This is a genomic window from Dokdonia sp. Asnod1-B02 (assembly GCF_045063955.1).
Taxonomy (GTDB): Bacteria; Bacteroidota; Bacteroidia; order Flavobacteriales; family Flavobacteriaceae; genus Dokdonia.
In genome coordinates, this window is the sequence record NZ_JBEFNW010000002.1 from 1,782,203 (window position 1) to 1,839,873 (window position 57,671).

Below are 57,671 nucleotides of genomic sequence, written 5' to 3' on the forward strand. Positions count from 1 at the left end.
TCCCGTTACAGATATATCTGCTGGAATATTATCTACATTTTGAATTTCTCCCACAATAGCATAGGTCGTGTCTAGTTGTACCAGTCTTGCAGAGAGTACTTCTACTACAGGTTGCTTGAGTACATCTTCATGAAAGGTTTGCTCAGATGTCACAGCACGTTTTCCGTGATTATAATACCTCGTTCCGCTCTGTATGAGAAGCTGCTCTGGCGGTATATCTGGATCAATAGTTTTAGGAACGATATACCATTTGCTTCTCTTTTTGAGCAGTTGTAACTCGTCGTGAGTTTCAATTTCTTTAAGTGGTGTAATCCAGGTAGCATCTACAATTCCTAAAGCAGTGGTATCTGTTTTTGGTATAATGTCTATGTATAGACTATCCAACTTCGCATAAGAACTCAATAAACCATCTGAGACAGAAATCTCGAGCATAAATTGAGATAGTTTCTTGTCACTATCAGGGTCTAGATAAGAATGGGCGCGCTCAAATTCTTTAAAATCTACCGCATCATAATAAGCAGTAACCACATTATTAGCCGATAGTTGGGTGGTGTTTTTTACATAAAATAAATACCCGCCAAAGGCAATTACAATCAGTAAGATAATAGTCCACACCACAGATGTTCGATATAATAGGGAAGGAGCGCGCTTGTAGATAGGAGCAAAGGCAAAGTATAATGGCAGCTCTTTCTTTCTTTTAAAGGAACGCGTCCAGAGCGAACCTAAATGAAGTAGAAATGCAATGATAACTGTGGTAAATGGTATAATTCCCCACATGAGCTTTAAAACTAGCGGAGCATCTTCTCGAGGCAATACACTTGGCAAAGGAGCGATGCCTGCTTTTTCCCATACCATAATACCATTTTCTAGTAAGCTCAATCTGTGCCAACCAGCAAAATAAAGTAGAGGATCATAAAACTTGTCGTTTGAAAAAACATACTTCAAATGGTATTTTTCTGGTACCGTAAGAAACTGCTGGAGTGACCCTATACCTTCTATACCTCTATATTTTGAATTTTCCAAACGCTCTACCGCTCTTGTAGTAAGTTCTGGTAATCTTCTTGCAGAGTGGTAATCACCATCTACCGTAGTAGCCTTAGTTTGTGCAGAGAGCCATGCCATTTGGTCTCCAAAACCTAATGGTAAGTATCTCCATTTGTAATGCTCATCTTCATTTAAGAAGTTTACAATAGGCGTCATTTTTATAGCATCTGGCTGACTCGGTCTAAACTTTCCTAAGGTTATCGTGAATATGGCGATAAAGATGAAGAGGAATGATAAGAATGCCCCAGACGCTCTATGTACTAGTGTCCCCCATTTTTCTTGTAAGTAGTCTTTGTAATCACCTTCTACAAAGCGATAACAGAACTCTCCAAAAACGGGCAGCGCCATAATAGACGCCCACAAGGTAAAACGATCTAAGGTTAAGATATTAAAGGCGTTTTCTCCCAGCATTGCTAGAGGAACGGGAGTTGTTCCGCCGGTTCCTAAAATCAATAACAAGGTAAATGATATCCCAAAAAAGAGTAGTCTCTTACTGTAATACCTATAGAAAAAGTAAGGAAGTAAGAACATTAAAAGCCCCCAAGGAATCACAAAGAATACTAAACCAGAGGAGAGCACTTCAAGAAAATTATCCCTAGATCCATGCGGAATAGGTACCTGTGTGATGGGATTATTTTTTGTGTTTACCCAGTATGGAAAAATGCAACCTACGATAAGCACGAGCGAGCAAGCTCCAAATATAACGATTCGCCTTAAGTGGGTCCATACCGCTTTCGCGAAAGCGATAACAGTAACCTCTTTTGTACTATTCACCTTTTCTCTCGCAGCATCCATTACCACCATACCTAACAGTGGGAATATAAAAAAGATCATCCCAAATATAGGAGTGACATGATGTGAAGTAACAGTAACCGAAAGTAATGCAAGGGCTTTAAATAGGTGTCGTTTGCGTGCTGTCTTTACCCAGAGATATATTTCGGGGAGGCAGTGCATTAATACGGAGATACCTATAATACTAGGTAGTTGCCCAAAAATGTGTAGCGTCTCTACGAAAGAGGAGCTAAAAACAGCCATCAATGCGGCATATCCTGCAACCTTCTTATTAGGTATTAAGACTTTGGTAAAGCGATAGACACCAGTAATAAATAGCACAACGCCTGTAAGTGCAACTGTAAACATCCCAAATTTGAGTCCGCCTATATAGGACAGGGCACCAATGGTTTGATGTACAAGTGGCGGATAGCCCATAACGGTAAAGCCGGTATACCAACTATAACTCCACGGCTCAAACCAGCTCGTTGCATAATGATTTGCAAAAAACAAATGTATAAGCGCGTCATATGTGAGCTCTACAGTAAAGAACATAGCCGTCCCGTGGAAAATCATTCCAAGGAGCACGGCGCTTACTAGGTATTTGTTTGTTTTTGACTGCATTGTTTGGGAGTGAAAAGATACCCTTTTTAATATTCTGAATCAAAGATAGTTCTTTCGATAAATGGTTCATCCTTCGACGAGTGGTAACCGTCTATAGTAAGCCGCCAGCCATCGAAAACACTGGCTGTCAACGAGAAAAGCGAGGTATGTTTGTACTGTAAAACAATAACAACACACAAAAACACACATTATGAAAACTGGAATAATCATCCCTTGCTACAACGAAGAAAAGAGACTTAACACAAACGCATTTGTGTCATTCATTAAAGAAAACAGCGATTATCATTTATGTTTTGTAAATGACGGAAGTAAAGATAAAACGCTAGAGGTTCTTTATAGTATGAAAGAACAAGCGCCTAATGCAATAAGCATTGTAGATGTAAAAAAGAACTCTGGTAAAGCAACAGCTGTAAGAGCAGGAGCTAGATTCTTATATAGCAAGTCTACTATCTCTACGATAGGATTTATGGATGCAGACCTCTCAACAGACTTCAGAGATTTTAAGGACCTCGTTAAAACTCTGAAGACTGAGGGAAAGCTCGTAGTATTCGGTTCTAGAAACGCTTTAGGAAGCGGTACGATAGAACGCAACTTTATGAGAAACATGTTTTCAAAATTTGTGAAGCAGTTTATCTTACTAATCTTAGGATTACCTATAAGAGACACGCAGTGTGGAGCAAAAGTATTTACAAGAAGCATCGTGCCTGTAGTATATGACAATGCTTTTACTAGCAGATGGTTATTTGATGTTGAGATCTTCTTACGTCTTAAGAGCTACCTAGGAAAAGAAAACACAATGAAGAACATCTTTGAGCAGCCACTTATGAGATGGGTACACGTAGATGATTCTAAGTTAGGAATGAAAGACGCTTTACAAATCCCAATGAATCTTACACAAATCTGGATGAACTATGCTTTTCAAAGCAATACAGCAGCCAGCGCAATCCCTACAGAATTTGCATTAGACACTATGTCTCAAGAATTTTCTATAGCAGCATAATAATTACTGTTTCCTAGTCCCCATAAAACATCATTTATCCACATCAAACCTACTATTATGAACATCTATCCAATAAAATTTGAGCCTATCCTTCAAGAAAAAATCTGGGGAGGATCTAAACTACAATCGGTACTTAACAAGAAATGTACTAGCGATACGACTGGTGAGAGTTGGGAAATATCTGGAGTAGAAGGAAATATATCACAGGTAGCAAACGGATTATACGAGGGAGAATCACTGGTTTCTCTTTTAGAAAACCACACAAGCGAATTTGTAGGAGCTGCAAATTATGAACGATTTGGAAATGAGTTTCCGTTGCTTATAAAGTTTTTAGATGCAAAGACAAATCTTTCTGTACAAGTACACCCAGATGATGAGATGGCACAAAGAGATCATAACTCATACGGTAAAACCGAAATGTGGTATATCATGGACCATGAAGAAGAAGCAGAGATCATATTAGGTCTTAAAGATAAAAACGCAAATACAGAAATCTTACGTGATGTGACAGGAGATAATGTATACGACGTATTTAATAAAGAAAAAGTAACAAGAGGTGATGCATATTTTATTCCTGCAGGAAAGATACACGCCATAGGAGCAGGTGTACTGGCAGCAGAGATACAGCAAACCTCAGATATCACCTATAGAGTATATGACTGGGATCGCACAGATAAAGAAGGTCAAAAAAGAGATTTACACCTTGACCAGTCTGTTGCTGCGACAAGAGAATTTTATGAAGAGTGTAAGAAAGAGTGTAAAACGGAAGGAAATACTTCATCAAATGTGGTAGCCTGTGATTACTTTACTACAAATGTGTTACGAGTAAATAAAACTTTTGAGAAATCTTATGCAAACCTTGACTCTTTTGTAATCCTTATGTGTGTTGAGGGTTGTGCCTCAGTAACCGTAAATAATAAGACAGAGATTGTATTTAAAGGTGAGACCATCTTACTTCCAGCAAATTCTAAAGAAGCTTTTTTCTTTGCAAAGGATGCTCAATTTCTAGAAGTATATATTGATTAATAAATTAAATCTGTACGCAAATTCCTTAGTAAATCTAGGATGTACGTTGTTGTTATTGTTACTTCTATTAGATCAAGCAATACTAAGGTTACGTAGAGATTATATAATAAATCCTCATTGTCATCGGACTGTGAGGATTTTTTGCGTCATCATAATTTATTAGAAAGGTCCTAAGTGATTATATGAATTAATAATACTTGTAATAGTTACGCTTTCGCGAAAGCGTACTATACATAAAAAATAATCTGATGTATAGAAAAACAAAAGCCCCATACAACGTATAGGGCTTTAACCAAATAAACAAACCAATCAATCAATTATTCCATAATCATTTTTTAAGGGTTAATAGTATTCTTTCTGCGCACTAATGCAATAAACACTAGTCCAGCAATGAGTATGAAAACAAACGCCATAATAGGCGGAAATAGGCTAGCGCGATGTGCTGTTACTTCAGTAAAATTTTTACCATCTACTCGCAGTGATAAGGTGTGATTATTATCATCATTAAGTACAAAGTGTTTCTTATTAAACCCATCTTTAAGTAGGATTAATGCACTCTGGCTTTTGTGAATATCTATAAACGCTGTGTTTTCGATAACTGCACTTTGTATAGTGGTAGGCACTCCAATCACTTTAAAAACTACCTTAGTTTCATGCCCTAATTGTACAATGCCGTTTAATAGCAATACTTCTTTATTCTCGTCAAAACGTATGTGCAGGTTGTTCTTAATATGAGTAAGAACCATTTCTTTAAACTCCTCTGGAGTGGTGTAAGGCGTGTCTGAAAAATGCGTGTTTATTTCTTGCTGAAAAGCAGTGAGAGATGCACTCACTTGTAGCACCCATGTTTGATCTTCTTGCTGCACTAACATTGTAGTGGAAGCGTCTGATTGATGTGCAAGTGCTTTAAAAGAAAAACATAATATGCAGAGAACAATCAATAATGATTTTAGTTTCTTTCTAGTTTGCATAAGCTCCGTTTAAACAGTTAATAAAGTTATTTGCTCCAGCTGCATCTACATGGTAATGATATCCTCTCACATCATCCTCATGACCTCTACAAGCATCTAGGTCGCTAGGCTCGTTACCATCACTATCGAGTTGTGCATATAATCCATGTCCATCAAGTGCATAACCTATCATTGCAGCGTGTCCATCTTCTTGGGCTAGCTGGGTAGTAACTCCTGTAGCTGCATGATAGTGATAACCTGCGTTGAGATTGATATGCCCACCAGCATCATCAAATGGAGCTAGGGTATATGCTCCTAGTATGGCATCTGTAGGTGCAGGTGCGTCAAAAACTACTCCGTTAAAAGCTACACCTCGCTGTGATGGGCCGTTTCCTCCCATAGGACCTCCGCCACCAAAATTAATAGAGGTAGCAACTCGTTGAGGTGTTACAGGGATGAGGTATGTTCTAGTGAGGTCTGCCACATAAGAGGGTAAACATTCTACACAAAAATTCTCATATTCTTCTCCCACGTTTGGGTTTGCGGCATTTGCACAGTCTTCTAGTGAGTCTGTTGTATAAATATCACCGTTGTCGTCATACATAAGCCATGTAGTGTCATTGTAAAAGGAAGCCATATTCTCAATAAATGCTCCATCTACATCATATACTTGACCGTTTTCTAGCCAGATGCCTCCAGCCTCAGCATCATCTGCAATATTATCTGGACACCATGGGCCCATATTGTGATCTGCTGGTGTACTTGTCACAACAAGTTCATAGCAATCTGTAGTTACTCCGTTAGATAAAGTACACGGTACGGTGGTAATAGTAACAGAATTGTCACTAGTATAAAATAGTGATGCATCTACATCTATTACGACACCATTTGTATCTGTAGTTTCTCCTGTTTGAGTTGCATTATCGTCGCTTGAGCAAGAGTTGCATCCTATTAATATCATTGAGGATATAAATAATCCTATGAGTGGTAATTTTGAGAAGTATGACATATTTTTTTGATTTTATTGGTTGAGGTTTTTTTGAAGTTAGATGGGAGTGATGTTTGTTTTTTAAAAGCTCTGTGATTACTCGCAGAGCTTTTGGCTAATTAAAAACAATTCACTTTTTACATATTACTTTTTTTCCCTGCGTTGTGGTTTTGGTGCTTTTTTAAATTCTTTTTCAGAGATGAAACCATCTTCGTTTGTATCTACTTTATCAAAGTCATTTTTTAGTGGACCTTTGATTTCAGATTTTGCAAGTTTGCCATCTTCATTCTTATCCATTTGCTCCAATAGTTCAGCATACGTAGGTGGTTTTTTTCTATCGTTTCCTCGTTGTGCCTGTGCCATTGAAACACTTGCAAATGCTACACAAAATATAGCCGTTATTACCGCCGTTTTAAATTTCATAGTTTTCATATTTCTAGTTTTATGTTACATTTATTTGACATCAAATGTACTAGGTAGTTTAATGGTTACGAGTCACTTTAAGTGAATGGGTGCTAGTTTTCTGTGAATGGTATTGTTTAGCCTTTTTTTTATAATTTGATACTGTGTAAATGCCCTTATTCTAGCCTGTAATAGCTATTCATGAAGGTTTCTTTGGTTTGTTTGATGCGTTGTTTTCTTAGGTAAATAGGATAAAATAATTTTAAAAAAAAGCTGGGTAATGATTTCTCATTACCCAGCTTTCTATAAAAGTTTTGTTGCTCTTCACAAAGAGCATGTTTTAATAAGTTACTCGAGTTTTAACGTCTTTATATCAGTAATAAGTTGAGCAATGGATGATCTATTTAAACCGTTATATATTCCTCTTATGTGCTTATTACTATCAATAAGAAGAAAATTTTCTGTGTGTAGGAAATCGTCTATCGTTTTTTTTTCTCCTAAGTCATTTTCTACAAAATAGAAGTCTCTTCCTAGTGAGTATATATCCTTCTTATCTCCAGTAACGAGATGCCATTTATTATCTATAACACCATTGTCTTCGGCATACTTTTTTAAGACTTCGACAGTGTCTGAGGTAGGCATCACGGAGTGAGATAGCAATACAACGTTTGGGTCATCTTTAAATGCTTCTTGCACCTTATACATATTATCTGCCATTTGCGGGCAAATACCTGGACACACAGTAAAAAAGAAGTCCGTCACATAAATCTTATTATCGAATGTTTTTTGAGTGATAGTTTCCCCTAGCTGGTTAGTCAGCGCAAAGTCAGGAATTGTGTGAAAGTCTTTTTCCTCTTGTGATCGTGGCACAATCCAGTTAGGTGTAAATGACTTCTCATTATAATAGGGTAGATACTCTGTTCTACTAGTTTCTACTACTTTGACGTTTTCCTTCTTTACTTCTTGATTACAACTAGTAAAAGAGGTAAGTGCTAGAAGTACCAAGAGGCTCATTAGTTTATTTTGTGATAATAATTTCATCTTCTAATTTATAACAGGAGTTAGCTTTTCTCATTCCAAAAATTCGCCCATTACGAGCTTCATAATTCACGTATAATGTTCCGTTCTCAAGCCAGGCTTTTTGTAAACCGCTTTCTTGTCCATTGTCTAAGTTCCTTTGCTTTGCAAGCACGCCAGTAGCATACCATTCTCTTTCAACACCTTCCTTCACTCCTTTAGTGTAATTGGATTGTGAAGCCAAAACTCCATTTTCCCACCAGCTTTTATAAATACTATCTAGCCGATTGTTTTTATAGTAAGATTCAATACGTAGTGTACCATTTTCAGACCATTTTTGAGCTATTCCTTCTCGTTTACCTTGGATATATCCTATTTTCTCGGCAAGTGTATCGTTAGGATAAAACCTTAGTGAGTATCCAGAAAATAATTCGTTATTATAATACCAAGCACCTTCTAGCGGATTCAAAACCAGCTCTTTTTTTAATACCTCTATGTCGCTGATAGTTTTAGGTTTAACAGAATGTATAGCAATATCCATTTCCTGTAACGAATTGTCATTACAAGAAATTAATAGGATGCTTAGTATGATAATAAATGATCTAATAAACATGATTTAGTATCCTTGGTAAGGTCCAGCAAAAGCGATATATGAGCCAGTGTTAGAATATAATTCGTTAATAATGTGGTAGTGATATTCCTCATCTCCTTGTGTAAATTGTGTGGTAGTCGTGTGTCCTCCAGATGCATCTAGATCTATAGGATACGTTCCTGTAGCATCACATTTTCTACCATAAAGGAAAACACCGTCTAGCAATACACCTACAAGGTTATCATCATCATTTGTAAATGCTTTTGGTTCTAGGTGATAGTGATATACACCAGGCCCTATGTGAGCTCCTGTCCAGTCTAAACTTGCTGCAGCTTGATCTAGCGCACCGTTTCCTTCTTGATCATTAAATATTGATGCACCACTCACTGCAATACCAATAGTATTTAATTGCGTCATAACAGTGCTACCAGTTAGGTTAGGCGTACCATCTACAGTAATAGTTGTTGCATTATTATTACTAGTCATAATAGAAGGCGTCACGGCAACGTCTGGCTCTTCTCTATACAAGGAATTGCCTTCTCCCCAGTATACGGTCTCGTGGTTAGGTAAACCAGTAGTCTCAATCACTACGTTAGATCCATCAATATAAATGGTAGTTGCTTCTGTGTCAAATGCAGTGTATGCCTGGTGAAGCTCTGTAAGTGCAACTTCATCATCATTATTTGATGCTGTTGTCACATCTCCCTCATCACTACTACATGCGAGAATAGTAATTGCAGTAGTTGCTACAATTACGGATAGCGGGACGATTTTGTTCATTAGATTCTTTGTCATCACAAATGGAGTTTTAGCTGTTATCATTAAATCTGAATCTTAGAAAAATCATTACGTAAAATTCTTAAATTCAGTCTTTTGTTGAGTTAAATGTACGTCTTAAAGTGATTTTGATTTGCTATCATTCAGCGAACCACCTTAAGTTTTAAGTGAATGACCGTAATTGATAGTTGAGTGCCGATTCTAAGCACTCAAAAATGGCTTATATTGAGAACTGTTACTTAAGAATAGCTTTAATTTGCGGTATGAAAAGAGCGTCTTACATTCTAATACAGATTATATTTTGGGCCGTGGTTTGGTACCTTATGAGTCTTAATCAAAGAAATACTAGTCAGTTTATTCTTGATACAGTACCTACATTTCTATTTCAAATAGGTGCGATAATGTTTGCTACTTATTATCTAATACCACGTTTTCTTTTTACTAAGAAATACCTCTATTTTTTGGCAATCTCCGTTCCTTTATTATTAATTTTCGCCTATTTATCTTCTCTTTTTATTAATCCTATAAACCCTGAAGATATAAGGCCTATGGGTCCAAGAAGGCCTTCGCCAGTACTGTTACATTTTCTAGCAATCGCCCTGGCATTTATATTTAATATTCTTATTGAGACTTTTATTTACGTACAAGAAAAGGAAAAGATGATCGCTTTCGCGAAAGCGGAATTATTAGAAAATGAGCTTAAAATGCTTAAGATGCAGATCAATCCACATTTTCTATTTAATGCGCTTAATAATATTTATGCACTCTCTGTAACAAACTCAGATAAAACCCAAGAAAGTATAAGTACGCTTTCTGAAATGCTACGATATGTCATTTATGATTGTGAGCGGCCGAAGGTTACTTTACAGAAAGAGGTGGAGTATATTGAAAATTACATTGCTCTTTTTAAGTTGAAAAGCAGCAAACCTTTTAATATTTCGTTTGAAAATAATGTGACTAATGCTGGAATGCCTGTAGCTCCTATGTTATTTATACCTTACATCGAGAATGCTTTTAAACACAGTGGTATAGAAAAAGGAGAGGAGCGATTTATTAAAATAGCTCTTACTACAAGTGATAACCAGATTGAATTTATAGTAGAAAATAGTATTCCAGAAACGCCACAGCATATAGATGGAGTAGGAGGAATAGGATTGCAAAATGTAGAAAAACGATTAAACATCTATTACCCTGGGAAGCACTCCCTGCATATTGAGACAACTCCTAATTATAGTGTACACCTTAAAGTAACCGTGCAATGAAGAAAATGAGATGTATCATCGTAGACGATGAGGAACTAGCAAGAACACTACTCACGACTTACGTCGCTAAGGTTGCCCATATGGAGCTGCTGGATTCTTTTGAAAATCCATTACATGCATTATCATATCTCAAGGAAAATGAGGTAGACCTAGTGTTTATGGATATACAGATGCCAGAACTTAAAGGAACCGATTTTGCCGAACTTATCATAAACGACAATATAAAAGTAATATTTACTACTGCATACTCAGCATACGCTCTCAAAGGATTTGAGCTTAATGCCCTAGATTATCTAGCTAAACCCATCACTTTTAAACGTTTTCTAGCAGCGATAAACAAGTTTCCTGTGGTAAGCAAGGAAGCAGAGACTTCGCTAGTAATAAAGTCGGGTTATGACCTGTATAGAGTCCTTTTTCAAGATATTATATACATAGAAAGTGATAGTGAGTATGTAAACTATCACTTTGAAGATGGTAAGAAGATTATGGCAAACCAATCTTTGCGTAAATTATTAAATGAATTGCCTTCTCAATTTATAAGAGTGCATAGGTCATATATTGTAAATAAGAACAAAGTCACTAGTCTTAAAGGTAGGTCTCTAATGCTTTCTACTGCAGAGATTCCTGTAAGTGATAGTTATTTTGAAACAGTAAAGAATACTGTTTTTAATAAGTAATATCAAGGGCTATAAAACAAAAAGGGTCAACATAACAGCTGTTAAGTTGACCCTTTTTTGTAGTAGTTACGTTGGCTTCTTAAATAGCTAACTGCAATAACTCAAGTGGTAAATCTACCCCTTGATCTTTAATCGTGTTGATTCTATGTAGATAAGCTGCACCTTCTAATAAATGAGTAGCAACATCTGCAACTTTTCTGTTTTTAGCTTCGCTTAAATAAGAATTTTTTGTCCACTCATTAAATGCTCCCATTGCTGGGCCACACCATATTTGATAATCCATTACTCTGTCTGGAGTACCTGCATTTGCCCAGTTGGAAGACAGTCCTAAATACCATCTAAAAATTAAGGCCATTTTGCGCTTTGGATTTCCTTGCGCTTTTTCTATTTGCTCAGGATCTCTTTCTTGAAAGAAGCTCACACAACCATCCCAAACTTGTTCTAGTGACATTTTAAAAGTTTTAGTCTCCAGTTTAAGTCTTTCTTCTGCTGGTATATCATCAATCCCGTCATAGCGCGTGTAGACCTCATAAAGTTTCTTTGCTCTCGCACCAAACAAGGTTCCACGTTTCAATACTTGTAATTCTACACCTAGCTCAAACATATCTGACGCTGGAGCCATCGTGACATCTGTTGAGGCAACCTTAGAAAGTAATTCTTTTACAACATCAGAAGTTCCAGACTCTACACAAGCCTGATTAATCGATCCAGTTACTACATAAGCAGCTCCCATAGAAAAAGCGGCTAGGGCAGAAGCTGGTGTTCCTATTCCTCCTGCGGCGCCTACTCTAATTTGCTTTTTGTAGTTATATGTTGCCTGAATTTCATCTCGCAATTGTAAAATGATAGGAAACAACACCACCAAAGGTCTATTGTCTGTGTGCCCACCAGAATCTGCTTCTACCGTAATATCATCTGCCATCGGTACTTTTTGAGCGAGTTCGTATTGTTGCTGGGTGATTTTTCCAGCAGCCAATAACTTGTCTAAAAATCGAAGCGGAGCAGGAGACATAAAACGTTGCGCAACTTCCTTTCTTGACACTTTACCAATTACTTTATTGCCAATCACTATTTCGCCTTGAGCGTCAAGACTCAACCCTACCGCTCTATACTTTACAATTTGCTCAGATAAATTCATATAAGCCGAAGCTTCTACCACCTTTACACCATGCTCTATATATAAATTGACAGCGCCTTCTTCTAGCGCCTTTTCTATAGGACTGTGGATAAGGTTACATGCATAAGCTTGCGTAGGTAAAGCAGTCTGAATAGTAGCAATTGCCTCTTTAACACGAGCAGGAATCATCCCTGCAGCACCAAAAGAACCTATCATCTCGTTCTTTCCTAAAGCGATTACCATATCTGTAGAGGCAATCCCATTTGCCATAGCGCCTCCTTTATAAGCGTATTTTAACTGGTAATCTTCTTTAAACGAAGTGTCTCCAAAATCTTGAGCTGTGAATGCCGGGACGATTGCTTTTAAAAACAACCCCTTTCCTTCAGATTGGACTGTGCCAGTATTTGTAACGCCAGTGCGACCTGATAAATCCTCAACAATGTAACAAGGAGTGGCAGTGTTTTTCAATTTTTCAGACATTCCTTGGATGTCAAATGAAATCTCTCTCGGAGATCCTATCCATTTTAAGTCAATCATTTCTTATTTGTTATTTCAGCACTTTCGTGAAAATCTTAGATTTTTTGAAACGCTGTGTTTTTTTTATAAATTAATCATCGAATAAGCTTTCCCCAACCCTAAAGGGTGACTTATTCTTCACTTTTGATTTTTGCTCCCTTTAGGGCGGGGAAAGCAAAAATCATTGAATAAGCTTTCCCCAATCCTAAGGGGTGACTTATTCTTCACTTTTGATTTTTGCTCCTTTCAGGGCGGGGAAACAAAAATTCACCCAATAAGCTTTCCCCAACCCTAAAGGGTGACTTATTCATCATCTTTGATTTTTGCTCCCTTTAGGGAAGGTGAAACAAAAATTCATCGAATTAGCTTTCCTCAACCCAAAAGGGTGACTTACTCTTCATCTTTGATTTTTGCTCCCTTTAGGGCGGGGAAACAAAAAATCAGTGAATAAGCTTTCCCCAACCCTCAAGGGTGACTTATTCTTCACTTTTGATTTTTGCTCCCTTTAGGGCCGGGGATACAAAAATCGATTCCACGTTTTTTAGCTCCTCCTCTTTGAAGAGGAGGTTGGGAGGAGATGTTTTATGACCTACCCCTCTTGAATCCCTAGTGCCAAATCTGTCAATTGGTAAATTCTTGTTCCTTCATTCCAGAGGTATGCATTTGCAATTAATACCAGTGTATCTCCTCGTTTTTCGATGGTTTTAAAATGCACTTCTAGATGCATATTTTCTACATTCACTTTTATTTGTCCACGGTATTTCCATTCCGTTTTATTGTTCTCTACTTGCACAAAACGCGGATTTTTAAAATCCTTACCTAAATCTTGTTGTAACGCAAATAATTGCATCGCTTGTGAGATTGCTTCTACACCTAAAGACCCTGGCATTACTGGGTCAGAATAAAAATGACAGGTAAAGAACCAGTCGTAGGTATGAATTGCTTTAGAACAATGGATATATCCTTTACCAAATTCTCCTCCGTTTTTAACCACCAAACCGCTGTCTAATAGATCTAGTTGTTTTTCGGCTAAGCGGAAGGTATTTGTTTTATCATTTTCTTTATACAATTTCATTTTTGCATATAGAGAATCAAGCTTGATTTGGAAGTAATCTTTGGTTGTCAAGTTGTTTTGCACATACCAAGCTGCAACATCCTCTCCTTTATCGAGACCGACTTGCTGCGCTAAGGCTTCCTTAGGGAAGAATCCAAAAGAAGAAAACCCTTTATAAAACACGTGCCCGTCTACAGATACTTCAAAAAGGTATTTCTGAATCACAAAACCTCCTAATGAGGTAGAAGACGTTAAAGTCGATTTATTTGCGATTACTTTTCCTCTAAAATCTGTGCCGGTAGGCAAGTCAAACATTTCTCCATCACCATCTAGATTTCTAAAGTATAAATCCTTGTCTGGAAACTGTAGCGTACTTCCTAGATATGCACCTAATAATCCACAAGGTTGTAGTGCGATTTCCATCAATACTGCATATGGCATTGTCATCGAGGCATTTTGCTTGTAATACCAAGCATCTTGAGGTACATCGTATTCTGTCCAAATATTTGTTGGCTTTGAAAAATCAAAACGCTCTCCGTCAATTTTAATCACACGACTTACCACTTGTAAGTCGGTATTAGGTTGGCGCGATAATGATCTGTTATCATACACCGCATATTCTGGACCAAAACAATCTGCAAGTCTACCTAAAGCAAATGTTTCAATATCGTTCTCATTTAAAAGTACATTCTCGGTTATTTTCTTAGGTTGCTCTAAGTATTTTGGATTGTCTTTTTCTCTTAGTTGTAGTCCTAGATTTTCAAAATGAACGGTAATCACACCATCTACAATAATCTCCAAATCTCCTATTACATAAGGGTTAGGTAACAACCCGATGTCCTTTATGACTAAACGGTAGACTAGTTTTTTATCAGTAGGCGTTACCTCTTTTCTACACCTTACTTTCTGCGGAAGGTCATAAATAGGCTGAAAACGCGCATCTTTTTTAAGACGTTGTAACCCAAGCATTATCATAAAGAAACGCAATAAGTTACCGCCGCCTTCTGCTTGTAAAGAACCCGCTAGCACTTGGTCGTCTCTAAAATGACAAGGAAAATACCAATCGTCTGGACTCAGGTCTTTTTCTGCTATAATTTCTCCTAAACCATAAGCTCCTCCGTGTACATCTGCTTTGGTAATGCGATCTAGCATCAACATTTTTTCAGGCGCTAGTCTTATAGATTCATTTCTGCCATTTGGGAAATATGAAATATCATCAAAACATTTATGAGCATCTCCATTGATGAGATGTCTTAGATCTTCTATGTCAAAAGCAGTTTTCTTAGTGGTCAAAAAAGGAATGAATTTTTTCTTTTCTACCCCTGCCAGTGCTTTCTTTTCACTGTCTGTGTATACTACTCCGTTTCCTTTACTCAATTCTTCATCAGTAAAGAAACCAGCCACACCATTTGTCATTTTTAAGACCATACGATCTTCTACAAAACACTCGTAGCTAAAGAAAAACAGCAAGTTTCCACCATTTCTTACAAATGAATTGATAGATATATCGTAGCGTAATGTTTGTCCTTCAAAAGGTAAATCGTCTAGAAAAGTAAGCGTACAATCAAGAAGGCGGTACACATACTCTCCTTTATTTTCAAGATCAATTCCTAGATAAGAAATCAACATTAAATCACATTGCCCAGACTCTACAGAGACTGCCCAAGGAATTTGGGTGTCGGTTGCATAGCCAGAATTGTATGGGATATCATATTCGGTTTGCATTGTAGAAGGCTTGTATTCTCCTAACTTTGCATCAAGACCTGTTACTCTACTCACCAATAAATATGGATCCATAGGTAACATTACTCGCCTTTTATACTGATCAATCACATTGTATTCTGCTCCAAAAACATTACCTATTTTTCCTTCAGAAAATTCAATAAGATCTTCTTTGGTGAAAATGATGTTCTTATCTTTTAGATGATTTGGGTCATTGTAATCTTGTAATTTCAAACCATTTTCTCCGATTTTAGTCGCAGTTTTTGGCTGTTCTGTATCTATCATACTAGCTATTTTTTCTACTCTATGTGTTGTGGTGGTTGGTTTTACGCTTCCCGAAGTGAATTCGGGACTAGTTTCGCGAAAGCGTATACTTGCATCTCCAGTTGTTTCTAGAGAGGCTACTTTTTCTTTTCGTTTGATCGTGGTAAACTGTTGCCTCATCTCCTCAGAAAAGAGCACGTCATATACTGGCGTACCACCTGTTTTTACTTTTTTAGTGAAGCGTTTTTTAGTGGGTTCTTGGTTGTTATTAGGATATAGCAAGCTCAAATCAATGTCGATCCCGTTTGAGATTAATTGCGCTAGACACTCGTATAAAGACTGTATAGAACTCGTGCCTTTTTTATCAATCGCACAAGCGGCGTGATTGTTTTGATCTAGTGTATCTTTTATCCAGCCAGTACACGTGCTATTAGGACCAAGTTCTACAAACGTGCTAAATCCGTTGCTAGACATTTTTTTCGCGAAAGCGGGAAAATCAACAGTCTTATAGCACACCTTTGTCGAATTCTCTGCAATTTTGAGTGAATCCATAGGGATTTTCTCCCCTGTTAAGCTAGAGTAAAAATCAATTTCTGGCTTTTTTTCTAATGGGAAATTATGCATTTCGATCAATCCATCGTACTCTTTTTTACAGAACTCATTATGGATAATATTTTGAAAAGGCACTAATACCGATGGACAATTAAGCGCAGCAATCAATGCTTCGCACTGGCTTTTATCACCAGAAACGATTAATTCTTTTTCAGAGTTTACAAAAGTGATGGACACTTTATCAAAAGCTGAGATTTGTGCTGCTACTTTTTCTTTAGTTTCTAGTAAAATCCAACTTTGCCATCTTGCTTTTGCTTCTTCTGAGCTGATATTCCATTCTTCGGCTAAGAGTTCTAGATTACCAGAAAACTTGTTTTTAAAAATAGGGGAGTTGCGAAATACTTTTGTTCCCTCACCTGGATTCCAAATACCAAAGGAGTACCACATAGAGCTACATTCTCCCATAGAATAACCCATCGCAGCTTTGGGATGTACACCAAAATAAGTTGTTAAAATGTGAGTATACAAGGTTGAGTATAAAACCCCTGCAGACATCATAGAGATGGCATCTCCTTGAATGTTGGGCGAAGGCGTTGTACTGTCTTGCTTTTTGGGGAATAAATAGTCTAAGCCAAAGAAGTCTTTCAAATTGGGAATACGATTCTCAAAATCACTTAGCAGATTAGGAAAAAACTGAAATAAATCTTGCCCCAAGCCCTCATAAGTAGTTGCCGAACCTGGATATACAAATGCCAAATCTCCTTTTGTACCACTCGGGTTTGGGCTAAAGAAAGAACCGCTAGGTAGTTTTATATCTGTGTTTTCTGCAAAGGACTGCTCGAGCTTTTTATCAATAAAAACGATGTCTTGCGCTATCGTTTTTGTGGTTGACGCAATAAGAACAATACTGTAGGTTGCTTTTGTGGTTGCTGCTTTATCAAAACAAGCTTGTGCAACAAATGCTAAGTCATTAGTAAGTATGTCTTCATTAAGTTGTTGTAACTGTACCTTAAGTTCTGCTGGCGTATTTCCTTTTAAAACAAATAAATGCTTCTCCAAGAAATTGTCAATGTTGTGAGGTTTAGGCTGTGTGAACTCAGATAATTTGACACGAGAATGTTGACTCAAATTGACCAACGCTTGTCTAGGTTGTTCTGTTTCATTAACCCAAGGTCGTGATAGGCTAGGGAAGTAGTAATTACTGTTTTTGAAAACATCATTTTTCGCTGATTGCCAATTCGGAATTCCTGGAATAAATTGATGATATACACACAAGGCTGTTTTTACAATAGAAGCGAGTCCAGCTGCTGCAAACGTATGGCCAATGTTTGTTTTTACAGATCCTAAGGCAATTTTACTTGCGGGATTAATAGCTAATAGCTGTTCTTGTTCTAATTGGTTTTCGTGATCAAATCCAGAAGCTACAAGCTCTTGTAAGGCGATATTCTCAGTTGTGGCGATATCTCCTATAGCTTCAATTTTTGCAAAGACTGTATCGTTCTCATCAATGCGGTCACTTGCTTTCAATACAATCGCAGAGGCTCCTTCACCTATTAACCAGCCATAATCATCTACATTAAAAGATAAACTTGGTTGTTTATTTTGATTTAAACTAGTCACTAGATTACGCAACAATACCGCTTCCATACTTGCAGAAAACTCGACGGCTCCCACAATAACAGCATCTACTTCGCCTAGAGATAACATATTCTGCGCTACTTCTAAGGCTCTCGTTGTTCCGTTATCACCGTTTGTAATCGTAAATGAAGGCCCATTAAAATTCCATAAAGCAGAAATACGACTCGACATAATATTACCTACAAAACTAGTGTGCTGACTAGGCGTTTGTACATTGCCTATCTGGTATAATATATTGCGACACTCGGCAAGTAATGTTTCTTTCTGTGTTTCCTCTAGCGCAATACCCGCACTTTCCAGCGCTTTGTCTAATTGCCACTGACTGTCCCAACGCGCTAGATAATGATGTATCGCAAGTTCAGGATTCATAGCAATTAGTACGGCTACGTTTTCTCCTCTTTGCAAATTAGATTTTTGAATGGCTTGATCTGCAACTTTTAAAATAAGCGCTTGTTGCGGCTCCATCGTGCTGATCTCATTAGGCTGGATTTTATAGCGCATTAAATCCATATCAAAATCCTCTATAAAGTTTCCTTTGATAGGGTTTTGTGTATCTAATCCAAAAGTATTCAGCAGCTCTTCATTTTTCTCAAATCCCTTCCATCGAGTAGATGGCATTTTAGAGAAGTGTTGTTTCCCATTAAAAATGGATTGATAAAAAGTTTCTAGATTATCACAGTCTCCAAAATGAACCTCCATACTGGTAATGGCCATTTCTTTTAATGAGACATCCGTATGTGTGTTAGTTTCCTTTTTTTGATGACTCTCAACAACAAGGTGTGCATTAGTTCCTCCAAAACCAAAAGAATTGACTGCCGCTTGTTTATAATTTGTCTTCCATGCTAGCGGCTCTTCTATGATTTGATCTTGTGTAAACCAGCCATTTTCAGACTGGATCGCCGTTTCCATATTAATGCCAGGCGGAATGCTATTATGCTCCATAGAAAGCAATACCTTCATCAAGCTAGGCATTCCTGCCGCCGTAAGCATATGCCCCATATTTGACTTTACAGAACCTAAACGTACTTTTTCTGGATTGTCACCAAAGAAAGTTTCGAGCGAATTGATTTCTGTAACATCACCCAGCGGAGTACCCGTTGCGTGGCATTCTATGTAAGAAGTCTCCTCTTTTTTAATGGTGCCATTATACGCTCTTTCATAAGCGAGTGTTTGACCTTTTGGGTTCGGACTCAATAAGAATTTACCTGCGCCATCGTTTGATAATCCTATTCCAGAAATAACACCTATGATATTATCTCCATCTCGCTCTGCATCAGACAAACGTTTTAATAGAATCATTCCAGCCCCTTCAGAAGATACGAGTCCAGCAGAATCTTTATCTAGCGGCGAGTATTTTTTATCGTGTGCCGCATAGGCGTGAAAAATTGAAAACCCCATATGGATAAATAATTGATCAGACGAGCAAACAGCTCCTGCCAGCATCATATCTGCTTTACCTGTTAATAGCTCGTCACACGCCATCTTGATGGCATATAAAGAAGAAGCACACGCGGCATCTAGGTCAAAATTGGTTCCTTTTAAACCAATGGTATTCTTCACTAATTCCGAAACATCACCTTCAATAGGATTGTTTTCTGGAATCTGAAATTCCGTTGCTGGCATTTCAAAATCATCGACTTTCAACAAGGTTTTAATTCCTTTTTCAAGTGTTTTTGTATAGACAGGCGCAAGAATCTTGTGAGAAGACTTTGTGGGAAATGATAAGTTCCCAAAAATAACGCCGCAACGATCTAAGGCTTCCTCATTTTTCCAGTATCCTCCGTGTATCAACGCATCTTTTGTAACCTGTAATCCCCATTGGTACATCTGATCTAAACCGTCTAAATTCTCAGTACCAAAATCTGCGCTATTAAAACTATAATCACGTATATATCCACCACGTAAGGAATAACAACTATCTATAGTTCCTTTATCTTTTTTATAAAATAATTCTGGTTCCGCGCCAAAATCATCTTTTGTTGCCATACCGGTTAAGTCCTTTTTATCCATAAGGTTATTCCAAAACTCTTGAAGTGTTTTAGACCCTGGAAAAAGGGATGACATACCAATAATTGCTATTTTTTCTTTCATTATTTCTTGTTAGATGTGGCTTTTGTGGAGGCGCAATGCAATGCGCCTCTACAGTTTGCCTTTACCAAACTAATTCTCTTGAAACAGTTAATCCGGCACCTTCCGTAAACAAAATAACATCTTCGTTATCGTCATAAACGGTACAGTCTGCAATCATTTTAGTCTCCGTGTTTTCTTGAATTTTTATGTGTACGTAGTAACTTTTATTAGCTTGAATTTCTCCATACACCATGCCTTTCAAAGTCTGTAATGGCAGGCTATTAGCGCCATTATGATATTTTTGTACCCAAACCACCATTCCTTGATATTGAATATCTAAGAAGAATGCATTCAAACTCGTATTAGGGAACTGACCTTGATCTTCATAAGAAACCGCTGGAGCTTTACATTGTAATAATACCTGCGATTCATCCATCGCAATAACCTCCTCTATGCCTTGGTAAAATGCACCGTGGAATAACGAACCATCTTTATAAAAAGTAGCTCCGTCTATTTTATTCTCAACTAGTTTTGGTGTTTTGAATGTTGGGTTTTCAGTACGCTTTCGCGAAAGCGTAACTGTAGCTCTATAATGATTGAGTGGTAGTTTTGCTCCTTTACTGTAAACGCTTACCTCACAGACGATGGTGTCTGCTGTTTTTAATTGTTCTTTCACTTTCGTGAAATACACCTCTTTTTCAGTCCCGTCAAAAACAATCCCTTTGAAGAGTTTTACATCTTCTATGCTTGCCAGTTTATAATCTGGAAATAACTTTACACAAGAATCTGCCATCCAAGCCGTGGCATTCACCATAGGCAGAACAGGGCTTCCTTGAATTACGTGATGCTGTAAAAATGCATTCTCTTTGAGGCTCAAATTCCGTTGAATCGTATGCGTTTTTAGGTCTCCAGAAATATCTGAAATACCAGCTGGCAATGTACCGCCGATGATCACTTGAGGTTGGTTATGATACGCCCCATTTAATTCTTGAACAAAACGAGCTGCGCCTCCAGGATGATTTACTAAAGAAACACCAGCCTCTTCAAACATTTTTTGTAGTTCTGGACTCACCATCCCGCCTTCCCAAGCTCCCCAGTTAATTGCGGTCACCTTTGTGTTTGGATGGTTTGTACTGAACAAATGTGCGGCGGTACTTAATATTTCGTTTGCCATTGCATAATCAGACTGTCCTACGTTTCCGTAAAAACCAGCTACAGAGGAGAACATAATGAGATGTTTCAATTCATTGATATTAACCATTTTTAGAAGGTTTAATAAACCGTCCAATTTCACGGAAGTGACATTATCAAAAATTTCTTCTGTTTTATCTTGAATCAATTTATCTGCCAATCGACCAGCACCGTGTATGATGCCTGTGATTTTACCCCATTGCTTTTCAATCTTTAGTAATTCTGGCTTGATGGTTAAGTTTGTCACATCACCAGCTACATATACTGCATCTCCACCAGCTGCTTTGATCGTGGCAATGGTTTCTTCTATCTCTTTTTTGGCAACATATTTATTGAATAGACTATTTAATCCTTTAATCGAAACTTTCTCTCCGCTAGCTTTCAGATCCTGCATAATCGCGTTCTTAAGCTTGGCAGGATTATCTTCTTTTAATGCATAAGCTGGTAATTCAAAATCTAAAGAAGATCTTCCTAATAGGATAAATTTAGCTTTAAAAGCTGAGTTCATTTCCTTGATGCAGGTTGCCGTAACACCTCTACCACCACCAGCAACTAAGAAAACATCTTTATCTGTAACCGTTTGCTGGTAATCATCTGTAGTAGCAACTTCATTAGGTGTAACCTCATAGGTCATTCTGCCTTTTTCATTAATAGCTACATCTACATAACGCACATCTGCATCGTGTAATTCTAAAAATAGATGATCTGCAATTTCATTAGGTGATAGTTCTGGCTGAGCATCAATGGCTCTACAAAAAACAGGAGACCATTCTAAGTTCATACACTTAGTTAATCCTGATAATCCGCCTGCGATGATAGAAATATCTGAACGCTTATCCATCCCAAATTTTCCATCTAAACGAGAAACAGTCATAAAGGCTGTGCGCTGTGTTTTGCTCGTTGTATTTAATGGAGCTTGTAAATGCTTTGCCAATAAGAATGTGGCTTTTAATAAGGTGCGTTCTATCGCAAAATGTTGTGTGAAATTATGACCAGAAAAGGTGAAATGTGGGTGTAAATATATAAAAGCCCCAATTTCATTGTTGGTTAAGATGGTATCTACAGCGTTCTTAATATTTTGATCGTTTATTTCGGTAATCGAAATTCCATCTTTAATAGATGTATTCTTTTTAATTGCGTCAAATTGAAGTACAATCACTTGATGTCCTTCACTTTCTAACTTATTTTTTACAGCAAGTGTCAAAGGACCTCCTTCATCTGTGATGACAACAGGTTTTAAAGAAGGAATATCTTGTATGAAAACATCAACTCTAGGAATAAACTTTAAGCCAATTGATTTTCTTGGTACACTATGAAAATTAGTAGGTAAGGAGAATTCTTGTTGTACTGTATTTTCCTTACCTACTTTGTTGTTCTGATCTTGAGTTACGCTAGGCTCGGGCTTTTTTTTTTACTTGAAATACCAGCTTTTGCAGAGATGTAGTCCACAATTTCTTGTAAGGTTCTAAGCTCTGTTAAGTCGTTAGGATTGATGTCTGATAGCTTGTCAGATTGCTCTGTAATCGCTCCAAAAATCTCCACACGTTTAATAGAATCGATCCCTAGATCTGCTTCCATGTCCATGCTTAATTCTAACATCTCTGCAGGATACCCTGTTTTATCTGCGACTACGCTTAACATCAAGTCTAGCATTTCTGAATTACCTTCGCTAGGAGCTGCTGTCTCAACAATAGGAGTAGAGAATAAATCGGTACCAACTACTTCTGGAGAAGCTGTGACTGGTGTTTCAACTGTTGCAGCCGTTGTACTTATCCCTGCTTTTGCAGAGATATAATCTACAATTTCTTGTAATGTTCTAAGCTCAGTAAGATCGTTAGGGTTGATGTCTGATAGTTTATCTGACTGTTCTGTGATTGCTCCAAATATCTCGACACGTTTTATAGAATCGATCCCTAGATCTGCTTCCATATCCATGCTTAGTTCTAGCATCTCTGCAGGATATCCCGTTTTATCAGCTACAACGCTTAACATAAGGTCTAGCATTTCTGAGTTGCTAGAAGTTTTTGTTGTCGTTTGCGCTATTGGAGCAGCAACAGGAGCTGTAACTACTTCTTTTACCGTTTGTGTAATGGGAGTTGCCGTTGTACTTATTCCTGCTTTTGAAGAGATATAATCTACAATTTCTTGCAGTGTTCTAAGCTCTGTTAAGTCGTTAGGGTTTATGTCTGATAGTTTATCCGATTGCTCGGTAATCGCTCCAAAAATCTCCACACGTTTAATAGAATCGATCCCAAGATCAGCTTCCATATCCATGCTTAATTCTAACATCTCTGCAGGATACCCTGTTTTGTCTGCTACAACGCTTAACATAAGGTCTAGCATTTCTGAGTTTCCAGCGATTGGTGTCGCTTGTGCTACTGGGGCAGCAACAGGAGCTGCTACTACTTCCTTAACAGCAGGAGAAACTGGAGTTGACGTTGCATTTATTCCTGCTTTTGCAGAGATATAATCTACAATTTCTTGTAATGTTCTAAGCTCTGTTAAGTCGTTAGGGTTGATGTCTGATAGTTTATCAGATTGCTCTGTAATGGCTCCAAAAATCTCCACACGTTTAATAGAATCGATTCCTAGATCTGCTTCCATATCCATGCTTAGCTCTAACATTTCTGCAGGATACCCAGTTTTGTCTGCTACAACGCTTAGCATAAGGTCTAGCATTTCTGAGTTACCAGTAGCAGGAGCGGCAGTTTCTACTGCAGGTGCAGAAGCAGGGGGTGCTGCAGTGTTTACTACGGTAGGTTGTACAGCAGTAGGAGTCACAATCGGTTTTGTCACAGGAGCCTCAGGAGCTGGAGTATCAATAGATAGCGGAGCTGTAGGAGCTTCAAGGATATTTTCATCTGGGGCAAAGTTTCCAGATAATAAGTTTAGTAATTGTGCGGTTTGTTTATTTTGTTCCATCAAAATAGTTTGGAACATGTCTAATGTTTTAGATTGATTCTCTTTGATGCCTTCTATGGCACTTTTAATAACATCTACCATCATATCTTCTTCTGTTTCTTGGTCTGTAGGATCTTCTTCACTTGTGTATGTAGGAACTGCGTTTATCACTTCTGAGATAACTTCTATTTCCTTAATCTCTTCTTCAGTTTTAATAATATCTGTGGCGCCACTTACTTTAAACCCATTATTCAATACATCTTTATAGGCTTTTTGCGTTGCTGGACTCACATAGTTGTTTCCTGCAATTTTAACCGCCACTTTAGGCTGAATTACAGGCTTCTTTTCTTGACGTGCATTACGATCAATTGCATTTAATTTACACCCTAGTACTTGGAGTTGTATCGCTGCTTCTCTGATTTGTAAATCACTGTCTTTTGTTGCTTTTGCATTTGTAGTAACTACAAAATGCTCTTTGTCTGCCAGTATATCTTTTACAAGATTTGTAAGAATGGACTTAGGTCCAAACTCAACAAAAACTCTCGCTCCTGCAGCATACATATTTTCGACCTCGCTCTTAAAGTCAACTGAATTTAAAATATGCTGCCCTAGTATTTTCTTAATCTCACTTGGCTCAGTTGAATAAGAATTTCCAGTAGAATTTGAGTATACCGGAATGCTAGGACTAGTAAATTCTATAGTCTCTATACTTTTTTCAAATGGTTTTTGAGCATGTCCTACACAATCTGTGTGGAAGGCTGCAGAAACTGGTAATAAGATTGAGCGGTATTTTTTACTATCTAATAGTGCCTTAGCCTTAGTAATACCTTCTGTGGTGCCTCCTAATACTATTTGACTCGATGAGTTGATATTAGCAATAGAAACATCTAATATATCGGTAATCAAAGGTTCGATTTCTGAAGCCGAAGCTTTTACGGCTAGCATTGTACCAGCGTCACCACTTGTATTTTTACCTGCCATAGCATTTCCACGTGCGATAGCAAGCGTCATATAATCATCTTGACTTATAACTCCAGAAGCACAAAGAGCTGTGAGTTCACCAAAACTATGTCCAGCGACCATATCACTTATAAAACCGGCATCTTTGAATACATTATAATATCCTAAACTAATAGCTCCGATTGCGGGTTGTGCAAACTCAGTATTTGTAATATTTTTTTCTAAAATAGCTTTATCCTCTTCTGTAAATACAGGTTTTGGATATATTTTATTAGCTAAATCATATCCTTTTTTGGCATCAAAAGCTGCAATGGTTTGTTGTATCCTTTCAAAACTACTGGTAGCTTCTTTTGCCATGTTTGCATACTGCGAACCTTGACCTGAGAATAATGACGCAACTTTTGTAGTACTCGAGATTCCATTAGGTCTAAAGAATACGCCTCTAGGGTGAGACCAAGCATTCTTATTGCTTTCTAATTGTTTGATTGCAATTTCAAGTTTTGAAATACAATCAACGAGAGACTCGGCTACAAAACCTAAACGGGCTTCACTTTCCTTTGCTGTACCTTGTTTTGAATTTTCTTTTAAATTGTAGAATGCAGTGTTCGCTTCTTTGCTATTTAACGCAGTATGAGCATTTTTAAGATGCGTTAATAAGTCTTCTATATTTGCTCGTTTTATGTAAATACTATGAAAAGATTGATGTATTCTATCTGTAAAAGAAGTTTTCTTTTCATATTCTTCCATTGCAAAATGGACATTAACACCACCAAAGCCAAAAGCAGATAATCCCGCCCTGCGAGGTACTCCGTTTTTAAACCATGGTCTTGTTTCTGCATTTACATAAAAAGGAGAGTTTTCTATTCCAAATTTGTCATGCGGCTTTGTGACATTTATAGTGCCAGGTAAGACTTTATGATATAGTGCTAAGGCTGCTTTAATCATTCCGGCTGCGCCTGCAGCAGCTTTAGTATGTCCTACTTGTGATTTTACAGAACCTATCCCGATATTATTTTTTATTGCATTGTTTTTACCAAAAACCATTGACATAGACTCAAATTCGGCAGCATCACCAGCTCCGGTTGCAGTACCATGACCTTCTATGAGTCTTACGGTAGAGGCATCATAACCTGCCTCATCATAAGCGCGTTGCATGGCTAGCGCTTGTCCCTGAGGACGTGGTGCGTAAACCGATTTATAACGACCGTCACTAGAAGAACCAACACCAGTAAGTAAACCATAAATTCTATCTCCATCACGCTCTGCATCTTCTAATCTTTTTAAGACGAGCATACCTACACCTTCTCCAATCAACATACCGTCAGAATCGGTATCAAATGGACGAATACTTCCCTTACGAGAGAATGCTGGCGTTTTAGAAAAGGACATATACATAAAAGGAGAATTGTCTGTATCGACTCCTCCTGTTAACATCATATCACATCTTCCTTCTATTAACTCAGAAACAGCCATTTTTACAGCCGAAAGTGATGCGGCACAAGCAGCATCTACTACAGAGTTAATACCTCCTAGATCAAAACGATTTGTAATACGACCAGAAATAACATTTCCTAGCATACCTGGAAAAGAATTTTCATTCCATCCTATATATGCTTTCTTCATTTTATCTACAATATGAGGAATGTCTGTATCGCTTATTCCACTACTTCTCAAAGCAGTTTCCCAAATAGGGGCTTGCAATCTTGAAGTAAGTGGAGTAATCAATTTTTGTCCACCACCAACACCTAGAATTACTCCTGTTTTTTCTTTTAATAATGCTGTAAACTTTTCAGATTCTCTACCATAACCAGCGTCTTCAAAAGCATCTCTAGCTGCAATTAAGGCTAGTAGTTGAGAGGCATCTGTAACTTCCAAAATATTTGGAGGCAATCCAAATTCCATTGGATTGAAGTCTACATCAGGAATAAAACCACCTTTTTTACAGTAGGTTTTATCTGCAACCATTGGGTCTGCATCGTAATAATCTTCTATTTTCCAACGCGATGCAGGAACATCTACTATACTATCTTTCTGACTGATGATATTATTCCAAAACTGCTCTACGTTTATTGCATCTGCAAACATAGCAGATAAGCCAATAATTGCTACAGGCGTTTTTTTGAGTGAACTATTAATACTGTCCATATTTTTTTAGTCTATAATTAAATAAAGGTGCTTTTGCTTTTCAACTTCCAAAAGACCTTTGTCAGTACATAATCCTCTCAAGTAAGCAACCATGATACCTTCGGTAAGTCTAGCTTTAGAAAATTGTTCTGATGGAAAAACTTTGTTGTTATTACATAATTTTAAAAGAGTTTGAACTGTAGCCATTGTAACTTCTGGGTCCAAGTCTTTCCTGAATAACCCATCTTTTACACCCCATTTAGATAAATAGAGTAACTCTCGAAAAGCAAACTCTGCATTCTTTTTATAGGAGTCTTTTAATATGCTAGGGTAATATTTAAGTACCTCCTTATAAAAGTTTGCGTTGCTGTAATCTGCTCTTTTTAAAATCTGTTGTTGAATCATACCCATTGCTTCAATAGCAGAGCTAGAGGTATTAATGATATCGTCATTTTTAGTTCTAATTCCCGCAAGATATTGCTCTACACAAGCTTGCATTAAATCCGTTTTGTCTATAAAGTGATTATAGATAGTACGCTTCGAGGTACTCAACTCTTTACTGATATCTGCCATGGTAACAGACTTCACTCCATTTTTTAAATACAGTTGAGTTGTTATCTCTATGATATGTTCCCTGGTAATCATATTGTTTTCTTAAATTTGACCAAGTGGTACCGAAAAAGTATTAATTGGTACCACAAAAAAAGGAATTATAAATGAGACTAATTGGCATTTTATCATAAATGTTTTTCAACAATAATAAAATGGCAGAAATTTGGATCGTTAATTTTTCTATAAACAGTCAGCAATTCACTGATGAGGAATTATTAAAAAAATTACCTGAATCCACTGTTAATAGAGCATTAAGGTATTTGAAGAAAGAGAATTTCTTGAGTTTTGTGATTGGAAGATTACTATTGAAAAAAGCAATTTTAGAAAGTGAATATTCAAGTTTTTTAATAGAAAATATCACGTATTCTGATAATGGAAAACCAAGTTTTACTAATGTCAATTTTTCAATATCACATAGTAATGGGTACGTGGTTTTAATTTTTGGTACCGTTTTTCAGGTGGGCATCGATATTGAGAAGAGGAAGGATATAGATTTAAAATTATTTAAATACCTCTTCACGGATTCAGAGTGGAAAATTATTATGCAAGATAAAAGCCCACTAGATAGATTCTACTGGTATTGGGTTAGGAAGGAAGCTTTGCTTAAAACAGTAGATTGCTCGTTGAAGGAATTAGAGGGACTAGAAATATTTGAAGACTATGGTATTTATAAGGACCAACGATATTACTTTAAGCCCTTCGAATTTAATCCGGAATTTAATGGTGTCATAGCAATGGAGGAAGAGATGGATGTCAACGTTAAGTTTATCGAACTAGAAACGCTGTTAAAATAACGAACACCTTGAGCGGAGTAGGTATAGGCATTATCTTTTATAGACCATATAATTTCAGATGATAACAAGGCGGTGATTTAATCTTAGTTTGAGAATTATAATTAGATAATTTTTTCAAATTTATCCTATCTCATCATTAAGGACTATAGTCATAAACTAAGTGAAAAAGATGAGTCACCCATTCAGTTATTTAGGAAACTGTATGGGTGCAAATCTTTAAAATAGGGAAGTGGTAATTGCTTAGGTTCAATATCCAGAGCTCCCGTCTTTTACTTGATCAAATAAAGTAATCTATTTGAAAAATCCATCTTTATAAAGAAGGATACCTAATTGAAACGATGTTTTAGCTTTGTAGCTTTTTTTAAGCTTCATAATTAGTTTCTCAATGTGAGAGGTACTAGAAGGCGATTCATTGTTAGCAGTTAGTGTCTTAGAAATCTCTAAGTGGGTCATGCCTTTTGACATCATTTTTAAGATGTTCTTATCGGCATTGCTCAGTACGAAGTTCGTATTGCTCATTATGATAATATGTTAAGGGTTTGCAATAGCAAATGTATTCAAATCTAATTATAGAGTTGACTTTAAGAAATAATATTCGAGTTATTGATGTTTATTTGTTAATAAGCCTACAATCTACTAATAGATAGAACATGTTTTTTAAGCACTTATAATTGAGCGATCAATTTACAATTATTTATTTAAAATACTGTAAATCAGTGACTAAAGATGGTTGGGTGGGTGAGAAACGCTTTGTGGTAGCAATTGCTACCATACATTTTGCTGTTAAATGATATTAAACGAAACCATATAAAATAAAAAACTGCGCTAATCCTAGGATTAGCGCAGTTATGGTGCTTTTTGCAAAGCTTTTTGTGACCTCGACTGGATTCAAACCAGTAACCTCTTGAGCCGTAATCAAGTGCGCTATTCAGTTGCGCCACGAGGCCTAATTGAAAGAACAATTACTCGTTCGTTTCGGGGTGCAAATATACAACTGTTTGTTTCATTTAAACAAATAAAATCAATAAAAAATCATAATTATTTTTTAGTATTTTCCTATCAAACTTGAAGTCAAATAATTACACAAATAAAATTAATAATTAAGATAGCGGTCTCAAAGGATTTAATCCAAAATGGTAACTTTACTAGATGCAAATTTCAGATTACATAAGAGATATTGAAGATTTTCCTAAAGAAGGAATTACTTTTAAAGACATTACTCCATTGTTGGGTGATGCAAACGCTTTCGCGAAAGCGGAAGAGATTTTATATACACTCGTTCCAGAGACTAATATTGATATTGTAGTGGGAATAGAGGCTAGAGGTTTCTTCTTTGGTACGTTGCTCGCCAAAAGACTAAACGCTGGATTTGTGCCCGTTAGAAAGCCTAATAAATTACCCTCCGAAAGGATATCACAGGAGTACGCTCTAGAATACGGTACAGATATTCTAGAGATGCACAATGATGCTATCAAACCTGGAGATAAAGTATTACTGCATGATGATGTCTTAGCAACAGGAGGAACGGCTGCTGCTGTGGTAGCTCTTATTGAGCAACTAGGAGGTGTGGTTGTGCAATGTAATTTTCTTATCGAGCTAGACTTCTTAAAGGGTAGAGATAAACTAGTTGGAAAGCACGTAGCCGCCGCAATTACTTACTAAAAGTTATATTGAAAACTAAGGTTTGGTGTAAATCCCAGTGATTTCACAGTCATTTGCTGCACTTCATTATCACTATTAACTAGATAATAGGTGTTAAGGATATTGTCGTTATTAATTATATTCCAGATAGATGCGCCTATTTGAGCATCATTTTTAAGCATTTTGAAATTGTATATGGTAGAGATGTCAAACCTCAGAAAGCTATCTGATAATGAAGAGTTAGGTCTCTCATAAACAATCTGATTATTCTGTAGAACACTTTGATTTTGTGGGCGTGTAAATGGTGTTCCAGAGCGCCAATTAAATCCTAGCGAAAGTTTAAAACGTTCCAGACTATATGAAGTTCCGGCGCTTATAGAGTGCTTTATGTCTTTGTTATTTGGAAATCTTCGGCCTTCATTTAGTGCTTTAAAAGTATAGTTGTTTTTTGAATAGGAATAACTGAGCCAACTAGTAAAAGATTTAAACCGCTTGCTTGCAAGAAAGTCAAGCCCTGTAACATCATAAGAGCCTGAGGTATTTGTAAACTGAAATTGATTCTGAAAGCCCTGGCTTCTTGAGGAGATTCCTGCAACATCTTTTACATATCCCTCCATACTAAATAACCATTTATTTCTAGTGTAATCTAGGCTTACAGATGCTTGCTTGCTTCTTAATATAGGTAAGTTATCGTCATTTGCCGCGACCCATCTTCTTCGTTCAAGTCCTAAAAAATCATTGGGCTGATCTATAATTTGAAAAATTGATTGGTTTTTAAACTCACCAAGAGCGCTTATCTTAAAGTAATTCAAAAACCGCTGACTAAAACGTAGTCTAGGTTCTACAATAAGCTTTTTAAAACGCTCTAGATAGCTTGCTCTTGAGCCCACAGTAAATTGTGTGGTATTCTTATTTGAGAGGAAAGAAAGTTCTGTAAATAGCGCTTGAGTGCGAGTAACATTTTTTTCATTTCTAAAAAATTGTGGATTATTAGTTTGTGCGAGGTTTCTAGTGCCGACCTCTGTAAATTGATATCCATTTTCCCATTTAAAATTATCGCTTAGCTTTAACTGTGTGTTTAATGTAAGACTTAAGTCAAGAACTTCGTTTTCTTGGTCAAGTTGCTGGTTATTTTCTATATTAAAATTACGTGCCCTTAGGTTATAGTTTGAGGCATATAAATCAAGATCAGTTTTAAATTGTGAATTCCACTGTCTTGCATATTTAATCTTTAAACCACGGTTTCCTTGGTTAATACCACTGCGTGCAAAGACTCCTGTTGCCGTAGTATTTTCGTCATATTCTAACTTGTTAAACAGCGTGGTCGCACTTACACTTAGGTAATCGTGATCGCTTATGTTATAGATGTACTTTGCACTAATATCATAAAAGAAGAAATTAATATTTGATGCAGAGACGGGAAGATTTCCGCTCATTTCTAAATCTGTATCTTGAAAAATACGATTAGTATAACTGCGGTATGTAGGCGTATCAGTTATATCTGTATGAGATCTTCTAGCAGATAGGAGTAATGTAGCTTTTTTAGTGAGCGGTAGTCTTGCAAACCCTTTAACATGCAGTAAATTTGCACTTATGCTTCCGCTTTTTTTATTAGAAAGGCTGTCTTCTAATCCTATTTTGAGTACTCCAGAAACACCATCGCCATATCTTGCACTTGTGCCATTTTTTATGACTTCTACACGTTTAGTCAAATATGGATTAAAAGCAGATATGAGGCCGAAAAAATGTCCAGATTGATACATTTTGATTCCATCCCAAAGTATCAGGTTTTGATCGTTTGTTCCTCCACGTATATTTAGATCAGATACGGTCTCATCTGTGCTTATAATTCCTGGCAGTGCTTGGACTGTTTGTAGTACATCTGGCTCTATGACTCCTGGGAGAATACCAAATTGCTTTGGAGCTATAATGGTAACACCAGAGCTAGATTTAGATATTCCAGAAGTAAGGAGGGAAGCAATGTAAATATTATCGAGTTCTTGAATTTCGCTAGAAAGATTGAGATCTCTTAAAGCTATAAAACGATTATTAAGTTTATCAAAATCAAAGCCTGTATAGTTTGTGATAAAAAGGAGCGCATCATCAAGAGTTTTATCGTTTGAAATTCGTGGTATTTTAATGGAGGAAACGAGTTCATCTACATATGAAAATCTCACATCATACTTTGTCTCGATGCTTTTTAAAACAGCAACCAGAGGTATTCTCTCGCTATTATTCTCTTGAGATCTTACATCAGAAAAAAATAAAAAGAATATTACAGGAAAAAGTATTGAGAAAACTTTTTTAATCACGAGCTAAAGTTACCTTATTTTCCTCTTTGGTATAGGTTAAATTAAAAGGTAGACTTATAGATTTGAGAGCAATATCTATATTGTCGTGTGTAAATGTTCCAGTGTAAAGCTCTTGAGCAAATACTTCATCTACATCAACATGTACTTGATATTGTCTTTCTAATTCTGCAATTACTTCTTTTAAAGGAGTTTTTTCAAAGGAGCTTTCATTGTGAGTCCAAGAAGGTGATTTTGGAGTACTCGTGCTTGCAGTACCTGTTATAAGTACGCTTTCGCGAAAGCGGTCTCCAGCTTTTAATATTACTTCTTGTGCCGCTGTTGTTACTTTTACAGAACCTTCATAACATACCACGTCAAAGTATTCATCTCTATTTTTGATGTTAAACTGCGTGCCTAATACCGTTACCGTTCCATTTCTAGTTTGAACATTAAATGTAGTTCCCTTTGCCACTTTAAAATAGGCTTCTCCTTCTAGAGATACATTGCGCTGAGCCTCCCAAGTATCTTCATCATAAGAAATAGAAGACATTGCGTTGAGCATCACTGTTGAGTTATCGGGTAATGTGATGGTTTCTTTTTGAGCAATTTGTGTGTAATGGTTGGTACTAGTAGATCTCAGTGATACCGCATAGTAAACCCCTATAAATAGGACAAGTATTGCTGCGATACGTAAAAAAGGTTTTAGCGAAATCACTTTAGATTTCTTAGTATTTATACGTGCATGCAACGCCTCAAGTTGCTCATCTACATGATAAGTAGGAATCTCTAGATGTTTGATGGTGTCAGAAATACGCGTGTATTGATCGTATTCTTCAAGATTTTTAAATGCTTGAAGCTCACTCTCGGTAAGCTCATTATCGAGCCATTTACGTATTAATTGTTCTTTTTCCATAGCGTTACTATATATGTAACAAGGTTGTTGTTTTTTTTCCTACCTGAGCTCTGTGATTTCTACTTTTAATTTTTTTAAAGCTCCATAAATTCTTTTTTCTACTGCCTTTGTAGATATACCTAAGAGCGCTGCGATTTCTTTGTGTTTTTTTCCTTCTACGCGGTTAAGTAAGAAAGCTGTACGCTGCGCCTCTGTGAGATTTGCAATCGCTCGTTCAAGTTTTTGTTGGTACTCTTGTTCTTCAAGTACAAATTCTGGAGTCTCATTGGTATAACCTTTAGGGGTATTCTTTTTAAATTTTAATACTACCTTCTGGTGTGCGTATGCATTAAGTGTGAGATTGTTTGCTATGGTAAATAGATAGCTTTTTGCTTTTTCTTCAGAAACTTTTGCGCAGTTTTCCCAGAGCTTGATAAATGCCTCTTGTACTTTATCTTCGGGGTTATATTCGTTTCCAAATTTGTAATAAAGAAAATTAAAGAGATTTTTAGAATGCGCTTTAAAGACTCTATTATATATAGTCTCATGGCAAACATCTTTGTTATCTTCTTTCTTCATTGAGTGCAATAATAGAGAAATGTAAATAATAACTTAAAAGGGGTAGGAGTTTTTTCTTTAAAGTTGTTTTATTATTGCAGTACGTTAAAAAAATATGCAAACCATATCATCCTCATTTTTAAGACATTTACAGCGACTATTGTTGCTGGCACTATTGTGTACGACAATAGGTTGTCAAGATGATCTTATCGAGGAAAACTCAATTCAAGGAGGGATAGAGGATAACGCCAGCGCACAGTTAATGCAATTAATGTACAATGTTGCTCTTAATGATGGGTCTCATGATGATATTATTGATAGAGCATCTTGCTTAGAACTTGTACTACCAGTTACTGTCACTATAAATAATGCAGATATTGTAGTAAACCACACGGACGATTTTGAAACGGTAGCAGCTCACTTTGAGCAACAAGGAAATGCAGATGATTACACCATTGATTTTCCTATCACAGTGATAACGTCTACACATGAGCAGGTTGTGGTTGCATCACAGTCAGACTTCAATGAACTTGTAGAAACTTGTGGACAAACTACCCAAAATGACCCAGATATAGAATGTGTCGATTTTGTATATCCTTTCGGTTTTAGCACTTTTGATCCAGTATTTACGGTCACAAATGTAGTGAGTGTACAAAGCGATAGCGAGTTACTATCATTTGTAAATACCATGCAAGAAACTAATCTTGTGGCAGCTGTAAATTTTCCTATTGTCATGAGAGCTCATGATGATACTACAGAGGAGATGTTAAGCCATAGTACGTTATCATCTGCGCTGGTAGAAGCTTCTTCGAGTTGCGAGGAAGATGACACCTATCATTTTGAGGAAGATGTATGTTTAGAGAGTGAAGTAAATGATTTTCTCATGAATTGTTACTGGCAGATAACTTCTTACAATAATGAAGATACGCTTAGTAATTATGTATTTTCTTTTGGCGCAAATAATTATCTCCTATATTTTGACGTAAATGTAATCGCAGAGGCTGGATGGAGTACTACTACAACTGCCTCTGGTGTTAGACTGAGCTTTTTTAATCTGCCTATCTTAAATTCACAAATAGGAGGTAACTGGACGGTGACACAATGTGATGAAGAGACGTTATTACTGGAGAAAGGTGATGATGTGATGACACTTCAAAGAAATTGCTTTCAAGAGCCATTAGATTGTTTTGTAAGTGCCGTACTTAACGTATGTGATAATGGCCAAGATGGAGAGGCTACTTTCGATCTTACAGAAACACTTTTAGGTTGTGACACCTCAGAAGTGGACATCGCTTACTACCGCACCCAAGAAGATGCTAGCAATCAAATAAACGCAATATCAAATCCTACTAATTATACCACAACTACAAGTCCAGAACAGTTATGGGTAAGAGCTACACTTTTAAGTGAAGCTAGTGAGTTTAAAATTATTTTTATCAATCTTACTGTAGTAGATTGTTGTAGTAATCCGCAAGATTATCTTAATGATCTTGTGATTTATATGCCTTTATCTGAGTATCCCGTAGAGCTTATAAGTGGTTATGTAAATAGTACTGCTGTAAATGAATGTGTTGTAGACAGGGATGGATCAGATCACTGCGCCATTAGTTTTAATCAGGATTCATTTACAATACCTGTTACTGGAGAAAATAGTATTGTACAAGGAGATGAGTATTCTATAAGTGTCTGGTTTAAAATGCAAAACACAAGCTCTGGAGATGTGGAAATTATATTTCAGAAGGGTACAGATGCAAGTCAAGAAGGATTTGCCTTGGGTGTGTCTACACTTAATACACCAGTGTTTTTTACAGATAATTTTGAAATTATAGATGAAGACTGGAACAACGAAGTAGATGTAGACTGGATGAATACAGACTGGCATCATCTAGCAATTACCGTAGATGCTACAAATACTGTAAAACTTTACAGAGACGGTATCTTGCGTAATGAGGTAATTAACTCCACGCTTGATATAGGGAGTACCGCATTAAATGAATATACACTTGGCCAGAATTTTCTAGGTCATGTAGATGATCTTAGAGTGTATAAAAACACACTAAATGCTACCGAAATACAACAACTTTTTGCTTTAGGAGGTGATTGTTATACTTGTCTGTAAATCTTTAAAAACAAGAATTTAAAAAAAAAGGCTAGCTGTATAGCTAACCTTTTCTTTGTTTTTTACGCTTTCGCGAAAGCGTGATACTATAAAGTTGATACCCGCGGCATGCTATTTTAGAGTGTACATCTAACATAGAGACACTTTCTACAAGTATCTTTTTCTAGTCATATTACTTAAAACGATAGCCTATACTGATTCCCGCTCTACCACTCAATTTATCTTGATTGGTTTCAAAAACGTTTCTTCCCATCCCAAAATTTGCTTGTAAAATGATTCCTTCTTTTGAAATCCACTTGTAACCTGCGCCTAAACCTAGAAGTAGATTATTATCTGTATCTGGTGTAGCATTAGGCTCAAGGATTTTGGTACTGTGAAACATTGTAAACCCTTCGACAAAGAGTCCGCTGGCATATTTCTTGCTTAAATAGCGTCTATAAAAACCGGTGATTCCGCTGTCATAATCATATGAAAAAGCTGCGCCGGAGTCATTAAAAGTGGTAAATAATGACGTCCCAAAAGAAGAGTTTTCATTAATTGTTCTTTCAAATTCTACCTCGATTGTACCTAAGGCGGTAGAGAGCCCGTTTAATTTTAATTCTGAAAAATTTGATTTTTCAAACTGTTCTTGTGCAAACATAGTAGCACAGAATAATAGTAATGATAAATTGATTAATTGCTTCATGATGAATGAATTATAAAGTTAGTTATAAATTCAAATCTATACGGTTTTCCGTCTTGAGATAGTTAAGAATTTGGTAAATAACATAATGCATAAGCTATTTAACTTTTATTTTGGCAATAAGAATATTGTAGTTATTCAAGAACTTTCTGCTATAAGAGGTGGTAGCTATACTTGCTTGTCGGGTTTTCAGTACTAGATATAAAACAAAGAAAAAGGCTAGCTGTGTAGCTAACCTTTTCTTTGTTTTTTACGCTTTCGCGAAAGCGTGATACTATAATTTAGAGCAATCTTGCTCTTCTTTTCTTTCTAAAGTCTCTCACGAAATACCATGTGGCACAACTTAAGATGATAACTATACTTAAAAGGTTACCAAAAATAAGTGCAAGAAGTGAATAGCCCAAGTAAAAGGCGCTAGCATAAAAGGCTACCGCTAGCAACATGACTAAGTATAATGCAATCGTTTTGATCATTTATAGACGCTTCACTATTTAGTTTTAGGCTCAAATACAGGAAGTAATTTTGTCGAAACCTCGCCAAAACCTATGCGTGGATAATCCTTTGTTTTTGAGTAACCACGTATAATTACAGTGTCATTATCTTCAATAAACTTACGATCACCACCTTCTTCAAGTTTGATAGGCTTTTCTCCTCTCCATGATAATTCGAGCATAGATCCGTAAGAATCTGGTGTTTTTCCAGAAAGTGTACCACTTCCCATCATATCTCCAGCATTTACAGGACATCCATTTACAGTATGGTGTGCAAGTTGCTGGCTCATGTTCCAGTACATATACTTAAAATTAGATTTACAAACCGTAGTTTCTTTCTTTCCTTCTGGTTGTAATGCTACTTCAAGATTGATATCAAAACTTTTCTTTCCTTCATATTGTAAGTAAGGAAGTAGTTCTTTTTTAGGCTTAGGGCTTTCAACACGGAAAGGCTCAAGTGCGTCAAGAGTTACGATCCAAGGAGAGATTGAAGAGGCAAAGTTTTTTGCAAGAAACGGTCCTAGTGGTACATATTCCCATTTTTGAATATCACGAGCACTCCAGTCATTAAAGAGTACAAGTCCAAAAATATTTTCTTCGGCATCTGCAGTGGTGATAGATTCACCTAAAATGTTTGCATCTGTAGTAATAAAAGCCATCTCTAGCTCAAAATCTACAAGTCTTGATGGGCCAAATATAGGTTCTGTTGCTCCGTTAGGTAATTTCTGACCGTTAGGACGGTGTACCGGAATTCCTGATGGTATTACAGAAGAACTTCTACCGTGATAAGCAACAGGTAAGTGCAGCCAGTTAGGCATCAAAGCATTCTCCTCACCGCGGAACATTGTTCCTACGTTTGTAGCATGTTCTATACTTGAGTAGAAGTCTGTATAATCACCTATTTGTACAGGTAATTGCATCTCAACTTCTTCCATTTTAAAAATTACAACATCACGATCTTTCTGATTACCACGTAAGGAATCGTTAGTTTCTTCAAAAATTTCGGCAATACGGTTACGTACTAGTCTCCACGTTTTACGACCATCTGCAATAAAATCATTGAGCGTGTCTTGTAAAAAGATATCATCTGTAAGTGGGATACCTTCAAAGTAACCTAACTGGTGTAAAGCACCAAGATCTATTGCATAATCTCCTATACGCGTCCCTATTGTAATAACGTCATCACGCGTTAAGAATACACCAAAAGGAATATTCTGTATTGGGAAATCTGTATTTTTTGGCGTTTCGAGCCAAGTTTTTCTAGAGGGATCGTTAGCAGATAGTGGCATTGTCTATATTTTGATAAGTTGTTTGTAATTCTCTCTTCAAATATAGGATTTATAGCATTCTTAAAAAGTCTTTGTAGTATTTTTGTATCACTTTAACAAACAATTTTACTATGCAACGTGATACTGCCATTTTTGACCTAATCCAAGAAGAAAAAGAACGCCAATTAAACGGACTTGAACTTATTGCTTCAGAGAACTTTGTAAGTGACCAAGTAATGGAAGCTGCAGGTTCTGTGTTAACTAACAAATATGCCGAAGGATACCCGGGAAAAAGATATTACGGTGGTTGTGAAGTAGTAGACGAGGTGGAGACACTTGCTATAGAGCGCGCAAAGGAACTCTTTGGAGCGGAATATGCAAACGTACAACCACACTCTGGATCACAAGCAAACACAGCCGTGTTTCATGCTTGTTTAAAGCCAGGAGATAAATTTTTAGGTTTTGATCTTGCACATGGTGGTCACCTTACTCATGGATCTCCAGTAAACTTTTCTGGACGTTTATACAATCCAGTTTTTTATGGAGTAGAGAAGGAGACAGGACTACTTAATTATGATAAAATTCAAGAGATAGCAACAAAGGAACAGCCTAAGATGATTATAGCTGGAGCTTCTGCATACTCTCGAGAGATAGATTATAAACGCTTTCGTGAGATTGCAGACTCAGTAGGAGCAATCCTTCTAGCAGATGTTGCTCACCCAGCAGGGCTTATTGCAAAAGGAATCATTGCAGATCCTATCCCACACTGTCACGTGGTAACTACTACGACGCATAAAACGTTAAGAGGACCTCGCGGCGGAATGATCATGATGGGCAAGGATTTTGAAAATCCTTTTGGAATCAAATTAAAGAATGGAAATCTAAGAATGATGTCTTCATTATTAGATAGCGGTATTTTTCCAGGAAACCAGGGAGGACCATTAATGCATGTGATAGGAGCAAAGGCAATCGCCTTTGGAGAAGCACTTACAGATGAGTTTTTACATTATATGGTGCAGGTTAAGAAAAATGCGACAATGCTCGCAGATGCACTTGTACTTAAAGGTTATGATATTATCTCTGGAGGTACAGATAACCACATGATGCTTATAGACCTGCGCAATAAAAATGTAACAGGTAAAGCAGCCGAAGAAGCACTAGGAAAAGCAGATATTACGGTAAATAAAAACATGGTACCATTTGATGATAAGTCACCATTTGTTACTTCTGGAATACGTATAGGTACAGCTGCAGTGACCACTCGTGGTCTTGTAGAAGGTGATATGCATGAGATTGCAAACTTTATAGATAAAGCAATACAGCATCACGATAATGATGAAGTACTTGCAAACGTTGCAGCAAGTGTAAACGAGATGATGGGGCACAGACCATTGTTTAAAGCATAACACTTGTCACTTTAAAATATAAAAGCCCGCTATATGCGGGCTTTTATATTTTATAATAGTTTCTTACAGCATGTTATACTGCAGTGATGTTATTAAGGTTTCAGTACGAGTTTTATTATCACAAGTAGAGCGATAAACCCCATGAAACCTACCAGCACCCACTTACTTCCTTTGTATTGCTTTTTGTGAAGGGATAAATCCTTTCTATAACTCCATACCATAAGAAGTATGAAAGCCACAATAAAAAAAACAACAAATATAATCTGACCAGTGCTAAACATTTAAAGTATTTTAGGAGTTGTAAAAATACGACTGAGTACGCTTTCGCGAAAGCGTAACAAAACAAAATCCTTTATGAAAAATAAAATAGCCGCCGTAACATTATTTCATGACACTTATGGTCTTGATCGAAAAGATAAACCTACTGCAAATCTCCCGCTATCGAAAAATGAGCTACGCTTTAACCTCATGAAAGAGGAAAATGAAGAATACCTAGAAGCTGCAAACGCTGGTGACCTAGTAGAGGTGGCAGATGCCCTAGGGGATTTGCTTTACATATTATGTGGAACGATCATCGAGCATGGGATGCAAGATAAAATCGAGGAGGTCTTTAATGAAATACAGCGTTCTAATATGAGTAAACTAGGAGCAGATGGTAAGCCTATCTATCGTGAAGATGGAAAAGTGCTTAAGGGGCCTAATTATTTTAAGCCAGACATTAAGAGTATACTTGACAAGTAATCACATAAAAAAGCCGCTTCTATCTAGTAGAAGCGGCTTTTTTATAAAATATAGTGGAAGATTACTCTTCTACTGTGATTCCTAGTTTTGCAAGAACAGCCATTGTAATATCTGCTGCAGGGTCTGCATATGCAAAGTTGTTATTGTTACCTATAGTAAGAATGTGAGAGTAACCTTGTTCTTTTGCTACTACAGTTACCATTTCTCCTATTTTCTTGTAAAGTGGTTGTACAACTTCAGATTGCTTTAATTGTAAAAGCTGTGCACCATTCTGACGAAATTTTGAGATATCTTCTTCAAGAGCAATGATTTCTCCTTGTTTTGTTTTCTTGTCTGCATCTGTAAAAGTTGCTTGACCGCTTTGGTATAATTTTACCTTAGCCTCATAGTCTTGAATCTTTGCTTTCATTTGCGTTTCAAGATCAAGATTGTAAGCTTTTACTTTTTCATTTGCTCCTGTAAGCTCAGGCATTTTTGTTAGGATAAAGTCGGCATCTACAGTTCCTACTTTGCTTTGAGCAAAAGCTGTTGCTGTAAATAGCACTACAAACATTCCAAGTACGATTTTTTTCATTGTATAGTATTTATTAAGATTATCATTTGCGCGTGCAAATATATGTGATAGAAGACAATATCTGTGCCAAGTGGTAAGTTTTAAGTAAATAGCTGCCCGCGGTGAGGCTTAAGCGCATCTCTTACGGGCTTCATCGCCTCTCTATCTACAACTAAAAATGCAATGCTGTGATCTTCTGTAACTTGTTGAGTGCCTGTTATAGGCGTATTTAATACCTGTGCAGCTGCATACTCTTTTAAGTGAATCTCGTGATGTAATGCAATTTTATGTGCGTCTGGACCTCTAAAATCCCAGATTAGTTTAAGTCGTTCTTCTGTAGACATAATATGATTTAATTTCTAGCAAAAATATAGCATATATTTTCTACCTAGCTCAGTGGGTACTAAATATTCTATAATCTCGTTGCTATGGTACAACAGTTCATAATACTTATTTTTGCACATACTTAATACACTATGAAGCACCTTTTTTTATTGCTTATTTTCCTTTTTGGATTTTCGTTTGCTCACGCTCAAAAAGATATTCTTCTTACAATAAATAATGAAGTTATTAATAGTGAAGAGTTTACGAGGGTTTATGAGAAAAATAGCGAACTCATAAAAGAAGATGAGTCTAATGCTCCAGAAGATTATTTAGAGCTTTTTATAGATTACAAACTTAAAGTCCAAGAAGCCTACAGATTGGGACTTAATAATAAAAAGTCTTATCAAGATGAATTATCTGCTTATCGTGCACAACTTGCAAAAAGCTATCTCAACGACGTTAAGGTAACAGAAGAGCTTGTGAAAGAAGCTTATGATAGAACTGTAAATGAGCTTAATGCACGTCACATTCTTGTGCGAGTAAGCCCTGATGCTTCACCTAATGATACATTAATGGCGTACCGAAGCATTGCTCAAGCGAGGGAACGTATAATTAATGGTGAAAACTTTGAAAAAGTAGCAAGAGCGATAAGTGAAGATCCATCTGCCAAAAAGAACGGAGGTAACCTAGGATGGTTTAAAGCCTTTAAAATGGTATATCCATTTGAGAATGCTGCCTATAATACCGCAATTAATGAGGTTTCTAAGCCTTTTAGAACAAGTTTTGGATATCATGTCGTTCAGCCTATTGCCGCTCGCAAATCAAAGGGGAAAGTACAAGTTGCCCACATTATGGTTGCTTTAAATCAAAGTGATAGTACTATTATCCCAGAGGAAAGAATTAATGAGGTGTCGAAGCTATTAAGTGAAGGCGCTTCTTTTGAGACAGTAGCACTTAATTATAGTGATGATAGGGCATCTTATAAAAAGGGAGGAAAACTAGAAGAGTTTGAGCAAGGGCAATTGAGTAGTGCTGCTTTTGAAAAAACAGCATTTTCACTTGAAAATATTGGTGCTATTTCGCAGCCTTTTAAAACTGAATTTGGATGGCATATTTTAAAATTGTTATCTAAAACTCCAGTGCCTACCTATATGGACGCTCGAGTTGCACTTACTAATAAAGTAACAAGAGATGTGAGAGCACAAGTAATATCAGATAAGTTAGATAATAAGTTGAGAAATAAATACAATGTAGTTCTTGACGAAGGCTTGCAGCCATACTTAGAAAGTATCTTCCCAGAGAAATATTCTGAAACTAAGATTGTTCTTAATAACGAACTAGCATTAAGTAATGTGGCATTTACTTTAGGGAAAAAGAAAGCTACATACACCTATAAAATGGTAGCCGACTATTTACTGGCGTCTTATTCACGTAAGACTTACAGATACAGAGATCAGTTTGTAAAAGAGGGAGTTCAATCTTTTGTGAGTGCTGTACTTAAAAACTATCACCTTGAGCACCTAGAAGAGGAGGATCAAGATTTTAGTGATATATTAAAAGAATACAAAGAAGGTTTATTGTTATTTGATTTACTAGAAACTAATATCTGGAAAAAAGCTCAACAAGATAGCATAGGTCTACAAGAATTTTTCTTAAGAAATAAGGAAGACTATAGAAGTGTAAAGACTTATGAGACTACAGTATGTACTACAAAAAGCAAGAGTTTAGCAAAAAAATATAGAAATAGTCTTTCTAAAGGCATTACGCCAGAAAAAGCCGTATTATCATTAAATAGTAAGAATGATACTCCTATACTATTATCTACTAGAGTTCTTACTGAAGACGAATTACCAGAAGGACAGGGCCTATCTAAAGGGGTGAGTGAATTAATAGAAGACGGAGATGACTTTATAGTTTACGACGTTACAGCCATTACAGAGGCAAAAGATCAATTACTAAAGGACATAAGAGGTGTAGTTATAAGTGACTATCAGAAAGAGTTGGAAAATAAATTTGTAAAGAATTTAAGAGAAAAAAGCACAATCACTATTAATAAAGAGGTTTTAAATAGGTTAATAACGAAATATGAGAATTAAAAACACAAGGGTCGTTGTATTTCTGCTGTTTACAGTAGTCTCGCTGTCTATGGTGAGTTGCCGCTATTTCAAGAGTGACAACACAGAAACAATAGTTGCTCGAGTGAATAATCATACATTATCACAGCGCACTATTGAAGATGTTATGTCAAAGAATGTGGTAAGTGATAGCGCTGCCTTTGTACAAAATTACATTAATACGTGGGCTACAAGTCAGCTATTGCTAGACGGAGCATTGAGAAACTTACCAAAAGAAGACCAAGATGAGTTTGAGGCGCTTGTTTCATCATACCGCAGTGATTTGTATACACGTTTTTATAAAGATGCACTTATTAACAAGCAATTAGATAGTGTCGTTTCTGATACTGAAGCGATGAAATTTTATGAAGAAAACAAAGAGAATTTCTTACTCAATGAACCACTGGTTCAGTTTAAATTTATTCAAGTAGACGAGGATTATCAAAATCTAAATAAACTTAAGTCTTATTTTACTAGTAAGGATGAAAAGGATAAATATGCCTTAGATTCATTAAAGTTTCAATACAAGAATTATTTCTTGAATGACTCAGTATGGATAAAAAGGCGTGCCGTAATTGATCAAATAAATGCGATAAACAAGGAGAATGCAAACAACTTGTTAAAAAAAACAAATTTCTTACAACTGCGAGACTCATTAGGATTATATTTGGTAGCTGTAAAAAGTACCCTTGAGCGCAACGAAAATGCCCCGTTGGAATATGTAAGACCAACGATCAATCAGATTATTAAGAATAAAAGGAAATTAGCGCTTATACAAAAGCTTGAAAAGGAGATTAAGGATGATGCTATTAAAAACAAACAATTTGAAATTTACAATTAATATAGTAGTGCTGCTTGCAGCAACACAGCTAAGTTTTGCACAAGAAACAACGGTAACTCCAGAGGTTACAACGACAACCGAAACATCAGTAGCGGTTCAAAATGATACCGTAAAAACTCCTTTTAAGAAATTCAAGGTAGATGGTGTAGCAGGTGTAGTAGGTGACTACTTGATTTTAGAAAGTGACATTGATCAAAGTCTTATCGAGATAAAGCAAAGAGGTCAAGCTGCTGCAGATATTAGTCCTTGCCAAGTGCTAGGAAGCTTGCTCGAAAATAAACTTCTTACACACCAAGCAGTTCAAGATAGTATCGTAGTACAAGATAGCCGTGTTAATTCTGAGGTAGACCAGATGGTTCAGCGTTTTGCTTCACAACTTGGTTCTGAGCAGAAGGTAGTTGAGTTTTATAGAAAAGAGAATATGGCAGACTTACGTGCCGAGTTATTTAGCATTAGAAAGAATGTTATACTTTCTGATCGCATGAACCAGAAGATAATTGAATCTGTAGATGTTACTCCAGACGAGATTAAAACATTTTTTAACAACATACCAGCAGATGAGCTTCCTACTTTTGGAGTAGAGCTAGAGATTGCACGTATCGTTATTGAACCTAAAGCTACTGAAGAAGAGCGCCAGAAAGTTATAGACCGCCTTAAAGGTTTCCGTAGAGATATTCTTGAGAATGGAAGTAGCTTTGCGACTAAAGCTGTTTTATATACAGATGATGGAGCTTCAAGACCAGATGGTGGTTTAATGGTTATAGACCGTAAAACTCCATTGGTAAAAGAATTTAGAGATGTAGCCTTTAGTTTGCAAGATGGAGAAATAAGTGAGCCATTTGAGACAGAATTTGGTTTTCACATTGTGACTGTAGAAAAAACAAAAGGAGAACGTAAAGATATTAGACACATATTAATTGTTCCAGAAATTAAAGAAGCTCAAGAAGAGGAAGCAAAAGATCTTGTAAACAAAGTGAGAAAGCGCATCATAGATGGCGAACTAACTTTTGAGGAAGCTGCCAAAGAATTTTCTGATGAGAAAGAAACAAAATTTGATGGAGGAACACTTACTAATCCTCAAACACTAGATAAGCGTTTTGAATTAGGTAGACTTGATCCGGATATTTATCCTAAAGTAAATGACCTTGCAGATGAAGAAGTATCTCTAGTTTACACAGATCAAACAAGAACTGGTACAAAACAATTTTTAATCTACACGGTAGATAACCGTCTTGAAGAGCATAAAGCAGATTACGTAAAAGATTATATCAAAATTAAAGATCTTGCACTACGTGAAAAGCAAATTGCTGCTATTGAGAAGTGGCAAAAAGAAAAGATTGTAGAAACTTACATTAAAATCAACGGTGACAATCGTGATTGCGAGTTTGTAAGTAATTGGTTAAAAAAATAAAAGATATTTATGTCTGACGTTGCGGCTATCAAGAATCTAGTAGAGAAACATAAGATTCTAAAAGCAGAAATTTCAAAAATTATTGTAGGTCAAGATAAAGTAATTGATGAGATTCTTTTATCTATATTTTCTGGAGGTCACGCTTTACTTATAGGTGTTCCTGGACTTGCAAAAACCTTGATGGTAAATACTATTGCAACGACTCTTGGACTTGATTTTAAAAGAATACAGTTTACACCAGATTTAATGCCTAGTGATATTCTAGGTTCTGAAATTCTGGATGAGTCTCGTAAGTTCAAATTTATTAAAGGACCTATATTTTCAAATATTGTTCTTGCAGATGAGATTAACCGTACACCTCCAAAAACGCAGGCTGCGCTTCTAGAAGCAATGCAAGAGCGCGTGGTGACAGTAGCTGGAGAACGATACCCATTATCGCTTCCTTACTTTGTACTGGCTACTCAAAACCCAATAGAGCAGGAGGGAACTTACCCGCTACCAGAGGCTCAGTTAGACCGTTTTATGTTTTCTATTAACCTCGATTACCCTTCGTTTCAAGAAGAGGTAGATGTGGTAAAGGCAACAACATCTGCGGCAAAACCTACGGTAAATGCATTGTTAAATGCACAAGAGATTATAGACTTTCAGCAGCTAGTGCGACGTATTCCAGTGGCAGATAATGTGATTGAATATGCCGTAAATCTCGTAAGCAAAACTCGACCTAAAACAGAGAAGGCGGCTCAGATTGTAAATGATTACATAGACTGGGGAGCTGGACCAAGAGCATCACAAAACTTAATTCTAGGAGCAAAAACACATGCTGCTGTACACGGTAAATTCTCGCCAGATATTGAGGATGTACAAAAAGTTGCTACGGGAATCCTTCGTCACAGAATGATTAAAAATTATAAGGCAGAAGCAGAAGGTTTGAGTATAGAAGATATTATCAAGAGCCTATTCTAATCCGCTTTCGCGAAAAAGTGCTGTTGTAATCTTGACAGTAAGATACCTGTTTAAGTAGTCTTTTAATCACATTAAATATACTCGCTAAGATGTGAAAATTTCTAAGCCATTAAATCCATATCGTGATTTAATGGCTTTTCTATGTCACATATATTGATTATTGAATAAAATGCTTGATTGTTAATTTTATTTCGGTTTTCATGCTTTCTAGTATTTTCTAGATAGCTTAGGTGTATGTATGTGCAATTATATTCAATAAAATCACATTTTCGCGAAAGCGGAATATTCCAATGAGGAAATTTTATAAGGGTTAAATTGTCAATTTGATAATTTGAACTACTCCTTTTTTTGAATTTGATAATTACTTCGCAGTATTTGAGATGGTTTATCAATACGCGCTATTGGCTAAGTATGGGGCTTCCTGCTATTGTTATTCTTTAAGGTATTTTGTATTTTCGTGAACCGCAAAATATAGCGGTACTATTTAACAACCCTAATACATTATATATGGCATTTGATATTGATATGATCAAGAAGGTTTATGCAAATATGTCTGAGCGTGTAGATGCCGCTCGTGACCTTGTAGGTAAGCCCTTGACACTTTCTGAAAAGATTTTATATTCTCACCTATGGGAGGGAAAAGCTTCTAAAGCATTTACTCGTGGAAAGGATTACGTAGACTTTGCTCCAGATCGTATCGCTTGTCAAGATGCTACTGCACAGATGGCTTTATTGCAATTTATGCAAGCTGGTAAAGATAAAGTGGCAGTACCTACAACAGTACACTGTGATCACTTGATTCAAGCAAAAGAAGGAGCGGTTACAGATCTTAAGAACGCAAACGATGTATCTAGCGAAGTTTTTAACTTCTTAGAATCTGTTTCTAATAAATATGGTATTGGTTTCTGGAAACCAGGAGCTGGTATTATACACCAAGTAGTTCTTGAAAACTATGCTTTCCCAGGAGGAATGATGATAGGTACAGATTCTCACACTGTAAACGCTGGAGGACTAGGAATGGTTGCGATAGGTGTAGGTGGAGCAGATGCTGTAGATGTAATGGCTGGAATGGCTTGGGAACTTAAATTTCCTAAATTAATAGGAGTTAGACTTACAGGAAAACTTTCTGGATGGACTGCACCAAAAGACGTTATTCTTAAAGTTGCTGAGATTCTTACTGCAAAAGGAGGAACTGGAGCAATTGTAGAATATTTTGGTCCTGGAGCTACAGCTATGTCTTGTACTGGTAAAGGAACTATCTGTAACATGGGAGCAGAGATAGGAGCAACAACTTCTACCTTTGGTTATGATGAGTCTATGGAACGTTACTTACGTGCTACAGACCGTGCAGATGTTGCAGACGCAGCAAATGACGTAAAGGAATACCTTACAGCAGATAAAGAAGTATATGCAAATCCTGAGCAATATTTTGATCAGGTAATAGATATTAACCTTTCTGAGTTAGGGCCATTACTTAATGGACCTTTTACTCCAGATCTTTCTACAACTGTAGGAAAGGATATGACTGAGAAAGCTACTAAAAATGAATGGCCTCTTAATGTAGAGTGGGGACTTATAGGTTCTTGTACAAACTCTTCTTATGAAGATCTTTCAAGAGCTTCATCTATTGCTCAACAAGCACTAGATAAAGGAATAAAAATGAAGTCAGAACTTGGAATTAACCCAGGATCTGAGCTTGTACGTTACACTACAGAGCGCGACGGAATTTTAGGAATCTTTGAAAAGCTAGATGCCAAGATTTTTACAAATGCTTGTGGACCATGTATCGGGCAATGGGCACGTTACAGTGATCCAAAAAATGCTCCTAAAAACAGTATTGTACACTCGTTTAACAGAAACTTTGCAAAGCGTGCAGATGGTAACCCTAATACACATGCCTTTGTAGCTTCACCAGAAATTACTGCAGCAATTGCAATATCTGGACGTCTAGATTTTAACCCTCTTACAGATTCACTTCTTAATGAAGATGGTCAAGAAGTTATGTTTGACGAGCCTACAGGATGGGAACTTCCTCCTAAAGGATTTGAAGTTAAGGATAACGGTTACCTTGCTCCAGTAGAAGATGGTAGCGGTGTAATTGTAAAAGTAGCTGCAGACTCTGAACGTCTTGAGTTATTAACGCCTTTTGAGCCTATTCTTGATAGCGAGATGCAAGGAATGAAATTGCTTATAAAAGCTTTTGGAAAATGTACTACAGACCACATTTCTATGGCTGGACCATGGTTACGATATAGAGGTCACTTAGATAACATTTCTAACAACTGTTTAATAGGTGCTGTAAATGCATTTGGTAAGAAAACAAACTTTGTTAAAAACCAAATGGATGGAGAATTTGGTGGAGTGCCAGATACTGCACGTGCTTATAAGAAAGCGGGAATCAAAACTGTAGTAGTAGGGGATCACAACTATGGAGAAGGTTCTTCACGTGAGCATGCTGCTATGGAGCCTCGCCACTTAGGTGTAGCTGCTGTGATTGTAAAATCATTTGCACGTATACATGAGACAAACCTTAAGAAACAAGGAATGCTAGGTCTTACCTTCTCTGTTGAGTCTGATTACGACTTAATTCAAGAAGATGATACTTTCAACTTTGTAGATATTGCTAGTTTTGCGCCAGATAAGCCTCTTACAGTAGAGCTTGTACACGCAGACGGAAGTAAGGATACTATTAAAGTAAACCACACGTACAACGATGCTCAGATAGCATGGTACCGTGAGGGAAGTGCTCTTAACTTAATAAAAAAGGAGAACGCTGCATAAGTAGTAATCCTTTTAAACTATAAAAAAGCTCCGCTGGTAACAGCGGAGCTTTTTGTTTTTAAACTATGTACGAGTTTTTATTCTGTGTAGGCACCAGAGGAATATGTTAACTCATAACTGTGAGTGTATATTTCAAATACAATTCCAAAAGGATCTTCTACATAGCACATTTTATAAGGCTTATCTTTAGGATAGTACTCTCTTATAGGCATTCTTTGCTTTCCTCCATAAGAAACAATTTTTTCAATGAGTTCTTCAATATTTGGATCTTGAACGCAAAAGTGAAAAAGTCCTGTGTTAAAAGGATTAAATTCTGACGGTTTCATATCCTTATTGGGAAATGAAAATAACTCTACTCCTATACCATCTGAAGTCGATAGGTGAGCAATTTCAAAAGTTTCCCAGTCGTCGCCAAAAACGTCAATACACATCTGTCCTATAGCTGAATCTTTTTCCTTTTTTACGATAGATGGAGGCATGATGATATACCATCCCATCACCTCCGAGTAAAACTCAACCGCTTTTTTGATATTTGGAACAGATAAACCAATATGGGAGAATGATTTTGGATAATTCTTTGTAGTGCTCATAAATTTTATTTTTTTTCAAAATTAGACTATATTGTTCCTGATGTTAATAACTTACTAAAACGTTATATATGTAACTAAAAGAGTAAAATGATGATTTTAAGATATTTAAATATCAATAAATGAGTGATAAAATCGCATGTCCGCTTAATTATACAATGAATTTAATAGGGTCTAAATGGAAACCTCTTGTGTTATTTCATTTAATAGAAGGCGCCTTACGTTCTGGTGTATTACAAAAAAAGGTGCCAGGAATTTCTAATAAAATGTTTACACAGACCGTCCGCGAATTAGAAAAAGACGGGCTTGTTACTAGAAAGGTTTTTCCAGTAGTACCTCCTAGAGTAGAATATAGCCTTACAAAGAGAGGAGCTTCTCTAGAAGCAATTTTAAGAAGTCTTAACACTTGGGGAGAGGAAGATTGTCAGAATGAATTTTAAGAAGAATTCTGTTGATCAATTAGAAAAAACACATTTTATATTGCACTTGAACTTTTTGATAACCATACTTCAGATCTGAGAAGTTTAATATTATAAAAAAGTTACTGTGGTCGATAAAAGAAGTGCCGTGTTCTGGAATTTTAAGCTCTTAGGTTTTTGTGCATTTATCTATTAGAAAGAGATTCATGGCAGATATACCAACACTAATTAGTGTTCAAATGAGTTAAAGCTGTACTACACCATGCTTCTATACATATAAATTAGAGACTAGATTAACTTACTACTTTTAAGTGTTTATTTATCGTGCTAATGAGTTGTGTTGTAGAAATAGGTTTTGATATATAGTCATCAAACCCTGCATTGAGCATTTTTTCTTTATCTCCAGACATAGCTAAGCCTGTTTGAGCGATAATAGTTATTTCTTTATTTGTTTTTCTTATTTCTTTTAATGCCTCGTTACCATCCATTTTTGGCATATTGATATCCATTAACACTAAGTCAATAACAGCATTTTGATTGACAATCTCCACCGCTTCTTTTCCATTTACGGCTCTTATTATTGAGCAATTAAAATCAGAAAGACAGGCCTGTATATACAGAAAGCTCAAATTATCATCTTCGGCTATTAAAATAGTAAAATCGCCATCTTCAAGCGTGTTCTCGTTGTATTCATTAATAATGACCGTATTATCAATAACTTTTTTATATGGGATTGTAAAGAAAAATGTAGAACCCTTTCCTGTTTGAGAATCAATCCACACTTTACCATGTAAAAGTTTAACGAGACCTTTTACAATAGATAGTCCAAGTCCTACTCCTAGATTGTGAGTTTGCTCCCGCCTACCTTGCGTAAACCTATTGAAAATATTTATTTGCTCTTCTTTATCTATTCCAATTCCAGAATCCTTGACATAAAATTGAAGATTTTTTTCATTTAGAGTATAACCGAATTCTATAGCACCTTCTTTAGTAAATTTTATAGCATTTTCTAATAAGTTAGATATTATTTGGACGAGTTTATTTTCATCTGTTTCTATAAAACTATCTGCTTCTTCTAGACCTTTTTCTACTTGAAGTTTAATACTTGTATTTTCTAATTTTATATAATATTTTGAATAGAGATCATTAATAAGAGTATTTACATTAATATGAGAGTAATCAATGTTTATAGTATTTGATTCTATTTTTGAAATATCTACAATGTTAGAAATAAAACTCAAAAGGCGGTGTCCTTCTTTTTCTATGAGCTCTAGGTAAATATCTTTCTTCTCTTCAGAAATATTCTTTCTTCTCAATAATTCAGAGAAGCCTAAAATACCATTCATTGGAGTGCGCATCTCGTGGCTCAAATTAGCAAGAAAAGCAGATTTAAGCCTATCACTTTCCTCAGCTTTTTCCTTAGCCTCTATAAGTTCTGTTGCTAATAATTTTTGTTGAGTTACATCTTGATTAGTTCCAGCTAGACTTAACACTTTTCCATCATCATCAATTACAGGTTGACATATAGCTCGCACTGTTTTTTGTGGTTGATTAGGCACACAAATCCTATACTCAATATTATAGGCTATACCTAAATTAATAGCTTGATCTACGGCATTCTTAAGAATACTCAAATCATCGGGGTGAACTCTGTCAACCACATTTTCGTATTCAGGATTTTTCTTTTCATAATCAAAGCCCCAGATATTATACATCTCTTTAGACCATTCCATTTTCATACCAGAAGATGGTTTTACTAGCCAACTTCCAATTTTGGCTAAGGACTGTGCATCACTTAGTTCCTTTTCTGTTTTATCTAATAATAATTTAGCTCTTAGTTTATCCTCTTCATTTTGTCTTTGCTCTGTAATATCAAAGAAAACGGTCACAATTTCTTTAACTCTTCCAGCGCTATCAAGTACTGGAAAACCATTGAGCGTTACCCAAGTAATTTCGTCTTTATCATCTCGTTTTAGCCCTATAGCTTGATTTTTTATAGACTCTTTATTGTTTGCAATTTTATTTACTGGGTATTCAGAAATTGGTAGTGGTGAAGCATCGAGCTTAACAAGTTTCAGTTCCATACCTTCTCCTGTTTTTCCTTGTATAAACCTCTCATCTAAACCTAGAATTTGTGACGCTCTAGAGTTGCACTGCACAATTGATGTATCTGGGGCATGAACAACAACTCCTGCTTCTAGGTTACGCATTAATATACGGAAGCGTTCTTCATTTTCTTCGGCACGTTCTTTTGCTTCCTTTATTAGGTTTTCTGTTTTAAAGCGTTCTGTGATGTCATGTATAACGCCAACTATAAAAACGTTTCCTTTTGGATCTATAAAACGTGTTTTCCTAGTAGAGATTCTTTGAGTTTCTCCACCCCTTATGGTAAGTGATTCTTCAGTTATATTTTCAATTCCGTCACTTATTAATTGTCTGTCAATTTTTAAGAAAGCTTCTCTCTCGGCTTTTGACACATGCTCATCAAGAGTTTTACCAATAACATCTTCCCTTTCAAAACCATAGAGTGTGCAAAACGCGTCGTTTACAATGAGTAGTCTGCTTTGATCATCTTTTACAAAAACAGGATCACCTATATTATCGATAATATTATTTAGGTGATTTTTACTCTCTTCAGCCTTTACTTTAGCCTTTATAAGTTCTGCATCAATAAGTTTTTGCTTCGTAATATCTTGACCAGAACCTTTTAAACTTACTACATTACCGTTTGGGCCTAGCACCGGAACACAAATGCATCTTGCTATTTTTTGTGTTCCGTCAGAAAGGCATATTCTATGTTCTATATCATATGGAACCCCATGAGTGATAGCTTTATTTATACGCGTATTCCATAATTCCAAATCATCAGGATGAACATAATTAATCAATACGTCATACGCAGGAGCGCCTTGATTCGGTTCAAACCCCCAAATATGAAACATCACTTTAGACCATTCTATTTTTTTTGTTTCAACATTAAATAACCAGCTTCCTACTTTTGCTAGCGTTTGGGCTTCATCAAGATTAAGCTCAATTACCTTTCTGTCCGTTATATCTTGAGTTACTCCAAATGCTTTTCCGTTAATAAGCTCTATGCCTAGGATACTTAAATATCGTATTTCATTATTTGATTTTATAATTCTAAATTCGAATGGATCCATAGCTTCATCCCTATAAAGCTTTTTAATCACATTCTTCACTTTAGATTTATCTTCATCAACAATTAGTTCACTTACATTCTTACTAGTAGGGTCAAACTCTCCTTTCTTGACGCCATAAATGTTATACATTTCATCAGACCAATAAACCGCACCAGTTTTCCACTCCCATTCCCAGTTTCCTATTTTACCTAATTTTTGGGCTTGTTGTAATTTTAATATGGAATCTTTTTTTACAAATTCTGCCTCTTTTAATTTACTAATGTCTTGTATAGTGACAGGTACTGTTTTTTGTTCTAATAAAGTTTGAGGTATACGTATAGAAAACAAAGCTTTAAACTCATCTCCTTTTAAGGTTTTGTAATTTACTTCAGAGGTAAATGTTTTCTCATTTTTCCATATAGCCCCTATAAGTCGTATAAACACTTTGTTTGCTCCATGCCCAAAAGTATTTTGTAGGTTATCAAAAAATGCTTGATTATTTTCTGCTTTAAATAGTTTTAAAGTAGCACTATTGACATTAATAATTCTCAATTTTTGAATTAACGTAAATACTACATCGGGATTTTTCTTTAAATATTTCTTGATATTAGAAACGCCACTATCTCTAAGCCTCTCTATTTCTTCAAATACGAGCGTAAAATCTTCATTCCAAATAGAAATTGTAGAGTTATCAAATAGTGTCTTGTAATCTTGTTGTTTCTCAGACTTTAATTCTTCTATTTGTCTTTCTAATTCTTGGTAAGTAGGCTTTTTATCTAATTCCATACTGTAATAGCTTTAGCCTTATGTTCTATCAATTTGGGAGCTAATAGCTTAATTATTAAGTTAATAAATAAATCTATTAAAAATAAACCATATAGCACTTACAATACTAAAAAGATTATGTTATGCTTTCGCGAAAGCGTAACCTCCTAATTTCCGTGTAGGTATTGTGATTACATATTGTAAACACCACCATTAATATCTAGGGTAGCACCCGTAATAAAGCCGTCATACTCTGAAGCGAGATATAAAACTGCTCTTGCCACATCTGCCGCGTTCCCTGCGCGTTGTATAGGAATGCCGGCTATGGTTGCAGCTGCAGATTCTTTTGTGGTATGAGTATTGTGAAATGAGGTGCCTAGAATGAGACCTGGAGCAACTGCATTTACTTTTGTACCCTGTGGTCCAAGCTCAGTAGAAAGTGCTCTTGTAAAGGTTAAAATAGCTCCTTTGCTGGTAGCGTAGGCGAGAGAGCCTGGATGTCCTCCTTTACGACCTGCGAGTGATGCTAGGTTTACGATACTGCTATGTTCTTGATTGGCAAGATGTGGAGCCGCCGCCCTGGTCACATGTAGCATTGATGTGAGATTGATATCCATCACTTTGTGCCAAAAATTAGTATCTATCTCACCTAACAATCTGCGTGCTACAAGTGAACCTGCATTATTAATAAGAATATCTAGGCTGCCTAGCTGTTTCACTGTTTCGGCAACCACAATCTCTGCATCCGTTTCCTTAGTAAGATCACCACCTACGATAATTGCTTTGACTCCTTTGCTCAGTGCGTATTGTTGTAATTTACTTGCTGTGTCACTGCTAGAAAAATAATGAATAGCTACGTTTGCCTTGCTATCGATAAAGTGTTTTGTGATAGACTCGCCTATACCTTGAGCTCCTGCAGTGATTAAAATATTTTTTCCGGCTAATTTATTGTTGATCATAGTATGTGTACATTAATCGTTTTAATCATTTTTTTGAAAGTAGCCATCATTTGATACGGCTTGGTCACTTATTGAAATATTAGCTGTTTTAAACCAGACCTCTGCATAATTGCCATCTGCGTACTGCTTTTGTATATCACCACCGTGTGTTTCTGCCCCAGAACACCAGTTTCTATTAATCTCAGGAGATTTTCCATTGGTTTGATTGTAAGCGCCTAACTTAAAAAATAATCCTTCGCCTGTGTAAGCACTATCACGCTCAACGCCATTTTGTCCAATAGGCACAAATAACAGTTGCGTCTGCTCTGGTATAAGCGCAGCAGTTGTATATGATGATTTTATTAAGTTTTTAGTAAAGGTTTTAGTAGGATGATTGTCACTAGTAAATGTGAGATGCATAACACCATCGCTTACAGCAACCTTATAACTGAATTCTTCCCCTAGTTCTATACCATCTTTAGGCTCATTTGGATAGGTATTCTCATCACTACCTATTACAGAAAAGTCATCACCCCAAACTGCACTAGAGTAGTCCCATCTTAATGAATTATCTTCTCCCGCAGTATTTATTTCATAATGCCAGAAAACAGAACCTTTAGTGTGACCCGGGAACTTCTTGTAGAATATTTTGAGAGGTTCATTTTCATGTGCATCTGCACTGTGAATTTGACCTACTACTACAGCATGAGAAGCAGCAACACGTGCATCACCAGTAGCAGATACATTCATCACTTTTAAGGTAGCTGTTAGTGTGTCGTTTGCATTTTTTGGATACCATTTTTTTACTTGAGCAAGTTCGGTTCTTGTATTATTTGAGGTTCCGTGAGTATCCCCAGCGTTTGGTGCTTTAAATACCACCCAGTTACTCGTACCATCATTTGTAGTGTAAAAGAAGTCTTTGTTTTCAAAATCTGTAGCAATACCTGCGTTTGATCCATCTCCTAAAATCAATTTCCAATTTTCAAAAAATGGAATCACCTCACTTGCATAGATCGTTTTTGAGGTATCCTCATTGATACTATCAATTACTGGAGTGACTTTTATGTTTGTATTCTTAGAATTACAGCTACTTATAGTAATGAGTAGGGTACCTATAAACAAGGTGGAGAATAGCGTCTTTGTATTTATTATGCTAGTATTCATTGGGATCTATATTTTTTATGTGATTTGATAATTTAAAGAAGTGGTCATTCATCATATTTGTGGCTAGCTCAGGGTCTTTTTCTTTTATGGCTAGATATATGTTTTTATGCTTTTTTATCTCAGAGACTACTCGGTCTCCTTCACATACTGCAGCTCTTTCATATGTTTTGAGAATAGGAGGTATGAGTAACAGCATTAACGACACCATGGTATTATTTTTACTAGCCTTTGCTATGGCTAGATGAAAGAGTAAATCTTCTTCTAGATAATCATCACCATCTGTAATTTTTAAAATAAAATCATTTAAGGCATTCTTTATATGCTCAAGATCTTGTGCTGTACGCCTTGTGGATGCGAGTTTTACCGTTTGTAATTCTAAAGAAATTCTCGTTTCTACCAGTTCATTAAAAGAGGGTATTGCTAGAGAAGTAATTTCATCTACAAGACCATTAAAAGCAGTGAGCCCTATAGCTAGTACAGTACCACTTTGAGACATAGATTTTAAAACCCCATAAAACTCAAGCTTTCTAATTGCTTCTCGTATATGATTTCTTTTTACTTCAAACTTTTCAGACATTATTCTCTCTGAGGGTAACCTGTCACCACGCTCTAGCTTTTTTGCGTTTATCAAATCCTTAATATTACAGATAATAGCATTCTGCATTATTGTATTTGAATTTTCGTCTATCAAACTTATTTTCACCTTGACTTACTGTTTTAAATGAATAATCTATAATGTGTTCATGTTCTTTCTAAAGCAGCCTCTAGATTAATAATCTAGTAAGGCAATTATTCCATTGTATGAAATAACTAATGAAAAGAAGAGTGCAGCATATAATCCTATGTATACGCCTAGATGTGTTCTATAATTTTTCATTATTTTTTTATTCTTTAGGATAAGGATAATACCCAATATCACAAGTGGTAGTACAAAAAC

The 57,671-nt window shown here is 36.4% G+C and carries 40 protein-coding genes and 1 tRNA gene (2 of these 41 running past the window's edge); 15 read left to right on the forward strand and 26 right to left on the reverse strand.

What is annotated here, in order from left to right; genetic code table 11:
• On the reverse strand, positions 1 to 2,439 hold the 5' portion of the coding sequence (locus tag ACJJVU_RS08210; RefSeq protein ID WP_405224060.1) for a hypothetical protein. It extends 648 nt beyond the left edge of the window; only the first 2,439 of its 3,087 coding nucleotides appear in the window; its start codon is at positions 2,437 to 2,439; its stop codon lies beyond the left edge, outside the window.
• A gap of 190 nt (positions 2,440 to 2,629) precedes the next feature.
• Between ACJJVU_RS08210 and ACJJVU_RS08215 the strand changes: the two genes are divergently transcribed.
• Positions 2,630 to 3,439, forward strand: a complete 810-nt coding sequence (locus tag ACJJVU_RS08215) for a dolichyl-phosphate beta-glucosyltransferase (protein WP_298327643.1) — start codon at positions 2,630 to 2,632, stop codon at positions 3,437 to 3,439.
• A 57-nt stretch (positions 3,440 to 3,496) separates the two neighbouring features.
• Positions 3,497 to 4,465 carry a type I phosphomannose isomerase catalytic subunit gene (locus ACJJVU_RS08220; RefSeq protein ID WP_298327646.1) on the forward strand — a complete coding sequence of 323 codons (969 nt, stop codon included), beginning with the start codon at positions 3,497 to 3,499 and terminating at the stop codon, positions 4,463 to 4,465.
• Between the two features lie 335 nt (positions 4,466 to 4,800).
• Here ACJJVU_RS08220 and ACJJVU_RS08225 read toward each other — a convergent pair whose 3' ends face one another.
• The 6 genes from ACJJVU_RS08225 to ACJJVU_RS08250 all read right to left on the reverse strand — a co-directional run bounded on the left by ACJJVU_RS08225 (position 4,801) and on the right by ACJJVU_RS08250 (position 9,209).
• Positions 4,801 to 5,436 carry a hypothetical protein gene (locus ACJJVU_RS08225; protein ID WP_405224063.1) on the reverse strand — a complete coding sequence of 212 codons (636 nt, stop codon included), beginning with the start codon at positions 5,434 to 5,436 and terminating at the stop codon, positions 4,801 to 4,803.
• Positions 5,426 to 6,424, reverse strand: a complete 999-nt coding sequence (locus ACJJVU_RS08230; RefSeq protein WP_405224065.1) for a YHYH protein — start codon at positions 6,422 to 6,424, stop codon at positions 5,426 to 5,428. The genes ACJJVU_RS08225 and ACJJVU_RS08230 overlap by 11 nt, the downstream gene beginning before the upstream one ends.
• A gap of 123 nt (positions 6,425 to 6,547) precedes the next feature.
• A complete protein-coding gene (locus ACJJVU_RS08235) occupies positions 6,548 to 6,835 on the reverse strand; it encodes an EF-hand domain-containing protein (RefSeq protein WP_298327654.1) in 288 nt (95 codons plus the stop codon).
• Positions 6,836 to 7,153: 318 nt separating this feature from the next.
• A complete protein-coding gene (locus ACJJVU_RS08240; RefSeq protein WP_405224067.1) occupies positions 7,154 to 7,846 on the reverse strand; it encodes an SCO family protein in 693 nt (230 codons plus the stop codon).
• A complete protein-coding gene (locus tag ACJJVU_RS08245) occupies positions 7,824 to 8,435 on the reverse strand; it encodes a toxin-antitoxin system YwqK family antitoxin (RefSeq protein ID WP_405224069.1) in 612 nt (203 codons plus the stop codon). Before ACJJVU_RS08245 ends, ACJJVU_RS08240 begins: the two co-directional genes overlap by 23 nt.
• A 3-nt stretch (positions 8,436 to 8,438) precedes the next feature.
• Positions 8,439 to 9,209: a YHYH protein gene (locus ACJJVU_RS08250; protein WP_379953249.1), complete on the reverse strand. Its 771-nt coding sequence runs from the start codon at positions 9,207 to 9,209 to the stop codon at positions 8,439 to 8,441.
• Between the two features lie 305 nt (positions 9,210 to 9,514).
• On the opposite strand from ACJJVU_RS08250, the gene ACJJVU_RS08255 reads away from it, so the two are divergent.
• The gene (locus ACJJVU_RS08255) at positions 9,515 to 10,453 is read left to right on the forward strand and encodes a sensor histidine kinase (protein WP_405224072.1); all 939 of its coding nucleotides are present in this window, start codon (positions 9,515 to 9,517) and stop codon (positions 10,451 to 10,453) included.
• Complete coding sequence (locus ACJJVU_RS08260) at positions 10,450 to 11,130, forward strand: LytR/AlgR family response regulator transcription factor (protein WP_405224074.1); 681 nt, start codon at positions 10,450 to 10,452, stop codon at positions 11,128 to 11,130. The genes ACJJVU_RS08255 and ACJJVU_RS08260 overlap by 4 nt, the downstream gene beginning before the upstream one ends.
• A gap of 79 nt (positions 11,131 to 11,209) precedes the next feature.
• Here ACJJVU_RS08260 and ACJJVU_RS08265 read toward each other — a convergent pair whose 3' ends face one another.
• The 5 genes from ACJJVU_RS08265 to ACJJVU_RS08285 all read right to left on the reverse strand — a co-directional run bounded on the left by ACJJVU_RS08265 (position 11,210) and on the right by ACJJVU_RS08285 (position 27,884).
• Positions 11,210 to 12,784, reverse strand: a complete 1,575-nt coding sequence (locus tag ACJJVU_RS08265) for a PfaD family polyunsaturated fatty acid/polyketide biosynthesis protein (RefSeq protein ID WP_405224077.1) — start codon at positions 12,782 to 12,784, stop codon at positions 11,210 to 11,212.
• 568 nt (positions 12,785 to 13,352) lie between these two features.
• Positions 13,353 to 20,084, reverse strand: coding sequence for a PfaB family protein (locus ACJJVU_RS08270; protein ID WP_405224080.1), 6,732 nt, complete (start codon positions 20,082 to 20,084; stop codon positions 13,353 to 13,355).
• 61 nt (positions 20,085 to 20,145) lie between these two features.
• Entirely contained in the window at positions 20,146 to 22,458 is a 2,313-nt protein-coding gene (locus ACJJVU_RS08275; RefSeq protein WP_405224083.1) for an SDR family NAD(P)-dependent oxidoreductase, read from the reverse strand.
• Between the two features lie 182 nt (positions 22,459 to 22,640).
• On the reverse strand, positions 22,641 to 27,260 hold the full coding sequence (locus ACJJVU_RS08280; RefSeq protein WP_405224086.1) for a beta-ketoacyl synthase N-terminal-like domain-containing protein: 4,620 nt from the start codon (positions 27,258 to 27,260) through the stop codon (positions 22,641 to 22,643).
• Between the two features lie 6 nt (positions 27,261 to 27,266).
• Positions 27,267 to 27,884 carry a TetR/AcrR family transcriptional regulator gene (locus ACJJVU_RS08285; protein ID WP_339849579.1) on the reverse strand — a complete coding sequence of 206 codons (618 nt, stop codon included), beginning with the start codon at positions 27,882 to 27,884 and terminating at the stop codon, positions 27,267 to 27,269.
• Positions 27,885 to 28,003: 119 nt separating this feature from the next.
• Between ACJJVU_RS08285 and ACJJVU_RS08290 the strand changes: the two genes are divergently transcribed.
• The gene (locus ACJJVU_RS08290; protein ID WP_405224090.1) at positions 28,004 to 28,645 is read left to right on the forward strand and encodes a 4'-phosphopantetheinyl transferase family protein; all 642 of its coding nucleotides are present in this window, start codon (positions 28,004 to 28,006) and stop codon (positions 28,643 to 28,645) included.
• Positions 28,646 to 29,518: 873 nt separating this feature from the next.
• Here the strand turns inward: ACJJVU_RS08290 and ACJJVU_RS08295 are convergent.
• A tRNA-Arg gene (locus tag ACJJVU_RS08295) sits at positions 29,519 to 29,592 on the reverse strand.
• A gap of 202 nt (positions 29,593 to 29,794) precedes the next feature.
• Between ACJJVU_RS08295 and ACJJVU_RS08300 the strand changes: the two genes are divergently transcribed.
• A complete protein-coding gene (locus ACJJVU_RS08300; protein ID WP_405224093.1) occupies positions 29,795 to 30,307 on the forward strand; it encodes an adenine phosphoribosyltransferase in 513 nt (170 codons plus the stop codon).
• On the opposite strand, the gene ACJJVU_RS08305 is transcribed toward ACJJVU_RS08300, so the two are convergent.
• Genes ACJJVU_RS08305 through ACJJVU_RS08315 form a run of 3 tightly spaced genes read right to left on the reverse strand, consistent with a single transcriptional unit; the run spans position 30,304 to position 34,048 of the window.
• Positions 30,304 to 32,598, reverse strand: coding sequence for a TonB-dependent receptor domain-containing protein (locus ACJJVU_RS08305; RefSeq protein WP_405224096.1), 2,295 nt, complete (start codon positions 32,596 to 32,598; stop codon positions 30,304 to 30,306). The genes ACJJVU_RS08300 and ACJJVU_RS08305 overlap by 4 nt on opposite strands.
• Entirely contained in the window at positions 32,591 to 33,490 is a 900-nt protein-coding gene (locus tag ACJJVU_RS08310; protein ID WP_405224099.1) for a FecR family protein, read from the reverse strand. Before ACJJVU_RS08310 ends, ACJJVU_RS08305 begins: the two co-directional genes overlap by 8 nt.
• Before the next feature lie 39 nt (positions 33,491 to 33,529).
• Positions 33,530 to 34,048, reverse strand: coding sequence for an RNA polymerase sigma factor (locus tag ACJJVU_RS08315; RefSeq protein ID WP_405224102.1), 519 nt, complete (start codon positions 34,046 to 34,048; stop codon positions 33,530 to 33,532).
• A gap of 94 nt (positions 34,049 to 34,142) precedes the next feature.
• Between ACJJVU_RS08315 and ACJJVU_RS08320 the strand changes: the two genes are divergently transcribed.
• Positions 34,143 to 36,146: a LamG domain-containing protein gene (locus ACJJVU_RS08320; protein ID WP_405224105.1), complete on the forward strand. Its 2,004-nt coding sequence runs from the start codon at positions 34,143 to 34,145 to the stop codon at positions 36,144 to 36,146.
• Between the two features lie 172 nt (positions 36,147 to 36,318).
• Here ACJJVU_RS08320 and ACJJVU_RS08325 read toward each other — a convergent pair whose 3' ends face one another.
• Positions 36,319 to 36,831, reverse strand: a complete 513-nt coding sequence (locus ACJJVU_RS08325) for a hypothetical protein (RefSeq protein ID WP_405224108.1) — start codon at positions 36,829 to 36,831, stop codon at positions 36,319 to 36,321.
• Between the two features lie 484 nt (positions 36,832 to 37,315).
• A complete protein-coding gene (gene fahA, locus ACJJVU_RS08330; protein ID WP_298327712.1) occupies positions 37,316 to 38,608 on the reverse strand; it encodes a fumarylacetoacetase in 1,293 nt (430 codons plus the stop codon).
• 110 nt (positions 38,609 to 38,718) lie between these two features.
• Here fahA and glyA point away from each other — a divergent pair, with 110 nt between their 5' ends.
• Together glyA and ACJJVU_RS08340 are read left to right on the forward strand one after the other, a co-directional pair.
• Positions 38,719 to 39,993, forward strand: coding sequence for a serine hydroxymethyltransferase (gene glyA / locus ACJJVU_RS08335; RefSeq protein ID WP_405224112.1), 1,275 nt, complete (start codon positions 38,719 to 38,721; stop codon positions 39,991 to 39,993).
• A 354-nt stretch (positions 39,994 to 40,347) separates the two neighbouring features.
• Positions 40,348 to 40,734 carry a hypothetical protein gene (locus ACJJVU_RS08340; protein ID WP_405224115.1) on the forward strand — a complete coding sequence of 129 codons (387 nt, stop codon included), beginning with the start codon at positions 40,348 to 40,350 and terminating at the stop codon, positions 40,732 to 40,734.
• Between the two features lie 61 nt (positions 40,735 to 40,795).
• Here the strand turns inward: ACJJVU_RS08340 and ACJJVU_RS08345 are convergent, their stop codons facing one another.
• Positions 40,796 to 41,308, reverse strand: coding sequence for an OmpH family outer membrane protein (locus ACJJVU_RS08345; protein ID WP_298327722.1), 513 nt, complete (start codon positions 41,306 to 41,308; stop codon positions 40,796 to 40,798).
• A gap of 80 nt (positions 41,309 to 41,388) precedes the next feature.
• Positions 41,389 to 41,631: a hypothetical protein gene (locus ACJJVU_RS08350; protein ID WP_339849601.1), complete on the reverse strand. Its 243-nt coding sequence runs from the start codon at positions 41,629 to 41,631 to the stop codon at positions 41,389 to 41,391.
• A gap of 132 nt (positions 41,632 to 41,763) precedes the next feature.
• Here ACJJVU_RS08350 and ACJJVU_RS08355 point away from each other — a divergent pair, with 132 nt between their 5' ends.
• The 5 genes from ACJJVU_RS08355 (at position 41,764) to ACJJVU_RS08375 (ending at position 49,721) form a co-directional block, all read left to right on the forward strand.
• Positions 41,764 to 43,707: a peptidylprolyl isomerase gene (locus tag ACJJVU_RS08355; protein ID WP_405224119.1), complete on the forward strand. Its 1,944-nt coding sequence runs from the start codon at positions 41,764 to 41,766 to the stop codon at positions 43,705 to 43,707.
• Positions 43,697 to 44,566 carry a peptidyl-prolyl cis-trans isomerase gene (locus tag ACJJVU_RS08360; RefSeq protein WP_405224122.1) on the forward strand — a complete coding sequence of 290 codons (870 nt, stop codon included), beginning with the start codon at positions 43,697 to 43,699 and terminating at the stop codon, positions 44,564 to 44,566. The genes ACJJVU_RS08355 and ACJJVU_RS08360 overlap by 11 nt, the downstream gene beginning before the upstream one ends.
• Complete coding sequence (locus ACJJVU_RS08365) at positions 44,550 to 45,977, forward strand: peptidylprolyl isomerase (RefSeq protein WP_405224125.1); 1,428 nt, start codon at positions 44,550 to 44,552, stop codon at positions 45,975 to 45,977. Before ACJJVU_RS08360 ends, ACJJVU_RS08365 begins: the two co-directional genes overlap by 17 nt.
• A gap of 9 nt (positions 45,978 to 45,986) precedes the next feature.
• Complete coding sequence (locus ACJJVU_RS08370; RefSeq protein WP_298327737.1) at positions 45,987 to 46,940, forward strand: MoxR family ATPase; 954 nt, start codon at positions 45,987 to 45,989, stop codon at positions 46,938 to 46,940.
• A gap of 507 nt (positions 46,941 to 47,447) precedes the next feature.
• Positions 47,448 to 49,721 (forward strand): aconitate hydratase, encoded by a 2,274-nt coding sequence (locus ACJJVU_RS08375; RefSeq protein ID WP_405224129.1) that lies wholly within the window; start codon positions 47,448 to 47,450, stop codon positions 49,719 to 49,721.
• A 77-nt stretch (positions 49,722 to 49,798) separates the two neighbouring features.
• Here ACJJVU_RS08375 and ACJJVU_RS08380 read toward each other — a convergent pair whose 3' ends face one another.
• Positions 49,799 to 50,311 carry a lactoylglutathione lyase family protein gene (locus tag ACJJVU_RS08380; RefSeq protein ID WP_405224132.1) on the reverse strand — a complete coding sequence of 171 codons (513 nt, stop codon included), beginning with the start codon at positions 50,309 to 50,311 and terminating at the stop codon, positions 49,799 to 49,801.
• Between the two features lie 119 nt (positions 50,312 to 50,430).
• Between ACJJVU_RS08380 and ACJJVU_RS08385 the strand changes: the two genes are divergently transcribed.
• Complete coding sequence (locus tag ACJJVU_RS08385) at positions 50,431 to 50,748, forward strand: winged helix-turn-helix transcriptional regulator (protein ID WP_405224135.1); 318 nt, start codon at positions 50,431 to 50,433, stop codon at positions 50,746 to 50,748.
• Positions 50,749 to 51,020: 272 nt separating this feature from the next.
• On the opposite strand, the gene ACJJVU_RS08390 is transcribed toward ACJJVU_RS08385, so the two are convergent.
• The 5 genes from ACJJVU_RS08390 to ACJJVU_RS08410 all read right to left on the reverse strand — a co-directional run.
• Positions 51,021 to 54,653: a PAS domain-containing protein gene (locus ACJJVU_RS08390; protein ID WP_405224138.1), complete on the reverse strand. Its 3,633-nt coding sequence runs from the start codon at positions 54,651 to 54,653 to the stop codon at positions 51,021 to 51,023.
• 170 nt (positions 54,654 to 54,823) lie between these two features.
• Positions 54,824 to 55,591 (reverse strand): SDR family NAD(P)-dependent oxidoreductase, encoded by a 768-nt coding sequence (locus ACJJVU_RS08395; RefSeq protein ID WP_405224141.1) that lies wholly within the window; start codon positions 55,589 to 55,591, stop codon positions 54,824 to 54,826.
• Positions 55,592 to 55,612: 21 nt separating this feature from the next.
• Positions 55,613 to 56,734 carry a polysaccharide lyase family 7 protein gene (locus tag ACJJVU_RS08400; protein ID WP_405224144.1) on the reverse strand — a complete coding sequence of 374 codons (1,122 nt, stop codon included), beginning with the start codon at positions 56,732 to 56,734 and terminating at the stop codon, positions 55,613 to 55,615.
• Positions 56,724 to 57,398 carry a FadR/GntR family transcriptional regulator gene (locus tag ACJJVU_RS08405; RefSeq protein ID WP_405224147.1) on the reverse strand — a complete coding sequence of 225 codons (675 nt, stop codon included), beginning with the start codon at positions 57,396 to 57,398 and terminating at the stop codon, positions 56,724 to 56,726. The genes ACJJVU_RS08400 and ACJJVU_RS08405 overlap by 11 nt, the downstream gene beginning before the upstream one ends.
• 105 nt (positions 57,399 to 57,503) lie before the next feature.
• Positions 57,504 to 57,671, reverse strand: partial view of an Nramp family divalent metal transporter gene (locus tag ACJJVU_RS08410; protein ID WP_405224150.1) — the final stretch only. It continues 1,104 nt past the right edge of the window; 168 of the gene's 1,272 nt are visible here — the last part of the coding sequence; its start codon lies off the right edge, out of view — the gene reads right to left on this strand; it ends in the stop codon at positions 57,504 to 57,506.

Excerpts from the sequence above, each read along its gene's own strand:
- ACJJVU_RS08215 (WP_298327643.1), top strand. The coding sequence starts at position 2,630 with ATGAAAACTGGAATAATCATCCCTTGCTACAACGAAGAAAAGAGACTT.
- ACJJVU_RS08220 (WP_298327646.1), top strand. The coding sequence starts at position 3,497 with ATGAACATCTATCCAATAAAATTTGAGCCTATCCTTCAAGAAAAAATC.
- ACJJVU_RS08225 (WP_405224063.1), bottom strand. The coding sequence starts at position 5,436 with ATGCAAACTAGAAAGAAACTAAAATCATTATTGATTGTTCTCTGCATA.
- ACJJVU_RS08230 (WP_405224065.1), bottom strand. The coding sequence starts at position 6,424 with ATGTCATACTTCTCAAAATTACCACTCATAGGATTATTTATATCCTCA.
- ACJJVU_RS08235 (WP_298327654.1), bottom strand. The coding sequence starts at position 6,835 with ATGAAAACTATGAAATTTAAAACGGCGGTAATAACGGCTATATTTTGT.
- ACJJVU_RS08240 (WP_405224067.1), bottom strand. The coding sequence starts at position 7,846 with ATGAAATTATTATCACAAAATAAACTAATGAGCCTCTTGGTACTTCTA.
- ACJJVU_RS08245 (WP_405224069.1), bottom strand. The coding sequence starts at position 8,435 with ATGTTTATTAGATCATTTATTATCATACTAAGCATCCTATTAATTTCT.
- ACJJVU_RS08250 (WP_379953249.1), bottom strand. The coding sequence starts at position 9,209 with ATGACAAAGAATCTAATGAACAAAATCGTCCCGCTATCCGTAATTGTA.
- ACJJVU_RS08255 (WP_405224072.1), top strand. The coding sequence starts at position 9,515 with ATGAGTCTTAATCAAAGAAATACTAGTCAGTTTATTCTTGATACAGTA.
- ACJJVU_RS08260 (WP_405224074.1), top strand. The coding sequence starts at position 10,450 with ATGAAGAAAATGAGATGTATCATCGTAGACGATGAGGAACTAGCAAGA.
- ACJJVU_RS08265 (WP_405224077.1), bottom strand. The coding sequence starts at position 12,784 with ATGATTGACTTAAAATGGATAGGATCTCCGAGAGAGATTTCATTTGAC.
- ACJJVU_RS08270 (WP_405224080.1), bottom strand. The coding sequence starts at position 20,084 with ATGAAAGAAAAAATAGCAATTATTGGTATGTCATCCCTTTTTCCAGGG.
- ACJJVU_RS08280 (WP_405224086.1), bottom strand. The coding sequence starts at position 27,260 with ATGGACAGTATTAATAGTTCACTCAAAAAAACGCCTGTAGCAATTATT.
- ACJJVU_RS08285 (WP_339849579.1), bottom strand. The coding sequence starts at position 27,884 with ATGATTACCAGGGAACATATCATAGAGATAACAACTCAACTGTATTTA.
- ACJJVU_RS08290 (WP_405224090.1), top strand. The coding sequence starts at position 28,004 with ATGGCAGAAATTTGGATCGTTAATTTTTCTATAAACAGTCAGCAATTC.
- ACJJVU_RS08300 (WP_405224093.1), top strand. The coding sequence starts at position 29,795 with ATGCAAATTTCAGATTACATAAGAGATATTGAAGATTTTCCTAAAGAA.
- ACJJVU_RS08310 (WP_405224099.1), bottom strand. The coding sequence starts at position 33,490 with ATGGAAAAAGAACAATTAATACGTAAATGGCTCGATAATGAGCTTACC.
- ACJJVU_RS08315 (WP_405224102.1), bottom strand. The coding sequence starts at position 34,048 with ATGAAGAAAGAAGATAACAAAGATGTTTGCCATGAGACTATATATAAT.
- ACJJVU_RS08320 (WP_405224105.1), top strand. The coding sequence starts at position 34,143 with ATGCAAACCATATCATCCTCATTTTTAAGACATTTACAGCGACTATTG.
- ACJJVU_RS08325 (WP_405224108.1), bottom strand. The coding sequence starts at position 36,831 with ATGAAGCAATTAATCAATTTATCATTACTATTATTCTGTGCTACTATG.
- fahA (WP_298327712.1), bottom strand. The coding sequence starts at position 38,608 with ATGCCACTATCTGCTAACGATCCCTCTAGAAAAACTTGGCTCGAAACG.
- glyA (WP_405224112.1), top strand. The coding sequence starts at position 38,719 with ATGCAACGTGATACTGCCATTTTTGACCTAATCCAAGAAGAAAAAGAA.
- ACJJVU_RS08340 (WP_405224115.1), top strand. The coding sequence starts at position 40,348 with ATGAAAAATAAAATAGCCGCCGTAACATTATTTCATGACACTTATGGT.
- ACJJVU_RS08345 (WP_298327722.1), bottom strand. The coding sequence starts at position 41,308 with ATGAAAAAAATCGTACTTGGAATGTTTGTAGTGCTATTTACAGCAACA.
- ACJJVU_RS08350 (WP_339849601.1), bottom strand. The coding sequence starts at position 41,631 with ATGTCTACAGAAGAACGACTTAAACTAATCTGGGATTTTAGAGGTCCA.
- ACJJVU_RS08355 (WP_405224119.1), top strand. The coding sequence starts at position 41,764 with ATGAAGCACCTTTTTTTATTGCTTATTTTCCTTTTTGGATTTTCGTTT.
- ACJJVU_RS08360 (WP_405224122.1), top strand. The coding sequence starts at position 43,697 with ATGAGAATTAAAAACACAAGGGTCGTTGTATTTCTGCTGTTTACAGTA.
- ACJJVU_RS08370 (WP_298327737.1), top strand. The coding sequence starts at position 45,987 with ATGTCTGACGTTGCGGCTATCAAGAATCTAGTAGAGAAACATAAGATT.
- ACJJVU_RS08375 (WP_405224129.1), top strand. The coding sequence starts at position 47,448 with ATGGCATTTGATATTGATATGATCAAGAAGGTTTATGCAAATATGTCT.
- ACJJVU_RS08380 (WP_405224132.1), bottom strand. The coding sequence starts at position 50,311 with ATGAGCACTACAAAGAATTATCCAAAATCATTCTCCCATATTGGTTTA.
- ACJJVU_RS08385 (WP_405224135.1), top strand. The coding sequence starts at position 50,431 with ATGAGTGATAAAATCGCATGTCCGCTTAATTATACAATGAATTTAATA.
- ACJJVU_RS08390 (WP_405224138.1), bottom strand. The coding sequence starts at position 54,653 with ATGGAATTAGATAAAAAGCCTACTTACCAAGAATTAGAAAGACAAATA.
- ACJJVU_RS08395 (WP_405224141.1), bottom strand. The coding sequence starts at position 55,591 with ATGATCAACAATAAATTAGCCGGAAAAAATATTTTAATCACTGCAGGA.
- ACJJVU_RS08400 (WP_405224144.1), bottom strand. The coding sequence starts at position 56,734 with ATGAATACTAGCATAATAAATACAAAGACGCTATTCTCCACCTTGTTT.
- ACJJVU_RS08405 (WP_405224147.1), bottom strand. The coding sequence starts at position 57,398 with ATGCAGAATGCTATTATCTGTAATATTAAGGATTTGATAAACGCAAAA.